The following is a 57,671-nucleotide window of genomic DNA, read 5'->3' as shown; positions in this document are numbered from 1 at the left end:
AACCTGGTGTGGGCCTTCGGCTACAACGTGGCCGCGCTGCCGCTGGCCGCCGCGGGGCTGCTCAACCCGATGATCGCCGGTGCGGCGATGGCCTTCTCCTCGGTCTTCGTGGTGACCAACAGTCTGCGGCTGCGCCGGTTCCGCTGAAGTACGGCGGGGTTACCGGCGGTTCGCCGATAGCCGAAGCAAGACACCCTCTAGAGTCCGACGCGAGCCTCACATAAGCTCTTCACAAGGCTCGCGCATCATCCTTACGCTTGGGCCTCGATCGTCGTATCGGGGCTCTTGCGTACCTAAAGGACATATGCAAGAGACGCAGATCACAGTGATGCGAACGTAACCATCGAAGGGGTTCGAAGGTCTAAGTTGACGATGTCGGTTCGGCGTCTTGGGGGGCGTCAGTCGGCATCTGGGGATGTCTTGGGGGACTTCCTCAGAGATGCGTTGCCGGGGCACGCACACCGGGAAGCTTTGAGCGGCCCTCCCACGTGCGTTGTCCCGGCAGATCGCACCACATCACTGGGGGCAGGACGAGTTTTGTCATCCTGCCCGCAGACAGCGATTCAGGCGCTGTCCTCTCCGAGCGCCCGGCCGGATCCCGTGGGGGGAATCCGCACCGGGACATGGGAAGGCGCCCTGGTCGTCGGCCCGTGGGGGGACCGGCGCCAGGGCGCCTTCCGCTTGTCACTTGTCGCTTGTCGCGTGTCGCCACAAGGGGCACCACCGAAGCGGCGCCCCTCACCGGCAGGGGTCAGCGCTCCTCGACCGGCACGAAGTCGCGGAGCTCCACGCCCGTGTAGATCTGGCGCGGGCGGCCGATGCGCGAACCCGGCTCCTTGATCATCTCGGTCCACTGGGCGATCCAGCCCGGCAGGCGGCCGAGGGCGAACAGGACCGTGAACATCTCGGTCGGGAAGCCCATGGCCCGGTAGATCAGACCGGTGTAGAAGTCCACGTTCGGGTACAGCTTGCGCTCGACGAAGTAGTCGTCGGACAGCGCGTGCTCCTCCAGCTTCAGGGCGATGTCGAGGAGCTCGTCCTCCTTGCCCAGCGCGGAGAGCACGTCGTGCGCGGCGGCCTTGATGATCTTGGCGCGCGGGTCGAAGTTCTTGTAGACCCGGTGGCCGAAGCCCATCAGGCGGACGCCGTCCTCCTTGTTCTTCACCTTGCGGATGAAGGTGTCGACGTCGGAGCCGGAGTCGCGGATGCCCTCCAGCATCTCCAGCACGGACTGGTTGGCACCGCCGTGCAGCGGGCCCCACAGCGCGCTGATGCCGGCCGAGATCGACGCGAACATGTTGGCCTGCGACGAGCCGACCAGGCGGACCGTCGAGGTCGAACAGTTCTGCTCGTGGTCGGCGTGCAGGATCAGCAGCTTGTCCAGCGCCGCGACGACGACCGGGTCCAGCTCGAACTCCTGCGCCGGGACCGAGAAGGTCATGCGCAGGAAGTTCTCGACGTAGCCGAGGTCGTTGCGCGGGTAGACGAACGGGTGGCCGATCGACTTCTTGTACGCGTACGCCGCGATCGTCGGCAGCTTCGCGAGCAGCCGGATCGTGGAGAGGTCGCGCTGCTTCTCGTCGAACGGGTTGTGGCTGTCCTGGTAGAAGGTGGACAGCGCCGAGACGACCGAGGACAGCATGGCCATCGGGTGGGCGTCGCGCGGGAAGCCCTTGTAGAAGTTCTTGACGTCCTCGTGCAGCAGCGTGTGCCGCGTGATGTCGTTCTTGAACGTCGTCAGCTCGTCGACGGTGGGCAGCTCACCGTTGATCAGCAGGTACGCCACCTCCAGGAAGGTGGAGCGCTCGGCCAGCTGCTCGATGGGGTAGCCGCGGTAGCGGAGGATGCCCGCCTCGCCGTCGAGGTAGGTGACCGCGGATTTGTAGGCGGCCGTGTTGCCGTAACCGCTGTCCAGAGTCACCAGACCCGTCTGGGCGCGGAGCTTCCCGATGTCGAAGCCCTTGTCGCCGACGGTGCTGTCGACCACCGGGTAGGTGTACTCGCCGTCGCCGTACCGCAGTACTACAGAGTTGTCGCTCACGTCTTCCCTCACCGACGTAGTGCCTCATCTTCGAGGTGCCCTGACTGTCTCTACCATCCCCCATTTGGCTCAGGAGAGTGCACTCGGGGTCGACCATTGGGCCTATCGGCGGCACTCAGTGCCGCCAACCTGCTCATCCTGCCCCCTCCGAACGGCATCTGGAAGTGCTCTGTGACCTTCACGACTCATTTGATCGATCATTTTTTGTGATGCCGCCCGCCCGCCGTACGAGCGGGTTACGCGAGCCTGAAGTCGAGGGCCGTACAGCGCCGTCCGGCCGACACCGTGCGCACCGCCTGTCCGATCGCCTTGCGTGAACCGACGAGGACGACCAGCCGCTTGGCCCGGGTGACCGCCGTGTAGAGCAGATTCCGCTGGAGCATCATCCACGCCCCCGTCGTGACGGGAATCACCACAGCGGGATATTCACTCCCCTGCGAACGGTGGATGGTCACCGCGTACGCATGCGCCAGTTCGTCCAGTTCGTCGAATTCGTACGGAACCTCCTCGTCCTCGTCCGTCAGCACCGTCAGGCGCTGGTCGACCGGGTCGAGCGAGGTGACGACGCCGACGGTGCCGTTGAAGACACCGTTCTTCCCTTTCTCGTAATTGTTGCGAATCTGGGTCACCTTGTCGCCGACGCGGAACACCCGGCCCCCGAACCGCTTCTCCGGCACATCGGGCCGCCCCGGCGTGATGGCCTGCTGCAGCAGTCCGTTGAGCACTCCGGCCCCGGCCGGCCCCCGGTGCATCGGCGCGAGCACCTGCACATCCCGGCGGGGGTCCAGCCCGAACTTGGCCGGAATCCGCCGCGCGGCCACGTCCACGGTGAGCCGCCCGGCCTCCTCGGTGTCGTCCTCGACGAAGAGGAAGAAGTCCTTCATCCCGTCGGTGAGCGGATGCTGCCCGGCGTTGATCCGGTGCGCGTTGGTGACGACACCGGACTGCTGGGCCTGCCGGAAGACCCGGGTGAGCCGGACGGCGGGGACGGGGCTGCCGTCGGCGAGGAGGTCTCTGAGGACTTCACCGGCGCCGACGCTGGGCAGCTGGTCCACATCGCCGACGAAGAGCAGGTGAGCACCCGGCGGCACGGCCTTGACCAGCTTGTTGGCGAGAAGGAGGTCCAGCATGGAGGCCTCGTCCACGACGACGAGGTCCGCGTCGAGCGGCCGGTCCCGGTCGTACGCCGCGTCCCCGCCCGGCTTCAGTTCCAGCAGCCGGTGCACGGTGGAGGCCTCGGCTCCGGTCAGCTCGGCCAGCCGCTTGGCGGCACGCCCGGTCGGGGCGGCGAGCAGCACCTTGGCCCGCTTGGCCCGGGCCAGCTCGACGATCGAGCGGACGGTGAAGGACTTGCCGCAGCCCGGCCCGCCGGTGAGCACGGCGACCTTCTCGCTGAGCGCGAGCCTGACGGCGGCTTCCTGCTCGGGGGCGAGCTCGGCGCCGGTACGGCCCTTCAGCCAGCCGAGGGCCTTCTCCCAGTCCACCTCCCGGAAGGCGGGCATCCGGTCCTGGTCGGTCCGCAGGAGGCGCAGCAGCTGGGAGGAGAGGGACAGCTCGGCGCGGTGGAAGGGGACGAGGTAGACGGCGGTGACCGGCTCGTCGGCGGCACCGTCCGGTCCGGGCACCTTCTCCCGTACGACGCCGGGATCGCCGCCGTCCTCCGGGGGTTCGGCCAGCTCGGCGAGGCACTCGATGACGAGCCCGGTGTCGACGGCGAGCAGCTTCACCGCGTCCGAGATCAGCCGCTCCTCGGGCAGGAAGCAGTGCCCCTGGTCGGCGGACTGGGACAAGGCGTACTGCAGCCCGGCCTTCACCCGCTCCGGGCTGTCGTGCGGGATGCCGACGGACTGGGCGATCTTGTCGGCGGTCAGGAAGCCGATGCCCCAGACGTCGGCGGCCAGGCGGTACGGCTGTTCCTTCACGACCTGGATCGACGCGTCGCCGTACTTCTTGTAGATCCGCACGGCGATGGACGTGGACACCTCGACGGTCTGGAGGAAGAGCATGACCTCCTTGATCGCCTTCTGCTCCTCCCAGGCGTCGGCGATCTTCTTGGTCCGCTTGGGCCCGAGGCCGGGCACCTCGATCAGCCGCTTGGGCTCCTCCTCGATGATCCGCAGCGTGTCCAGCCCGAAGTGCTGCGTGATCCGGTCGGCGAAGACCGGTCCGATGCCCTTGACCAGCCCGGATCCCAGGTAGCGCCGGATGCCCTGGACGGTGGCGGGCAGGACCGTCGTGTAGTTCTCGACCTGGAACTGCTTGCCGTACTGCGGGTGCGACCCCCAGCGGCCCTCCATCCGCAGGGACTCCCCCACCTGGGCTCCGAGCAGCGCACCGACGACCGTGAGGAGATCACCGGCGCCTCTCCCCGTGTCCACCCGGGCGACGGTGTATCCGTTCTCCTCATTGGCGTACGTGATCCTCTCCAGCACGCCCTCGACAACGGCGAGCCGCCGCTCGCCGGCCTGGGTCCCCGCCTGTTGAGCCATGATCCGACAGTACCGGCGGGGTCTGACAGGGGCTCCTGGACCGTACGGATACTCAGTGCAAGAAGGTGGGGCCGCCGGTTTCCGCGGCTGACGTCATCCGGTCACCGATCGGGGAGTGGGGAGTCAAGGGATGTACGACTACGACCTGCTGGTGGTGGGGTCGGCCAACGCCGACCTGGTGATCGGCGTCGAGCGGCGGCCGGCCGCCGGAGAGACGGTGCTCGGCGGTGACCTGGCCGTCCACCCGGGCGGCAAGGGCGCCAACCAGGCGGTCGCCGCGGCCCGGCTCGGCGCGGGTACGGCACTGCTGGCCCGGGTCGGAGACGACGGCCACGGCCGGCTGCTCCTGGACTCCCTGCGCGCGGCCGGCGTCGACACGGTCGGTGTGCTGGTGGGCGGGGCGCCGACGGGGGTGGCGCTGATCACCGTGGACCCGTCGGGGGACAACAGCATCGTGGTGTCGCCGGGTGCCAACGCCCGGCTCGCCCCGGCGGACGTCCGGGCGGCGGTGAGCCTGTTCCTGGCCTCGCGGGTGGTGTCGGCGCAGCTGGAGGTCCCGCTGGAGACGGTCGTGGAGGTCGTACGGCAGCTGTCCCCGGACAGCCGCTTCGTGCTGAACCCCTCCCCGCCCCGGCCCCTGCCCACGGAGGTGCTCGCGGCCTGCGATCCGCTGATCGTCAACGAGCACGAGGCCCGGGTGATCCTCGGCGAGGCCTGTGTGAGCGAGGACCCGGCGGACTGGGCGCGGCTGCTGCTGGCCAGGGGCCCGCGCTCGGTGGTGGTGACGCTGGGCGCGCAGGGGGCGCTGGTGTGCGACGGCTCCGGGGTGACGCGGGTCGGGTCGGTGAAGGTGGACGCGGTGGACACCACGGGTGCGGGCGACGCGTTCACGGCCGCGCTGGCCTGGCGGCTGGGGTCGGGATCCTCTCTCGCCGAGGCCGCGGCCTACGCGGCCCGGGTCGGCGCGGCGGCCGTGACGAAGCGGGGCGCGCAGGAGTCGTATCCGACGGCGGAGGAGGTCGGCACCCTGTGAAGAAGGGGGATCCTCGAACGCCCCCGAACGCTCAGGACGGCGCCGCCGGGCTCGCCGTTCCCCGGCCGAGCCGTGCTCCCCTGCTCTCCGCGACCCGCTTGACGTCCCGCAGGGATTCGCTGAGCCGCCGGGCGAGGTAGCGGAGCTCTTCCCCGGTCAGCCGCTGCTCGGCGAGGAGTTCTGCCGCGTGGTCCAGCAGACCGTCCGCCATGTCCAGCTGCACGCTCTCGATCTGGTCCGCGAGCCGGGAGACGGGACCCGTGCCGTCGCTCACGAGATAGCAGGGCTTGCCGTCCGCGCCGGTCCAGGGAAGCAGGCGGTCGTTCATGCGTAGGTCTCCACCTGGTCGAGGTACGGGCGGACGAGCGGACTGTCCTCGCCACGAAGGGGGGCGTCGTGCTCGCGGTACGACGCCCGGCCTCCGACGTACGGGCACGCGTAGGCGCACTGGAGTGGTTCGACCGGCCTGCGGCGCCGTCGCCCACGCGCGGGCAGGAGGAGCCGCAGCAGCGGCTCGGCCAGCCGGGCCAGGAGATGTGTCACGCCGACCTGCTTTCCACCCTGGGATGACTGCGTTCTGTGGTGAATCACTCACAGAGTGAGGTCGGCGGTGGCTACGCTGCCAGAGGCGTGGACTTGACAGCGCCTTTGTCAGGAACGGGAGTTGGCCGGATGGGCATTGACGGCAGGCCGCGGACGCCGCGCGAGAAATACGGGGAGGAACTGAGGCTGCGGCGGATCGCGGCCGGGCTGACCCAGGAGGAACTGGGCGAGCAGGTGGTCTGCTCACCCACACTGATCAGCCATTACGAGGCGGGGAGACGGCTGCCCAAGCCGGACGACGCGCGCCGGATCGACTTGGCCCTCAAGACAGACGGGTTCTTCTATCGGTGGCTGGAGGACCTGGAGTCGAAGTACAACGACTACTTCGCGGCCGTGGCCGAGCTTGAGCAACAGGCCACGGTGATCCAGCAGTTCGCACTGTCTCTGATTCCCGGCGTACTCCAGACCGAGGACTACGCGAGTGCCCTCTTCCGCGCCTACCGGCCGAACTATACGGCCGAGGAACTTGACGAGTTCCTCGTCAACCGAACAAAACGCCGCCGAATCCTCGACGGCCCCATGCAGCCGGTCATCTGGACACTGCTCGACGAGTCCGTGCTGCGCCGCCGCGTCGGCGGCGCCCAGGCCATGGGCGTACAGCTGCACAAGATCGCGGACATGGCCGAGGCAGGGCGACTGCGGCTTCACGTGCTTTCGTACGGTGCCGGAGCACACGCGCTCCTGCAGAGCTACCTCACGCTCATGAGTTTCGAGGACTCCGCCCCCGTGGCCTACGTCGAAGGCTTTCTCACCGGCAACTTGATGGACTCTCCGGCGCTGGTGAGTGCCAGTCAGACCGCCTACGCTCTTGCCCTGAGCGACGCGTTGTCGCAGCAGGAGTCACTGACCGTCGTCAGAGCGGCAGCGGAGGATCACGCAAATGGCGAGCAATGAACACACCGTCTCCGACTCGTCCACGTTCACGGGGTGGTACAAGTCCAGCTACAGCGGTGGCACCAACGACGACTGCGTGGAGATCGCCTGCGGCCACCCCGTCGTCCCCGTCCGCGACAGCAAGGCCGCAACCGGCCCGGCCCTGCTCTTCCCCACGGACAGCTGGCAGTCTTTCGTGACCGCTGTCAAGGACGGCCGCGTCGTCGGAACATGAGCTCCGCGAACCGCGCCGCCGTCTCCGCCAGCACCTCCCGGCCGTCCCTGGCCCAGAGTGCGTCGTTGAAGAGTTCGACCTCGATCGGGCCGGTGTAGCCGGCCGCCTCCACGTGGCCCTTCCACTCCCGTAGATCGATCACGCCGTCGCCGATCTGGGCACGGCCGGTCAATACGCCCTCCGGCAATGGAGTCGCCCAGTCGGCGAGCTGGAAGCTGTGGATGCGGCCGGTCGCCCCCGCGCGGGCGATCTGCGCGGGTGCCCGGTCGTCCCACCAGACGTGGTAGGTGTCCACCGCGACCCCCACCTGCTGGGCCGGGAAGCGTTCGGCGAGGTCCAGGGCCTGGGCCAGCGTCGACACCACGCAACGGTCGGACGCGTACATCGGGTGCAGGGGCTCGATGGCCAGGCGTACGCCGTGGCCCTCGGCGTACGGCCCCAGTTCCGCGAGGGCGTCCGCGATCCGCTCCCGGGCGCCGTGCAGGTCCTTCGAGCCGGCCGGGAGGCCGCCCGAGACCAGGACCAGCGTGTCGGTGCCGAGCGTGGCCGCTTCCTCGATCGCCCGGCGGTTGTCGGCCAGGGCCCGTGCGCGCTCCCGCGGGTCGATCGCCGTGAAGAAGCCTCCCCGGCACAGTGTCGTCACCGTCAGGCCCGCCCCGCGGACCAGCTTGGCCGTCTCCTCCACGCCGTACGCCCGGACCGGCTCGCGCCACAGGCCCACGCCCAGAACGCCGGAATCCGCGCAGGCGTCGACCAGTTCGGGCATCGACAGCTGCTTCACCGTCATCTGGTTGATGCTGAAACGCGAGAGGTCCGCACTCACTGGGCGACTCCGTACAGGGCGAGCAGGTTCTTCATCCGTTCCTCGGCGAGTTCCGGGTCCGGGAACAGTCCGAGTCCGTCGGCGAGTTCGTAGGCCCGGGTGAGGTGCGGCAGGGAACGGGCCGAGTGGAGGCCGCCCACCATCGTGAAGTGGCTCTGGTGGCCCGCCAGCCAGGCCAGGAAGACCACGCCCGTCTTGTAGAAGCGGGTCGGGGCCTGGAAGAGGTGGCGGGACAGCTCCACCGTGGGGTCGAGCAGTGCGCGGAAGCCGGCCGTGTCGCCCGTGTCCAGGCCCCGTACGGCCTGGGCCGCCAGCGGGCCCAGGGGGTCGAAGACGCCGAGCAGGGCATGGCTGAAGCCCTGGTCGTCGCCCGCGATCAGCTCGGGGTAGTGGAAGTCGTCGCCGGTGTAGCAGCGGACCCCGCGAGGCAGACGGCGGCGGAGGCCGATCTCCCTCTGCGCGTCCAGCAACGACACCTTGACGCCGTCCACCTTGTCCGGGTGGGCGGCGATGACCTCCAGGAACACGTCCGCCGCCGCGTCCGGGTCGGCCGAGCCCCAGTAGCCCTCCAGCGCCGGGTCGAACATCGGGCCCAGCCAGTGCAGGATCACCGGCTCGGCCGCCTGGCGGAGCAGAGGGCCGTAGACCTCCAGATAGTCCTCGGGGCCGGAGGCGGCCGACGCCAGCGCCCTGGACGCCATCAGGATCGCCTGGGCGCCCGACTCCTCCACCACCGCGAGCTGTTCCTCGTAGGCCGCGCGGATCTCCGCCAGGGAACCGCCCGTGATCTGGTCGGTGCCGGCTCCGCAGGCGATCCGGCCGCCTGCCGACCGGGCCTCGGCCGCGCTGCGGCGGATCAGCTCGGCCGCGCCCGCCCAGTCCAGGCCCATGCCGCGCTGGGCGGTGTCCATCGCCTCGGCGACGCCCAGTCCGTGGGACCACAGGTGGCGGCGGAAGGCGAGGGTGGCGTCCCAGTCGACGGCGGCCGGCGAGTCGGGGGTCGTGTCCGCGTACGGGTCGGCCACGACGTGGGCCGCCGAGAACACCGTACGGGAGGTGAAGGGGGTGCCCGGTGTCACCGCCAGGGGTTCGGCGCGGGGCTCGTAAGTCCGGAAGCCCCCTTGGAAGTCCGGCAGTCGGATGGTCACAGGGCGATCTCCGGTACGTCGATGCGGCGGCCCTCCGCCGAGGACCTCAGGCCCAGTTCGGCGAGTTGCACGCCGCGGGCGCCGGCCAGCAGGTCCCACCGGTACGGCGCGTCGGCGTGGACGTGCTTGAGGAACAGCTCCCACTGGGCCTTGAAGCCGTTGTCGAAGTCCCCGTTGTCGGGTACCTCCTGCCACTGGTCGCGGAAGGCCTCCGTGGCGGGGACGTCCGGGTTCCAGACCGGCCTGGGGGTCGCCGACCTGTGCTGCACCCGGCACTTCCTGAGTCCGGCCACCGCCGAGCCCTCGGTGCCGTCGACCTGGAACTCGACCAGTTCGTCGCGGTTGACCCGCACGGCCCAGGAGGAGTTGATCTGGGCGATGACACCGCCCTCCAGCTCGAAGATGCCGTAGGCCGCGTCGTCCGCCGTCGCGTCGTAGGGCTTGCCGTCCTCGTCCCAGCGCTGCGGGATGTGCGTGGTGGCCAGGGCCTGGACGGAGGTCACCCGGCCGAACAGCTCGTGCAGGACGTATTCCCAGTGCGGGAACATGTCGACGACGATGCCGCCGCCGTCCTCGGTGCGGTAGTTCCAGGAGGGGCGCTGGGCGGGCTGCCAGTCGCCCTCGAACACCCAGTAGCCGAACTCGCCGCGGACGGAGAGGATCCGGCCGAAGAAGCCGCCGTCGATCAGCCGCTTCAGTTTCCGCAGGCCCGGCAGGAAGATCTTGTCCTGGACGACACCGTGCCTGACGCCCTTCTCACCGGCGAGGCGGGCGAGTTCGAGGGCGCCCGCCAGTCCCGTCGCCGTCGGCTTCTCGGTGTAGACGTGCTTGCCCGCGGCGATCGCCTTCCTGACCGCCTCCTCGCGGGCGGAGGTGACCTGGGAGTCGAAGTAGATGTCGACGGCCGGGTCGGAGAGGACGGCGTCCACGTCGGTGGACACGTGCTCCAGGCCGTGCCGGCCGGCGATCTCCCGCAGGGCGTGCTCACGGCGGCCGAGCAGGACCGGCTCCGGCCACAGCACGGTGCCGTCGCCGAGATCGAGGCCGCCCTGCTCGCGCAGGGCGAGGATCGACCGGACGAGGTGCTGGCGGTAGCCCATGCGCCCGGTCACGCCGTTCATGCCGATACGCACCGTCTTGCGTGTCACGTCAGTTCCCTTCGCACCGCATGGACACCAGCTGAGCAAGCGCTTTCTACATGGTGCGAAGCTAGCTTCTGGACCGTGTCTGTACAAGACCGTGTCCCCTTCGAGTTGTTCGAGGGGGCGAACAGAAACGGTCCTGGGCTTTAAGGTCTGCTGGACGTCCGCCCGGAACCAGGAGCAGGACCTGGCTGTCTACGAGGGCGTACGACACGATGCGCGACCGGAGGACGACGACATGACGGTGACCCTGGCGGATGTGGCGGCCCGCGCCCAGGTCTCCCCCGCGACGGTGTCGCGCGTGCTGAACGGCAACTACCCGGTGGCAGCCTCCACGCGCGAACGGGTGCTGCGGGCGGTGGACGAGCTGGACTACGTCCTCAACGGCCCGGCGAGCTCCCTCGCCGCCGCCACCTCCGATCTGGTCGGCATTCTCGTCAACGACATCGCCGACCCGTTCTTCGGCATCATGGCGAGCGCCATCCAGGCCGAGATCGGGGGCGTCGGGGGCGGCCGGGCGGGCGGGGAACGGCTCGCGGTGGTCTGCAACACCGGCGGCTCGCCCGACCGGGAGCTGACGTACCTGACCCTGCTGCAGCGGCAGCGGGCGGCGGCCGTGGTGCTGACCGGCGGGGCGGTGGAGGACGCGACGCACGCGGCGGCGGTCGCGGCGAAGCTGCGCAAGCTCACGGCGGCCGGGACCCGGGTGGTGCTGTGCGGGCGGCCGCCGGCGCCCGACACCGGCGCCGTCGCCCTCACCTTCGACAACCGGGGCGGTGCCCGCCGGCTCACCGAACACCTCCTCGGCCTGGGCCACCGCCGCCTCGGCTACATCGCGGGCCCCGAGGAGCGTACGACCACCCGGCACCGCCTGGAGGGCCACCGGGCGGCGCTGGCCGCGGCGGGCATCGAGGAGGACCCGCGCCGGACGGTGCACGGGCGCTACGACCGGCAGTCCGGCTACGAGGCCACGGTGGAGCTGCTGCGCCGCGATCCGTCGCTGACGGCGGTCGTCGCCGCGAACGACTCCGTCGCGCTGGGGGCGTGCGCGGCGTTGCGGGAGTCGGGGCTGCGGATCCCCCAGGACGTGTCGGTGGCCGGGTTCGACGACCTGCCGTTCGGCATCGACGCGGTGCCCGCGCTGACGACCGTTCGGCTGCCGCTCGCGGAGGCGGGGGCGCGGGCCGGGCGTATCGCCATGGGGCGGGAGGAGCCGCCGCCCGGGGGCGTCGCCGCCGTGCAGGGGGAGTTGATGGTGCGGGGGTCCACGGGGGTGCCCCGCGCCTGAGGTGCCGCCCGGGTCGGGTCACTGACGGGCGGGAAGGGACCGGCCCAGCAGCGGCAGCGGGGCCTCGCCCCGGCGGCGGTCCCGGTACCAGCGCTTTCCGGTGTCGTAGGCCCGCCGGGTCCGGCGTACCGCGGCGATCTGGGTGGCGAGGTGGACCTGGTAGCGCCAGGGGCGCTGGCGGCCCTGGCGCACCGCCATGGCGTAGGCGAACGAGACCGGGTCGCGGTCCAGGTAGTCGTCCAGCTGCTCGAACCAGGCCATGCTGGAGCGCGCTCCCGCCTGCACGGGGTGCAGTTCCGCACGGCGGTGCCGGTCGTACTCGCGCAGGGCCACCCGCGGATCCGGGTACCGGGCGAGGGCGTGGGCCAGCACGATCGCGTCGATCATCGCCAGCCGGGTCCCGGAGCCCAGCGTGAAGTGCGTGGTGTGGGCGGCGTCGCCGACGAGGACGAGGTTGCTGCCGTCGGTGTCGTCGTACCACGTCCTGTTGCTGAGGTGCTGGAACCGCTGCCACTTCGCCGGTGCGCCGCGTGAGCTGCTGATCAGGGAGTGGCCGTCGAGGGCGCGGTGGAAGATCTTCTCCAGCAGGGGCAGGGCGTCCTCGGGTTCGAGGGTGTCGAGGCCCAGGCCCTGCCAGGTCCGCGGTGAGCACTCGACGATGCAGGTGCTGACGCGTCCCTGGACGGACGGGTAGGCGTGGAACCAGATCCAGCCCGCGGGGGTCTCCTCGAAGTCGAACACGAAGCTGGCGAACTGCCGGTCCGTGCCGAGCCATATGTAGGGGTTCCGGCCGGTCTCGATCCGGGTGGCGAAGTGGTCGGCGCGGCTCTGCCGGATCCGGCTGCCCGCGCCGTCGGCGGCCACGACCAGGTCGGCCTCCGGCAGGTCGGCCGGGTCCTCCGCTCCCTGTCCGTGCCGGACGTCGACGCCGAGCGCCCGCGCGCGCCGGGTCAGGACGTCCAGCAGGGCCGCACGGCCCATGCTGTAGCCGTAGCCCCCGAAGTACGCCGTACCGTCGTGCCGGCTGCCGTGCAGACGGATCTCCTGGTCCTGCCAGAGCACGGAGCCGGCGCTCACCGCGCGGGCGCTCTCGGGGTCGTTGCGGTGCAGGATGTCCAGCAGGTCGTTCCAGTACACGACGCCCCAGCCGTACGTGGCCTGCGGCGGGTCGCGCTCGATGACGGTGATCTCGTGCCCGGCGTCCCGCAGCTTCGCGCAGATCGAGAAGTACAGCCCGGCCGGGCCTCCACCCACGCAGACGATCCTCATCGGGTTCCACCGCCCTCACGGCCGCGGGGCCGAGGGGCCCCTCCGTCGCCACACCGCGGATGTCGTCACATGGATCCGGGCGCTCCATTGGGCCGGGCACCCGGATCCTTTGTCGCTGTCAGTGGGCGGCAGTCACGACGGCCGACTCAGTAGTCGTCGTCATCGCCCCAGCCCCAGCCACCGTGGTCTCCTCCTCCGTGGTCGCCCCCGCCGCCGTAGTCGCCCCCGCCACCGTGGTCGCCCCCGCCACCGTGGTCGCCCCCGCCACCGTGGTCGCCCCCGCCACCGTGGTCGCCCCCGCCACCGTGGTCGCCCCCGCCGCCGTGGTCTCCGCCCCCGCCACCACCGTGGTTGTCGTAGGCGACGACATGGTCAGGGGCCGCAGCGGAGGCCGCGGTGGCGGCTCCGGCTCCGGCGGCGATGGCCAGGATCGGCGCCGAGCAGACCGCGATGGCCACTCTCTTGATGCGGGTGGTGTGCGCGCGCATGATGAACCCCTCTCCGAGGGTGCGGTTGATGTACGGCGGCCATGACGGGCCGTCAGCCTGCGCTGCGGAGCCTGCGCGTCGCTCCGCGCGTCGTCCCGCCGCCCGCGTTGCGCCCCGGCGGCGGATCGTCACTTCCGGTACAGAACGGACATGTGTGACGTTTGTTATTAAACTACGACGAGACTGCGACGAAGTCAAAGCGAGCCACGGCGCGGGGGGAAAGTGGGGCCCCGACCCAACTGGCCGTGCGGGCAAGCGGTTTCCGCAGCCATGGACGCAGGTGGACCGCGGGTCTACGCTCGGAGGACCGCTTCTCTGACTGAGTCAAGCATCCGGGGGCGAACATGACCGTCCAGGACGTCCGCGCCTTCAACCGCTTCTACACGGGCGTCATCGGCGCCCTCGACCACGGCCGCCACCTCTACGCCCCGTACACCCTCACCGAATCCCGCGTGCTGTACGAACTCGCCCAGGTCCCCCATCTGGACGCGGCCGACCTGCGCACCCTGCTCGGCCTGGACGCCGGGTACCTGAGCCGGATCCTGAACAGGTTCGAGGAGGCCGGGCTGATCGAGCGCGGCCCCTCCGAGAGCGATCCGCGCCGGCGGCGGGTGCGGCTCACCGCGCCGGGGCGGGAGGCCGCCGGGCTGCTGGACGAGCGGGCCCGGGACACGGTCGGGGCCCTGCTCGACACCGTGGCCCCGGCCGACCGGCCGCGGCTCGCGGAGGCCATGCGGACCATCCGGAACCTCCTCGGCGAGGGGCGCGCCCGCTGCGGCGAGGCGGAGCTGCGTGAACCGGCCCCGGGGGACCTCGGCTGGATCGTGCAGCGCAACGCCGCGCTGCACGCGGCCGAGTACGGCTGGAACGCCGGCTACGAGGCGCTGGTCGCCCGGATCGTCGCCGACTTCGCCGAGGACCACGACCCGCATCGGGAGCGGGTGTGGATCGCCGAGCAGGACGGGCGGCCGGTGGGCTGTGTGATGTGCGTACGGGACGACGCGCCCGGTACCGCGCGGCTGCGGCTGCTGCTCGTCGAGCCCGGGGCGCGCGGGCACGGCATCGGCGACCGGCTGGTGCGGGCGGTGATCGACTTCGCGCGCGGGGCCGGCTACCGCGACGTGGCGCTGTGGACCGTCGACGTGCTGAGCAGCGCCCGCCGCCTCTACCAGCGCCACGGCTTCGTCCTCGTCGCCGAGAAGCCCCACCGCTCCTTCGGCAAGGACCTGATCGGCCAGGACTGGCGGCTGGATCTGCGCGAACCGGGCGCATGACGAGTAGGGTCCGCCCCATGAAGCTGGCGTTCTCCACTCTCGGTGTCCCCGGTCTGCCCGTCCCGGAGGTCCTCGCGCTCGCGACCGCGCACGGCTACCACGGCGTCGAACTGCGCGCCCACCCGGAGGAGCCGGTGCACCCCGGTCTCTCCCCCGCCGAACGCGCCGAGACGGCCGCCCTGTTCAAGGCGGCCGGGGTCGAGGTGCTGGGCCTCGCCGGATACGCGCGCGTCGCCGCGCCCGGTGCGGACGCGCCCGTGCTGGCGGAGATCCGGGACCTCCTCCATCTCGCGCACGACCTGGGCGCGCCCTTCGTCCGGGTCTTCCCCGGCGCCGACCCCGGGCGCCCCGCCGAGGAGTCCGACGCGCTCGCCGCCCGGCGGCTCGGCACCGCGGCCGAGGACGCCGCCGCGCTCGGGGTCCGGATCCTGCTGGAGACCCACGACTCGCACCGCACCGGTGCCGCCGCGATCCGGATCCTCGGACCGGTCGGACACCGGCAGGTCGGCGCCCTGTGGGACGTGATGCACACCTGGCTGGGCGGCGAACAGCCCTCCGACACATTCGCCGCGCTCGCTCCGCACCTGGGGTATGTGCAGGTCAAGGACATCGCGTCGGCCGACGACACGGTGCCGCTGCCGCTGGGCTCGGGGGTGTTGCCGCTCACCGAGTGCGTGGATGTGCTCTTGCGGCACGGGTGGGACGGGTGGCTGTGCTGGGAGTACGAGAAGCGGTGGTACGAGGCTGCCGCCCCGCTCCCGGGCTTGCTGGCCGCGGGCCGGGAGCATGTGCTGCGCCTGCTGGGCGAGGCGGCCTAGTGCCCCGGCAGGCAACGTTTGCCCGCTGAAACGTTGCCTGCCGGGGCACTGGTCCGGCCGAGTGGCTCGCGCAATTCCCCCTGGCGTGGGACCAGTTGCTCCGATAGCTTCCGGCGCACATGTGTCTCACAACAGTCACCCAGGGGAGAGTGCGCATGCGCAAGGTGCTCAGATGGCTGCTGGCGCTCACGGTGTTCATAGGAACGCTGAGCGGCACAGCGGCCGGCGCGGCCACCGCCGCACGGTCCGGGCCCACCGACATCAAGGACCGGCTGCTGTCCATACCGGGCATGAGCCTGATCGAGGAGAAGCCGTACCCCGGCTACCGGTTCTTCGTCCTGGACTACACCCAGCCGATCGACCACCGGCACCCGGACCGCGGCACGTTCCAGCAGCGGATCACCGTACTGCACAAGGACGTCAGCCGGCCGACGGTCTTCTACACCAGCGGCTACAACGTCTCCACGGCCCCCTCGCGCCGCGAGCCCACCCAGATCGTGGACGGCAACCAGGTCTCCCTGGAGTACCGCTTCTTCACTCCGTCCCGCCCCGACCCCGCCGACTGGTCCAAGCTCGACATCTGGCAGGCGGCCAGCGACCAGCACCGGGTCTACGAGGCACTGAAGCCGGTCTACGGCGGCAACTGGCTGGCCACCGGCGGCTCCAAGGGCGGCATGACGGCGACGTACTACGAGCGGTTCTACCCGCGTGACATGGACGGCGTGGTGGCCTACGTCGCCCCCAACGACGTCGTCAACGACGAGGACTCCGCCTACGACCGCTTCTTCACCCGCGTCGGCACCAAGGAGTGCCGGGACCGGCTGAACGCCGTGCAGCGGGAGGCGTTGGTGCGCCGGAAGCCGCTGGAGCAGCGGTACGCGCGCCTCGCCGCCGACAAGGGCTACACCTTCGCCACCATCGGCGGACTGGACAGGGCGTACGAGGCGGTCGTCCTCGACTACGTGTGGGGCTTCTGGCAGTACAGCCTGCTGAAGGACTGCGACACCGTCCCGGCGGACGCGGCCACGGCGAGCGACGAGCAGATCTGGAACTCGGTCGACACCATCTCCGGCTTCTCCGCCTACACCGACCAGGGCCTCGCGCAGTTCACGCCGTACTACTACCAGGCGGGCACCCAGCTCGGCGCGCCGACCATCCACTTCCCGTACATCGAGCGGAAGTTGATCCGCTACGGCTACCAGCCGCCGCGCAACCTGGTGCCCCGCTCCATCCCGATGCGCTTCCAGCCGCACGCGATGCGGGACGTGGACACCTGGGTCCGGCACCACGCCGCGCACATGCTCTTCGTGTACGGCCAGAACGACCCCTGGGGTTCGGAGCGGTTCCGGCTCGGCCCGGGTGCGCGGGACGCGTACGTCTTCACGGCGCCCGGCATGAACCACGGTGCGAACGTGGCGGGTCTGGTCCCGGAGCAGAAGTCCCTGGCCACGGAGCGCATCCTGCAGTGGGCGGGCGTTTCCCCGGCGGACGTCGCCCGGGCCAAGCCGTTGGCGAAGCCGGACGCCGGGCTGGACGGCCGGGATGCCGAGCGCGAGCCCGCGCTGAGGCCGTAGCAAGAGGGTCACACCCGCCTGGCGCAGCCCACCGGACTGCTCCCGCCCAGCTGGACGTACAACGCCGTCGACGCCGGGCAGCCCTCGCGGGCCGGCGCCGCCTTGGTGATCCGGTACTGGGGCCGGTGTCCGCCGGAGCCGTCGCAGGGCGTCTCGCGGACCTGGCCCTCGCCGGAGGTGTACACGCAGTCGCCGGGGATCGTGCGCGGGCCGCCCCCGCCGCCGGGGTCGCCGGGGTGCGGGGGCTCCAGGTTGCGCATGCAGGCGTAGCCCTGGGGAATGGCGCCGTCGCCGTCCTCGTCGCCGGCCGCGGCCTGGGCGCTGACGTGCAGCACGAAGTCGGTCGTCGCCGGGCACGAGGGGCCGTCGCTCGCCGTGCCGTCGTAGCGGGCGACGACCCTGGCCGCCGCCCGCTCGCTGGTGCAGGGCACCTCGGTGAAGCTGGTCGTGCCGAAGGAGCTGCACTCGCCGACCGCGAGGAACTCGGCGCCGTAGCCGCTGGTCACGGCGGGGGTGGGGCGGGCGTCGCCGACGGGGGCGCCCGCCGGGGCCCGGCAGCCGGCCAGCAGGGCGGCCAGCAGCAGGCACGCGAGTCCCGAAGCACCCTTCCCCGGCATGGCAACCCCCCTGACACCCCGGTCCAGCGTGGCCCTTGGCGGCCTGGCCACGCCAGACATGCGGGCGGGTTTCCGCCCATTGGGGGTATTGCGCCCGGTGTGTGGCGTACGGCTAGTACGTCAGCCCGTGCCCGATCGGGTACAGCACCTGCGTGGGGTCGTCGGCCCGCTGCACCGGCACCGGCAGCCGGCCGCGCGGCGCCACGCGTCCGGCGATCACGCGTGCGGCGGCCCGCACCTCGACGTCCGTCCAGCCGTAGGACGCCAGGCATGCCTTGACGGACGGGAGGTGGGCCACGTCGTAGGGGTTGCGGACGGCCAGGGCCACCAGGGGGCCGCCGGTGGCCAGCAGGTGGTCCACCAGCGTCTGCTGGGCACTGCCCGCCGTCACGTTGTACGTCGCCACGATCACCGCGTCCGCGTCCCGCGCGGCCGCGACCGCCTGGGCGATGGTCGCGGCGGACGGCGAGGTGCCGGTGGACAGGGCCGTGGCGGTGAACCCCAGCTCGGTGAGGGCGTCCGCCAGCACGGCGGTCGGCGGGCCGGTGGTGCCGGAGGGGGAGGCCGGGTCCGCGCCGACGACGAGGAGGCGGCGCCCGGTCCGGGGGGCGAGGGGGAGCGTGCGGTCCTCGTTGACCAGCAGGGTGGTGGTGCGCTCGGCGATCCGGTCGGCGGCGGCCAGGTGCGCCTCGGTGCCCACCGTGCGCTCGATGCGGGTCCGGTCGGTGTGCGGGTCGTCGAGGAGACCGAGCCGGGCCTTCAGGCGCAGGATGCGCAGGATCGATTCGTCCAGCCGGGACTCGGTCAGCTCGCCGTCCTGGACGGCCTTCAGTACGGCGTTCCAGGCCACGTCGAGGTACGGCGGGTTGAGCAGCTGGTCGACGCCGGCCTTCAGCGCGAGCACCGGCACCCGGTCGTCGCCGTACTTGGTGCGGACGCCCTCCATGCCGAGGGAGTCGGTGATCACCACCCCGTCGTAGCCGAGTTCGCCGCGCAGGATGCCGGTGAGGACCGGGTGGGAGAGGGTGGCCGGGTCGCCGGAGTCGTCGAGGGCCGGGAACTGGATGTGCGCGGTCATGACGGAGTCGATGCCGGCAGCGATCGCCTCCCGGAACGGTACGGCGTCCAGTTTCTCCCACAGGTCCCGGCTGTGGGTGATGACCGGGAAGCCGGTGTGGCTGTCGACGGCGGTGTCGCCGTGGCCCGGGAAGTGCTTGGCGGTGGCCGCGACCCGGGACTCCTGATAGCCCCTCACCTCGGCGGCCACCAGCGCGGCGACCGCGTCCGGGTCGGCGCCGAACGACCGTACGCCGATGATCGGGTTGGCCGGGTTGACGTTGACGTCGGCGTCCGGGGAGTAGTCCTGGTTGATGCCCATCGCGCGCAGCTCGGCGCCGGAGATCCGGCCGAGGGTGTGCGCGTCCGAGCGGGAGCCCCCGGCGCCGATGGCCATCGCGCCCGGGAAGAGGGTGGCGGGCTTGCCGACCCGGCAGACCGCGCCGTGCTCCTGGTCGGTGGCGATGAGCACCGGCAGCCCGCGCGGCTGCTCCAGCGAGGCCCGCTGGATGCCGTTCGACAGGTCCGCGATCTGCCGCGGGTCACGGGTGTTGTGGGCCCAGGTGAAGTAGATGATCCCGCCGACCCGGTACTTCGCGATCAGCTCGGCGGCGGTGCGGACGCCGATCTCCTTGAGGTTGGCGTCGATGTCGGCCTGGTCGGGGGCGGTGGCGGAGTGGCCGTAGACCCGCATCACGAAGAGCTGGCCGACCTTCTCCTGAAGGGTCATCCGGGAGATCAGGGCGTGCAGCCGGCGGTCGTCACCGGGTGCGGCGGCGCGGGCGGTCGTCGGTACGGTCAGTGCGGCGGTGAGGCCCGCGGTGGCGGCGAGGACGGCGCGTCTGGACGGCCGTGCGGTGTTTCCCGTGCTTCCCGTGGTGTCGCTTCCCGTGCTGGTGTCGGGCACGTGCGCTCCTTCCAGAGGAGAACCGCTGAAGGAAACTTCCGAGGAGTCACCAATATCCGGGAAGTTTCTTTCCGTCAAGGGAATGCACAGTAACCGCAGAAGGGCCCCTCACCGGCGCAGGAGAGGGGGCGCGCCGTAGCCCGGACGGACCGTCGCGGTGGCGCCTGACCCGGGGGCGGGCGAGGCTGGGGCCGTCATGGCCCGAGCGAGGCTCGGCCCGGTCCGGGCGTCCGGCCCGCTGGAGGAGGTCGCATGCACGACCGGAAGCGCACGCCGATCTCCGAGCGGCTGCACCGCGCGCACGCCCTGGTGGCACGGCGCGGCTCCGCCGAGCCGAGGACCGAACACCGCATCGCCCTGGTGATGAACGGCGGCGTCAGTCTCGCCGTGTGGATGGGCGGCGTCACGCATGAACTGGACCTGCTCCGGCGGGCGTCCCGGAAGGACCCCGACCCCGTGAGCAGTGTCCCGCCGGAGGACCGCGAGGTCTTCCGGATCTGGCAGGAGGTGGCGGAGAACGCCGGGGCCGAGGTGAAGGTCGACATCGTCTCCGGCACGTCCGCGGGCGGCCTCAACGGCCTGCTGCTGGCCACGGCCATCGCCCGTGGAGCCCGGCTCGTGAACCTCCGCGACCTGTGGCTCAAGGTCGCCTCACTGGACAAGCTGTGCCGGACCGGGCGCCGGGCGGCCAGGAAGACCCTGCTCGACGGAAGCTGGTTCGAGGAAAAGGTGACGGAGGCCCTCGCCGGCCTGCTTCCGGGGCGGCAGCCGCGTCCGGAACCCGTCACCCTCTTCGTCACCGCCACCGCGCTGGACGGCCGTCACCGCGCCTACGAGGACAGCGCCGGCAGCGCCTTCGACGTGCGCGACCACCGCCGCATGTACCGGTTCCGCAGCGAGCCCGAGACGTTCGCCTATGTGGAGAAGGGGGCCGGGTGGGAGGTCGAGGAGCTGAAGTCCGCCTGCGGTGACTTCGCCGGCACCAACGACGAGGTCCTGGCCAGGGCCGCGCGCGCCACGGCCGGCTATCCGGTCGCCTTCCAGCCGGTCAGCGAGCATCCCCTCCTCGGCTACCGGGTCCACCCGGACACACGGCTCGACGCCCCCGCGAGCTGCGTGATGGACGGTGGTGTCCTCGACAACGCCCCGTTCACCCCCGTGCTCGACGAGATCACCGAACGCCGCGGCGGCCCGGCCGAGCGTGTCCTCATGTTCGTGGTGCCCTCCGGCGGAGTACTGGGCGACGAGGCGGTCAAGAACCAGCGGTGCCCCGACATCGGCATCCTGACGGCGGCCTGGAGCGCGCTCAACTACCCCCAGGAGGTCGACTTCCGTTCGGGGATCGACGACGTGCAGCTCCGCCTGGAGCTCAGCGGCCCGAGATCCCAGGACGAGCTGCTGGAGCGGCTTCTCCACCCCGGCCGGGGCCACGAGGAGGAGGACGGCATGCGGAAGGCGGCGGAGGCGCTGTACGCCGAGTACCGCAGGGGCCGGGTCATGGCCGTGCGCCGGCGGCTCGCCGTCACCAATGCGCGGGTGACGGCGCTGAGAACCGCCGAGGTGCCCGACGAGCCGACCCTGCAGAAGATCCTTGAGGCGGACCTGCTGTGGCTGCCGCCCGCCGACACGACGAGCCTCGGCGAGCCCGGCCTCCAGGAGTGGCGCTGGGGCCTCATCCCCGCCGAACGCCTGCTGCAGGGGCTGCTGTTCCAGCTCCACCGGCTGCTCGACGCGGCACGCGCGGCCGGGGACCGGACGCGGGAGGACGGGGCCGGCGCCGCGATCCGGTTCGTCAACGACAGCCTGCTGAAGGTCATCGCCGTCAACGAGGCCGTACGCGACAGGACGCGATGGGACGAGTGCCCGCCGGACCCCTGGGAGGAGGCGCAGAGGCTCGACAAGGTGTACACGGATCTCTCGGTCCCGGCGCAGACCGGGCAGCTGGTGCGCGAGGCCGCGGGCCGCTTCCTGGAGACGGCGCACGCGGACGGGCGTTACGAGCGGTGGGAGCGGCCGGAGGACGTGGTGGCCGCCATGCTCGTGGTGGAGGTCCTCACCCAGGCCTTCGCTCCTCCCGCGCGGGCCATGGAGAAACTCTCCCCCGTGTTCCGGTTCCTGCGGCTCGGCCCGGACGACATGGGTCCCCTGTTCGACGAGGACTGGTCGGTGGACCTGGGCGGCAAGAAGCTGTACGGGCTGCGCTGCTACCACTTCGCCGCGTTCCTGAGCAGGAAATGGCGCCACTACGACTTCACCTGGGGCCGGCTCGACGCCGCGCACCACCTGCTCGGCCTCCTCACGGGACAGCCGGACGGCGGGGAGACCGAACGACGGCTCCACGAGGCGATCCTGCGCGCGGAGACCCCGCCCGGCAAGGGCGACCCGGTCGAGTACATGAGGGCTCGCCTGAGGGAACTCATGGCCATGACCGACGGCGAGATCCTGGTGCACGGGCTGCCCGCCAGGACGGTGCGTCATCTGCTGCGCCCGCTGGGCCGCTGGCGGCTCCTGGGCTACGTGCTGGTCCGGGGATACCTGTGGCGCGCGAGATGGCGGTGCCGGCGCCGGTGAGACGGGCCCGCGTACCCCCGGGACCCGGCTACGACGTTCCCGGCGGGCCGCTCGTCAGCACAGGATCCAGCCCGAGTCGACCGACCCGCGCGATCCCACCGAGCCCTTGACCCACACGCAGCGGCGGCCGGCGTGGACCGTCACCGGGCCCGCGAGCTGCCGGTAGCTCCCCTTGTCGACGACCGGGCGGCCGCCCCGGGCCTGGACGCTGACGGACATCGTCTGGGTTCTGCCCGGGTTCCGGGCGACGGTGACGGCGCAGACGTAGCCGTCCCGCTTGTAGACGTGGGTGACCCCGCTGCTGAACTGCCGCGTCCACACCTCGTGCCCGGAGCAGCCACTGGCCGTGCCCGCCTGGGCGGTGCCGGATGTCACGAAGCCGAGCACTCCGGTCGCGGCCAGCACCGCCGCGCCGAGCGCCAGGCGCCGGCGTATCCCACCACTGTCCACTGTCGTCCTCCCCGTATGTGGTCGTGCACCCCCGATTGCCGTACGGATGTACGGACGCACGACGTATGTCGGATGGTTGCACGACCGTCAGCACCACACGTCGACAGGGTCCTCGGAACGACCTCAGCGGGACGCGGTGACCGGCTCCTCCGGTTCGGGGCGGCCCACGAAGGTGCGCCAGAGTGCGGCGTACCGGCCGTCGCGGGCGAGGAGTTCGTCGTGGGTGCCGTCCTCCGCGACCCGGCCGTGGTCCAGCACCACGACCCGGTCCGCGCGGGCCGCCGTGGTCAGGCGGTGGGCGACCACCAGCGTGGTACGGCGGCCGGCCAGGCGGTCGGTGGCCTGGTTGACCTGGGCCTCGGTGGCCAGGTCCAGGGCGGCCGTGGCCTCGTCCAGCAGCAGGATGTCGGGGTCGACGAGCTCGGCCCGGGCGAGCGCGATCAGCTGGCGCTGGCCGGCCGAGAGGTTGCGGCCGCGCTCGGCGACCTCGTGCAGATAGCCGCCGTCCAGCGTGGCGATCATGTCGTGGGCGCCGACCGCCCGCGCCGCCGCCTCCACCTCGGCGTCGGTGGCGTCGGGACGGCCGTAGGCGATGGCGTCCCGGATCGTGCCCGGGAAGAGGTAGGCCTCCTGCGGGACCACCCCGAGGCGGTGCCGGTACGCGGTCAGGTCCAGGGCGCGCAGATCCATGCCGTCGACCGTGACCCGCCCCGCGGTGGGGTCGTAGAAGCGCGCGACGAGCTTGACGAGGGTCGACTTGCCGGCGCCGGTCTCGCCGACGAAGGCCACCGTCTGCCCGGCGGGGATCGTCAGGTCGATGCCGGTCAGCGCCGCGTCGGTCCCCTCGGCGGCGCCGTATGCGAAGTGCACGTCCTCGAAGGCGATCTCACCGCGCAGGGACGGCACCTCAAGGGGCTCGTCCGCCGGCTTCGTGGACGTCGGCTCGCGCAGCAGCTCCTGGATGCGGCCCAGGGAGACCGTGGCCTGCTGGTAGCCGTCGAAGACCTGGGAGAGCTGCTGGACCGGGGCGAAGAACAGGTCGATGTAGAGCAGGTACGCGACCAGGGCGCCGGTCGTCAGCGTGGCCGCCTCGATCCGGTGCGCGCCGACGATCAGCACACTCGCCGCCGCCACCGAGGACAGCAGCTGCACGAACGGGAAGTAGACCGATATCAGCCACTGGCCGCGTATGCGGGCGCGCCGGTAGCTGTCGCTGCGCTCGGTGAACCGCCGCCCGCCGTCCCGTTCGCGCCGGAAGGCCTGCACGATCCGCAGCCCGGCGACCGACTCCTGCAGGTCGGCGTTGACGGAGGAGACGCGTTCCCGGGCGAGTTCGTACGCCTTCACGCTCGCCCGGCGGAAGAAGAAGGTCGCGACGATCAGCGGGGGCAGCGTCGCGAAGACCACGAGGGCGAGCTGGAGGTCGAGGACCAGCAGGGCGGCCATGATGCCGAAGAAGGTGACGACCGAGACGAACGCCGTGACCAGGCCGGTCTGCAGGAAGGTCGACAGGGCGTCGACGTCCGTCGTCATCCGGGTCATGATCCGGCCGGTCAGCTCGCGCTCGTAGTAGTCGAGCCCGAGCCGCTGGAGCTGCGCGAAGATCTTCAGCCGCAGCGCGTACAGCACCCGCTCGCCGGTACGGCCGGTCATCCTGGTCTCGCCGATCTGCGCGGCCCACTGCACCAGCACGGTCAGCAGCGCGACCAGCGAGGCCGCCCACACCGCGCCGAGCGCCATCTTGCTCACACCCGAGTCGATGCCGTGCCGGATCAGCACCGGCAGCAGCAGGCCCGCGCCCGCGTCCACGGCGACCAGCAGCAGGCTGAGCAGGAGGGGCGCGCCGAAGCCGTGCAGCAGGCGGCGCAGGCCGTAGGAGTCCTCGCGGCGGACCGCCCGGGCCTCGTCGACGTCCGGGGTGTCGGTGGCCGGCGGCAGCGCCTCCACCTGGGCGAGGAGTTCCGGGGTGGCGGGGGTGCCGCTGAGCGCCTGGTCCCTGGGGGTGCGGTCGCCGGTCCACAGCCTGGGTGTGACGCCCCGCTCGGCGTCGAACTCGGCGTCCAGCTCCTCACGGACGGAGGTGTCCTCGGGGGGCAGGGCGGGCTCGGCGTGCCCCGGCGAGACCCCGCCCAGCTCGTCCGGGTCGGTGAGCAGTCGCCGGTACAGCGCGGACCGCTGCTGGAGTTCCTCGTGGGTGCCGAGGTCGGCGAGCCGGCCGCCGTCGAGCACGGCGATGCGGTCGGCGAGGTTGAGGGTGGAGCGGCGGTGGGCGATGAGCAGCGTGGTACGGCCCTCCATGACGTGCCTGAGGGCCTCGTGGATCTCGTGCTCCACGCGGGCGTCGACGGCGGAGGTGGCGTCGTCGAGGACGAGGAGCCGCGGGTCGGTGAGCAGGGCGCGGGCGAGCGCGATGCGCTGGCGCTGGCCGCCGGAGAGGGTCAGGCCCTGCTCGCCGACCTTGGTGTCGTAGCCCTCGGGAAGCTCGGCGATGAAACGATCGGCCTGGGCGGCGCGGGCGGCGGCCTCGATCTGCTCCCGGGTGGCGTCCGGGCGGCCGTAGGCGATGTTGTTGCGCACGGTGTCCGAGAAGAGGAAGGAGTCCTCGGGGACGAGCCCGATGGCGGCCCTGAGTGAATCGAGGGTCAGCTCGCGGACGTCGTGGCCGCCGATCAGGACGGCGCCGTGGGTGACGTCGTAGAAGCGCGGGAGCAGCAGGGAGAGGGTGGACTTGCCGGAGCCGGAGGAGCCGACGACGGCCAAGGTCTCGCCGGGCCGGATCTCGAAGCTCAGCCCGTCCAGCACCGGGCGCTCGTGGTCGTACCCGAAGGACACGTCGTCGAACTCGACGGTCGCGGGCGCGTCGGCGGGCAGTGTCCTGGTGCCGTCCCGCATCGTCGGCTCGGTGTCGATCAGCTCCAGGACGCGCTCGGTGCCGGCCCGGGCCTGCTGGCCGACGGTGAGGACCACCGCGAGCATGCGCACCGGGCCGACCAGCTGGGCGAGATAGCTGGAGAAGGCGACGAACGTGCCGAGCGTGATGTGCCCGCGCACGGCCAGCCAGCCGCCGAGGGCCAGCATGGCGACCTGGCCGAGTGCGGGCACGGCCTGCAGGGCGGGGGTGTACCTGCTGTTCAGCCGGATGGTGCGCAGCCGTCCGGCGAAGAGCCGGCGGCCGACCTCCCGGAGCTTCCCGGTCTCCTGCTCCTCCTGCCCGAAGCCCTTCACCACGCGTACGCCGCTGACGGCGCCGTCGACCACGCCCGCGACGGCGGCGGCCTGGGCCTGGGCGTACCAGGTGGCGGGGTGGAGCCTGCTGCGGCTGCGTTTGGCGATCCCGTACAGGGCCGGTGCCACGGCCAGGGCGACCAGGGTCAGCGGCAGCGACAGCCAGGCCATGATCATCAGGGAGATCAGGAAGAGCAGGACGTTCCCGAGCGTCATCGGGAGCATGAAGAGCAGGCCCTGGATCAGCTGGAGGTCGCTGGTGGCCCGGCCGACCACCTGCCCCGTGGACAGCTCGTCCTGGCGGCGGCCGTCGAGGCGGGTGATCGTGCCGTACATCTCGGTCCGCAGGTCGTGCTGGACGTCGAGGGCGAGCCGGCCGCCGTAGTAGCGGCGGATGTAGGCGAGGACGTAGACGAGCAGGGCGGCGGCTATGAGGGCGCCGGCCCAGGGGCCCATCGAGCGGGTGTGGTTCCCGATGACGTCATCGATGATCACCTTGGTGATCAGCGGGACCACGGCCATGACGGCCATGCCGGCGAGGGACGAGCCGAGGGCGAGGACGACGTCCTTCGGATACCGCCAGGCGTATGCCGCCAGACGTCGTGCCCATCCCCGTTGCGCTGCCACGCCGGTGCCTTCCCGTTGTCCTGGTCTGCCGGAAGACACCAACGCGGATGGGGGCCGATTTCATCCCGCCGCAACAATTGCCGGGTGCGGTTCGCCCGCGGGTGCCGGTCCGTCGCGGCTGCTCGCGGGTACGGTTCTCAGCCCTGCGGCGGCACCGCGACGAACGCCTCGCTGGGCTCGCTGGTCGGGGTGTACACGGCCGTGCCGGGCGTGGTCGGCACCAGGTCCCTGTGGATGACCTTGGCGACGTTCTGGATGGTGGTGACGCCGTAGTCCATGGTGCTGTCGTCCTGCGTCAGCACCGAGATCATGTAGTCGTGGCCGGCGCCGTTGAAGGTGCCGAGGCTGTGCACCCGCCAGCCGTGCGTCGCGCGCTGCAGCCAGCCGTTCTTGACGTGCACGGAGACCGTGGACGGCGCGCCGGCCGGGGTGCCCCAGCGCTGGTCGGAGACCACCTGGCTCATCAGCTTCAGGATGTAGGCGCGGGCGTTGTCGCTCAGCACGCTGTTCCTGGCGGTGAGGAGCCCCAGCAGCTTCTGCTCGTCGGTGACGTTCTCCTGGGTCAGGCCCCAGTAGCCGTCAGCGCCCGGCACCGTCCTGGTCATCCCGGCGGCGGCCAGGAAGCCCTTGATCTTCGTCGTGCCCAGCTGCTTCCACAGCGCGGTCGTCGCGTCGTTGTCCGACTGGGTGATCATGGCCTTGGCGAGCGAGGTCTCCCGGTCGGTCAGGTACCGGTTGTGCTTCTTGGCGTCCCACAGCAGCGTGGCGAGCACGGTGACCTTGACGGTGCTGGCCGAGTCGTAGGAGCTGGTGGCGCGCAGGGTGCAGGTGGTGCTGGTGCTGCGGTCGTACAGGCCGATGGCGACCGTGCCCCTGCGGTTCGCGAGGGCGGCCGTGATGTCCTTCTGCAGCGTGGCGGCGAGGCCCGCCTTGGCCGACGTACAGCTGACGGCGGGCGTGGTCGCGGCGGCCGGGACGGCGGCGGCCACGGTGGGTATGAGCACGCCGGCGCCGACGGCTGCCGTCAGCACTCTGGCGCGTCGGCTCATGCGGTGGATCATGGAGGGTCCCCCTGGGAACGTCGTGTGGGCGCGATACCGGCGCCTGTGGGGTTGACTCACCGGGGCGGCCGGAAGTTGTACGCATGTTCCCAGGACGGGGGTTCCAACGGGCGGGCGGGGGGTGACGATTCGCCTCCTGGGGCACCGCGTCCCCCCGAACCACTCGGACCACACCAGGAGTTGGAGATCGCTGCGCGGACCGGACCGCCGCGCGGGACGCCGAGGCTGCTGGGCGTCTCCGGGCGGCGGACGAGGGAACGCCGTCCTCAGGCCGGGCGCGGGATGTACGCCAGCCCGTGCGCTCCCGGTTCGCCGTGACTGGCGATGTGCAGCCGGGTCAGGGTGTGCAGCGTCTCCAGGTCGATCACGTGGACGGTGGAGGAGACGACGCAGGCCACATAGGCGAGCCGGCCGTCAGGGGAGGACCGGATGGTCAACGGCATCGGTCCCACCTCGACTTCCCCGAGGCGTTCGCGGGTGGCGGCCGAGAACACGGTGAGGCGGCCCGGCACCTGGCGGCCGGAGCCGGGCTGTGTGCGTACCTCGCCGGTGAGCAGTGCGCCCGTCGAGGTCAGGTGCACCGGCATGACGACGTGCTCCGTCGGCAGGACGGCGGTCACGGACAGCGTGCCGGTGTCGATCACCCGGATGCCGGGCGTCCGGCCCTCGGCGGCACCGGCGTACGGGGCGGCGACGAAGACGTGCGCGCCGTCGGCGGAGACGGCGAGCCCCTCGCTGCCCGGCACCGCCACCTTCCCGGTGAGCGCGCCGCGTTCGAGGTCGACCACCGACACGAACGGCGCCTCCTTGTTGGCGGCGTAGCCCGTCCGCCCCGTCGGATCGACGGCGAACCAGTGCGGTCCGGGTGCACCGGTGCCGATCCTGCCCACGGGCCGGCGGGTGGCGGTGTCGATCACCACGACGCCGCCGGGCCGGTCCGCCGCTCCCTCCACGCTGACGTGGAGACGGCCGCGTGCCGCGTCCAGGGCCAGCCCGTGCGGGGCGTGTTCGGGGGCCAGGTCGACGACCTCCACGATCCGGCGGGTGTCGGGATCGATGGCGGTCAGCTCGGTGCTGCGGCCGGTGTTGGCGTGGTAGGCGCCCGAGCGGTACGTGCTGCTGCACCACAGCAGCCGCTGCGCCGGGTCGAAGCACAACTCATGGGGTTGGGCCGGGACTTCGGTCGTACCGAGGTGCCGGTCGCAGGAGGCGTCGTAGAACGCGACCGCCGGCCCGCTCTGGCTGGCCACGGCCAGCACATCGCCTTCTCGTCCGGCACGGGGTGACTGCTGACGCACAGGTGAGTGCACGGGTGACTCCTCGTCACTGGGCTCATCCGGATTGCGTGGACACCTCCACCCTCCGCACCGGGGAATTCCGCGGCAATGCAAAGATCGGCAAGCGATCATTGCCTCGGACGTGAGAACGCAGCTCAGGAACGGTCATGGATCTCAATCTGCTGCGCGCCCTGGACGCCTTGCTCCAGGAGAACAGCGTGACCCGCGCCGCCGAGCGGCTCGGCACCTCGCCCGCGGCGGCCAGCCGTACCCTGGCCCGGCTCCGCCGTGCCGTCGGTGATCCGCTGCTGGTCCGCGCGGGCCAGCGGATGGTGCCGACGCCGCGGGCGCTGGAACTCCGCGAGAAGGTGGCCGCGTTGCTGCGCGGCTGCGACGACGTCCTCCGGCCGGGGGCCGGTTTCGAGCCGGTGCACCTGCGGCGCACGTTCACGGTGCAGGCCACCGACCTGCTGCTGACGGGGCTGGCCGGAACCCTGACCGACCGGGTCCACGCGGAGGCCCCGCACGTGGACGTGGTCTTCCTGCCGGAGGCAGTGGAGGGCGGCCCCGCGCTGCGGCAGGGGCTGGTCGACGTCGAACTGGGCGTCCTGGACCATCTGGATCCCGAGATCCGGACCCGGCAGCTCAGGCGCGCGCACCTGGTCGGTGTCGCGCGCAGCGGTCATCCCCTCTTCAACGGGCGGATCGACGCCCGCCGTTTCGCCGCGGCCGACCACATCGGCGTCTCCCGGCTCGGCAGGCGCACCGGCCCGATCGACCGCGCGCTCGCGGACCTCGGACTGCGGCGCCGGACCGCGGTGGTCGTGCCCGGTTACACGGCCGCGCTGATGCTGGCCCGGGACACCGACCTCGTCGCGCTCACCCTGCCCGACTGGCTCCCCGGCACCATCGCCGCGCTGGGCCTGCGCACCTTCCCGATCCCCCTGGACCTGGCGCCCCTGGACCTCGGGATGGCCTGGCACCCCCGCAACGCGGCCGACCCGGGCCACCGCTGGTTCCGCGACCATCTGGCGGCCGCGGTCCTGGCACCGGCCGGGAACCCCTGACGTACGGCGAACGTCCGCGGCTCCGCCCCTACCCCTGTGTGAGGGCGCGCCCGCCCGACTTACGCCCGCCCGCGGCGCGCCCGCTCGACACCGCGTCGGCCAGTTCCCACGGTCTCCGGGGTCGTACGGACCCCGGGGACGCCGAAGGACTCCGCCAGGCGACGTAGTCGGGGCGGGTCAGCATCGACTAGAGCGCACCGCCGACGGTCCACGGTCGGAGGCCGCGCCTGTCCCGCGTCGCACCGTGTGCTGGATCACCGCGGCTCGATCTCCCCCATCCACATACGACGCCCCAGCTCGTCAAGCTCGGCGCGGCGTTCCTCGTACTCCGGCAACGCGAGCCTCACCAGCCGCCAGAATCCCGCTCCGTGCCCCGACACCTTCACATGCGCCAATTCGTGCACGATGACGTAGTCGACCAGGTGCATGGGCAGTTGGAAGAGCGGCCACCCCAGGCTCATCCGTCCCTGCCCACTGGCCTCGTCGCCCGGCTGGTACGCACCCCACTTCTGCCCCAGGTCCCGCACATCCAGCTCTGGCTCGCCCACGGCCATGCGGGCGGCCCAGGGTTGAAGCCGGTTACCGGCCCAGGCCCGTCCCGCACGGCAGTACCAGTCGACGAGCGCCGTACGCCCTTCCGCAGCGTCCTCGGTGTGCTTGCGGGCGATGACCAGCCGCCCCGCGATCAGTCGGACCCTGCCGTCTCCCGGCGTGCTGTCCGACACGGCCAGGCGGTACGTTCGCCCTAGGTAGCGGAAGACCTCACCCTCCGACAGCCGCTTGGCGGGATTCAGTGGGCGAGTCCGCTCCCGCTGACCGAGCTTCGCGACCACCCACTCCCTATGTGCCCGTACGAAGCCCTCGGCCTCCACCGTCGGACGCCCTTCGGGAACATGCAGCGTCAGGGTCGCGTCCGGCTCCACGGTGAGCGCGAACCTCTTCCTGCGGGCACTCGCGCGCACGCGCAGGGAGAGACCGTCGACGGAGACCCAGTCACCATCGACAGCTGTCCGGTCCTGGCGTTTCTCGGCGAGCGCGGTCACGCGCTCTATTCTCCCCTGGCCCGAGCCAGGAACTGCTGCCGGTTGTTCTCCGCGTAGGCGGCGAGCCGTTGGGAGATGCTGGTGATCGGCCCCCAGTCGGGGGTCGCGGGCCTGAGTCCACCACGGATCAGCTGTGTCTTGATCCCATTCGCGAGCAGGTTGATGTCCTGGTGCTGCCCTTGGTAAGAGGCCTTGGACATCACGCTCGCCGCCGTATCGCACACGGCGACGACCAGAGAGCGCGTGTCCCGCCCGCCTCCCTCGACACCCAGGTTGTCCTCCAGCAGCTGGTCCAGGAGCCGGTGGACGCGTTGTTCCAGCGGGCTGAGGCCGGCAAGTGCCGGGTCCTCCTCGTCCTCCTGACGAGCTTGCTCGATGAGCGTTTCGAACTCCTCCACCTGCTCCTCGAAGCGGCCGGGCATCTGCTTGAGGATCTCCTCCAGTCGCTCGGAGAGCCTGTCGTACTTCTCCGGGTCCTCCCTCCTGACCCGTTCTTCCAGGTGGAACCGGAGGGCGTGCCCCATCTCGGCTGCGGCCTCGCGCGGGGGCAGCTCGCGCACCATGTCGTCGAAGGCGGGCGAGGTGAGGGACACAGGAGGGATGACCTGCTCGATCTTGGGCCCCTCCAGGTGGTCGGCGATCATCGCCCGAACCTTCCGGCCGTACCGGCGCAGGGTGAACGTCCCGCCCGTGTCGTCCCGGTACAGCCGCCGGATGCGCTTCTGCAGCATTCCCCAACGCCGGGCGTCGGCCAGGTAGTCCAGCGCGTCCTCGTGCGGCAGCACTCGCTCCAGGACGGCCAGGAACTCGTGGAACACCTCGTCGAAGCCGAGGCGCACCGTCTCGTCCTCGAAGGCCAGCACGGCGCCGCGCAGCCGGGCGAGGTCGGTGAGGTCCGCGTCCACGACACCGTGTCCGCTCAGGTAGGTGCGCACCCTGTCGGCTGCGGGCCCCAGGTCTCCGACCTCCTCGGAGAGACTGAGCATGGTGTCGTCGACGTCGGCCTGCCGGTAGTCGGCGAGCGCGCTGGAGAGGTGCTCGAAGACTCCGTAGTAGTCGACGACGTAGCCGACCTCCTTGCCCGGCGCGGGCCGGTTGACCCGGGCGACGGCCTGGAGCAGCTCGGCGTCACGGATCGGCCGGTCGAGATAGAGCACCTGCTCGCGCGGGGCGTCGAATCCGGTGAGCAGCATCGACTTCACGATCAGGAAGGCGATGGGGCTCTCCGGGTGCACCGGGTCGGGGATGTCGGCCTTCGAAGGTCCCTGGGGCGGTTCCGGCTCCCCGGTGGGCGTGTCGGACCAGGGGGTGTCGGCCCCGAGACCGTCCTCCGGAATGTCCGGCTCGGGCGCGTTGAAGGGAGTGAAGGCGACCCAGTCCGGCTCGGGCGGCAGATGCGGGAACGCCTCGTGGAAGCGTTCGATGTAAGCCTTCTGCCGGTTCGGATCGGTCCAGTGAAGCCACTTGCGGCGCTTGCGCTCCGCGCCCGGGGAGATGACGGGTACGAAGTCGATGCGACGGAGGAGCTCCCGGTACTCGTAGGCCTGGTAGAGGTAGCGAAGACGCTGGGGCAGCTCCTTGACCGGTATCCCCTGAACTGACTCCGGTTTGAAGTCGGCGAGATCCGCGAGGAGTTGGTCACGCGCTCGACGCAGAGCATGGTGATACTCGACGGCGGCTTTCCGGCTGACGGCCGCGATCTGGGCCTTGAACCCGCCACCGGGCAGCACCCAGCACACCCAGTGCTCCAGCATGTCCTCGGCCTTCTTGCAGATCATCGGCCAGGACTCGGCTACGTCACGCTCGGTGGGCCAGCGCTTGAGCAGGGCGGCACGCTCTTCGTCACTGCGATCGCGGATCAAGTCCTCGAAGGAGCGGTCCAGGCCGTCCTTGTCCTGGACCTTGCCCTCGCCGGTGCGCCCCTCGTAGCGGATGCGGACGACGACGCCGTCGCGTTCGGCGTCCTCCATCCGGTACTCGTCCAGGAAGCCCTTGTCCGGGCCGCCGCTGAAGATACGGCGGGTGTCGGACTCCTCGCCGGTGATGATGGGCGTACCCGTGAACCCGATCTTCGCGGCGTTCGGGATGGCCTTTCGCAGAGCGGCGTGCAGGACACTGGTGTGCGAGCGGTGGGCCTCGTCCACGAGCACGAGGATGTCGGGCGAGGTGTTGCACTCAGGAAAGTTCGGGACCGGCGGCGGGCTCTTGCGACGCTTGCCCTTCCTGGCCTGCTCGGCGGCCTTGTACTCGCCGGCGAGATCCCGGTCGTCACCGTCGCCCTCCGCCTCGGCTGCGAAGGTGAACCCGCCACCGTACTTCTGGATCATGGCGAAGACGACGCGCCGTCCACCGTCCCTCAGCAGCCCTTCCATCTGGGTGCGGGTCTCGGCCGTCTCGACGTCCGACTCGCTCAGTTTCAGGGTTTCGGAGAGCTGGTCCTGCAACTGCGTACGGTCGGTGACGATCACGACCGTGAACTCGCTGAGCTTCGGGTGCAGATGGACCCGACGCACCAGGAAGGTCATCGTCAGGCTCTTGCCGGAGCCCTGCGTGTGCCAGATGACACCGCCGCGCTCGTCGTCGAGGACCGGGCCGCCGCGCGGGCGGCCGGTGAGCAGCTTCCGTATGGCCTTCTCCGCGGCCCTGTACTGCTGGTGGCGGGCGACCACCTTGACGGTCCGCACGGCGCCGGAGTCGGTCTCGACAGGCAGCGGGATGACGTAGTGCCGAACGAAGTTGAGCAGGGCGGCGGGCCGCAGGACGACGCCGATCAGCTTGTGCTGCTCGGTCAGCTTGCCCGTGTGACCGGGCAGCTCGGTCCGAAGCGTGCTCTCGCTCTCCGGGGCGACGCTGCGCCACGGATAGTAGTGGTCGGGCGTGGACGTGACGGTTCCGAGGTGAGCGGTCTCGCCGGTCGCGGCGACCAGCAACTGCACGGTACGGAACAGCTCCGGTACGCCGCCGGGGAGCGGGAGGTCGGTCCCGGCGCGTTCGTCGTCCTCGATCGGGTCGCCGGCGTAGTGCCGCAGGTCGAGGATGGCGCTGCGTACGGGGTCGGCGAGATCGGGGCTCTTGCACTCGACGGCGACGAGGGGGATGCCGTTCACGAAGAGGACGACATCGAGTATCGACACGTCACCAGAACGGTTCTTGACGCGGAGCTGGTCGACGACAGTGAAGTCGTTGAGCCCAACGTGATCTGGGTGCCACTCGATGTACTGCACGGTGGCGGAGGCGCCGCCGTGCGCGGCGGAGGGCCCGGTGAGGACGTATCCGCTGAGCAGCAGGTCGGTGGCGTCGAAGTTGGCTTGCGCGATGCCCTGCCCGAGCGGGACGGACGCCAGCTCCGCGATGGAGCGGGCGACATCGGAGTCGTCCATCCACGGTTCGCGGTCCGTCGCCCGGACGTTGATACGCCGAAGCGCGTCCTTGAGCGTGTCAACGAGGAGCGGTGTGCCGATGTCGAGTGTGCCGACGTCAGTACCGGGGACGTGCGTCCAGCCCATCGCCGTCAGCTGCTGCACGAACGGCCGCTCCACCTCGTCCCGCTCGACCTGTACTGCCATGCGTCGCGCCTTCCCCCACGTTGCCTACCCACCCCAGGTGATCCATTCTGCGCCTTGGGCGGGCGGGGGCGGTAGGGATCCGGCCTAGCGGGGGTGGGGCACTTCCGCGTGAGGACCCCACCCTGTGCGAGGGACGGCGGCGTTGCCAGGGGTCAGTCTTCCGGTACGGGGCTCTCGACGTCGTCAGAAACGTCGATGTCGTCGAGACCCTCGTACGCGGGTGGAAGGAGGCGGGCACCCCGGCTCTCCGCGATACGGCAGACGTCGCGGAGAGCCTCGACCATCCGAGATGCCAGGAAGTGGAGTTGCGCGGCAGTGGTCTTGCGGTCGGCGAGCATGTCGGTGGCGTGATCAAGGAGGTCAGCCGCCATGCCAAGTTGCACGGTCTCGATCGTGTCGGCGACGCGAGAGAGGTAACCGGTCCCGTCACCTACGAGGAAACAGGGCTTGCCCTCCGAGCCGGCCCAGGGCAGCAGGCGCGAGCTACTCATGCCCTGAGCACCGGTGACGCCGCTCTTCACTTGGTGACCTCCGTGCCTGCCGCGTGCATGCCGACCGACCCCATGCCGATCCCGAACAAGGCGACCGTCGCCGACGCCATCGGGGGCCGGTAACCGGTGTGATGGATGGTCGGTCCGTTGGCGTACGGGGATTCGGTATAAGAGGAGTCGAGGCACCGGCACGGCCGATCGACGGCAGCGGAGACAGCGCTTGGGCGCGCGCCTTGGGACGAGCGGCCCATGATCCGGAGCAGCGGCTTGAAGAGACGGGCGCTACGGTGACTCATGTCGTCAACTTCCGTGAGTTCGTTGATGGCCACGCCCCCGGACCGGTCGCGCGATCGCGGGGGTATCGCGTTCTGTAGCGATGCACTCACAGAGTGAGACGGAGGAGGCTAGGCTCGCCAGGGGGTTGGGTGTGACCAGCAATTTGTCACAAGGGAGTTGGCCGTGAGCACCACGTACGGTGACTGGCTCAAGCAGCAGCGCGAGGCGGCGGGACTGACGCAACAGCAACTGGCCGACATGGCGGTCATGACCCGTTCCCACATCGCCCACATCGAGGCGGGGCGTCGCACTCCTTCGAAGGAGGACGCTCGACGCCTGGACAGGGCTCTGAACACGGGGGATGTGCTGAGTAGTTTCCTGCCACAGGACGACGCAGCGATGGAAGACTACTTCGAAGCAGCCAGGCAACTCGAACAGCAGGCCACGGCGATCCGGGAGTTCGCACCCACCTTCGTACCTGGCATCTTGCAGACGGAGAGGTACGCCCGCGCCCTGCTGAGTGTTGGATACCCCCCTGCGAGTGACGAGGAATGTGACAGGCTCGTCGTCACACGCCTTGAGCGCTCGAAGATCCTCGCCAGCCCGGTGACGCCCGTCGTGTGGGCGCTGTTAGACGAGGCCGTGCTGCGGCGCCCCGTCGGCGGCCCGGCAGTAATGGCAGAACAGATCATGCACGTTGTCCGCCTGACGGAGAACAGGCGAGTACGCACACACGTGATTCCGTACAGCGTCGGCGCCTATCAGATCCTGAACAGCACACTGACGCTCATGTGGTTCGAGGACCAACCTCCGGTGGCGTACTCCGAGGGACTACAGATCGGCAAGGTTCATGACTCCCCCGCCGTCGTCGAACGGCTTCAGGGCGCCTACCATCTCGCACTGAGCGACGCGTTGCCGCTACAAGAGTCACTTGCCCTGTTGCGGGCGACAGCGAAGGACTATGGACACCATGACTGAGCACACCATCCCGAGTGCAGGCACACGGAGCAGCTGGCGCAAGTCGTCCTACAGCGGAACCGAGGCCAACAGCTGCCTCGAAGTCCTCGACGGATACCCCTCGGGCGTTCCCATCCGCGACTCCAAGGTTCCGCAGGGCCCAGCACTGATCTTCTCTGCCACCGACTGGTCAGTGTTCGTCACAGCCATCAAGGACGGCGAATTCAACACCTGAGGGCTGGCGACGGCGCCCCTTCCGTGTAAAGGCCGCTGTCACGTTTCCCAGTTCTTACTCAACCAGTACTCACCGATTCACCACCAGCAGATCATCCACAAGGCCCTGCTTGAGCAGTTGCAGCTTGCGGAATGCCCCTCTCCCACCCTCTATACTTCTATCACATGCGGCAACTGCCGAAACCAGTTCAGTCTGCTTCCGAGAGGAGACGAGCGGAAATTCGAGCGCCCCGAATCGCTCGCTACCCAGATGAGCAATACTTGTGGTTTTCTTCGCAATGCCAGCGAACACTCCAACCTGACGCCAATACTCGAATACCAACTGCGCATATTCAGGATCCAAGGCTTGTGTGGCTCGGAACCGCACAAGAGTGTTTTGGAAGCAAAAATCCCCCGCCGCACCACGGTAGATTGCGCTGCGCCCGACCAATTCCAGACTCTGCCCCTCATTGAGAAGGACGTCGCCGGGCAAAAGCTCGTAAGTAGATCGTTCGACTGGCGTGAACCCCATCGTCTTCACGTCCGAATAGTCAATGTGGCCAGCGAGCACATTGGCTACGCGCAGGTAAGGAAATTGTCCGCCGACCTTTTGACTGTCGGGCGACAACTGCTTGCCCATACGCACACTTCCCACATCGCGTACCGGCAACCATTCAACGGGTGTCTCGCCGCTGGATAGCCTGTTCATGAAAGTCTTCAGAATCCCTTGCCGCAGACTCTGCAGCTTCGCAATTGACGCCTCAATGGCGCGCTCCTGCGCCGATACATCTTCAATCAAACCCACAATTCTCCGCTGCTCATCCAGTTCAATAGGGTGCGCAACCAGATGTTCAGCGAATTTATCCTGCGGGAGATGCGCAATACTCGTCCGGCTGACCCCATCAACGAAGAGGCCATGACGCGCAGCGTGATCCATGTAGTACAGCATATAGAGCGGATCAATCGCACCCCGGCTACGCAGCCGATGCAGTGACTTCTGGAAGTAGCATTCTGCTCGCTGCCCCTCCCAAATCGCCGTACGCCCGACTTCCCCTCCTTCAGTAACTAGCAAGTCCCCGGGAATCAACCGGAACTTCCTGCGCTCCGACTCACTGAAACTCATATAGTTCAGCTCGTCGAAATCCAACCGGTTCCACTGGACGTTCTTGTTGGTGAGGTATGCACGCTGTTCCGGTCCGGACGACGCCTCCTTACTCAGCATCTTGCCCAGCTGCATATCGAATAGGTCTCCGACTCTCGTAAGCGCCCACCCCGGCCGAAGCTCACGCATAGCCAAGCTCCTTCAGGAACCCATCCAGCGTCTCCGCGGCCTTCTCACTCTTCGCCCGGATCTCCCGCAACGAAACGGCGTACTTGCCCTCCCACACGCCATACGTCTCGGCCAACTCCCGCCTCCGGCGCACCACATGCCCGTCCAGCTTCCCGAGAAGGTCATCCCGCAGCAGATCCAACACCACCCGCCGCTCCCCCTCGGCCCCCAGCGCCGCCCGCGCCCGGAACAACCTCGGCGGCTCTTCGCCCAACTTGGGCTGCTCACCAGAGGCCCGCTCGAACCAGAAATCCGCCTCAAGCCGCTTGATCAGCGCGCCCGCCTTCGTGCGTTCCTTCTTCACCGAGGCCAGCTCCGCGAGCTGCTCGACGCTCAGGGCGACTTCCTCGCGTGTGACAGCGTCCTCGTCACCTTCATCACCGTCACCCTCCTCCGAGGCTTCCGGCTCCGCGTTCAGCTCCTTCCACCGCGCGTCCAGCTCCGCCTTCCGTGCGTCAGCCGCCGCCAGTTCCTCCAGGAAGTCGGGGGCGATGGCCGCGACCACCTTGTGGTCGTATGCCTGACGGCGCTCAGCCGCAGTCCGCTTCCTCAGCTTCTTCGACTTCGGGTCCTGCTCGGGCGCCAGCATCGTCTCGACGTTTTCGACCCAGCCGTCCACGACGCCCGCGAACCCGTTCTCCGACAGGGCGAGCAGGTCGTACTTGGCCTCGTACCACCAGCCGGCCACCGCTCCCGCCAGGGCATAGCGATCCAGCAGGCCAACGCCGCCCAGCTGCTCCACGAACGACTCGATCAACGACGCCCGCACGGCCATCAGCGCGGCCTTGCGCTCCGAGGGTGTCAGGTCCGCGAGGCGTTCCGGTGTCGCCGCCACCGCCTCCAGTTGCCGCGCCTCCGCCGCCCACCACTTGTCGAAGGCCGTCCGCAGCGCGTCCTCGCTCGGCCGGGCCAGCTCCGCCAGTCTTGCCGCGTTCGGCCGCTCCCCCTCCGGCAGAAAGTCCACGTACTTCTCGTCCACCGGATCGCGCTCCGCGAACAGATCGGTCAGCGCGATCCCGTACGAGTCGAGCAGTTCCTTCTTCGCCTCGATTTCCGCGCGCGGTACACCGCCCACCAGGTGCGCTCGAACGTCCTGCGGCTCCGGCGGCGGCGTGTTGTCCACGTAGCGGCGGATGTTGAGGTTGTAGTCGTTGGCGCGCAGTTCCTCGATGGGCACGGCCCGCGAGAAACCCGGCACCTCCGCGTACCTGTGGAAGGTGGAGGTGATCTTTTCGGCGTGCTCGGGCAGCAGCACGTTCTGTGCACGCTCCGCGTGGAATTCCCGGTCGGCGTTGATGAACAGCACCTTGTGCTCGCGCCTCGGGTCCGCCTCGTTCTTCCTGCCCGGCGGGCGCAGCACCAGGATGCAGGCCGGGATGCCCGTGCCGTAGAAGAGGTTCGGAGCGAGGCCGATGACCGCCTCGATCGCGTCCTCCTCGATGAGCTTCGCCCGGATCTCCTGCTCACCGCCGCCCCGGAACAGCACACCGTGCGGCATAACCGTGATCACCATGCCGCCGTGCCCGCTCGGGCCACCGTCCTGCCTGGTCTCCCACAGCATGTGCTGGAGGAACATCAGGTCGGCCTTGCCGCGCTCGCTCGTCGTTCCGTACGTCGTGCGCTGCGCACGGAACGCCATGTCGCTGAGCACGTAGTCCATCGAGAACGGCGGGTTACTGAGCACCCCGTCGAACCGGTCCGCGTCCGACTTCGGCACATGGGCCGGCTCGGCCAGCGTGTCCCCGGTGTGCAGGTCGAAGCGCCGCACTCCGTGGAGGACCATGTTCATCGTCGACATGATCCACGAGCCGCTGTTGGCATCCTGGCCCGCGAAGAACATGTCCGACGTGTCGCCGCCGTGCTCCTCCACGTACTCCTTGGCGTGGATGAGCATGCCGCCCGAGCCGACGCACGGGTCGTAGATCCGCATGCCCTGCTTGGGGCCGAGCAGCTCGACCATCATGCGGACCACGGCGCGCGGGGTGTAGAACTCGCCGCCCTTGCGGCCCGCAGAGTCCGCGAACTCCTTGATCAGGTACTCGTATGCGGCACCGATCAGATCGGGGAACTCGAAGTCGTCCGTACGCAGGCGAACGCGACCGAAGTGCGCGATGAGCAGCTTCAGCCGCTGGTCGGCGAGTTTCGCCGCGCCCGCAGCGGCGCCGGAGCCGCCGATGCGGTTGAAGTCGAGGTGGTCGAAGAGGCCCTTGAGTTTGGCGTTCTGCCCTTCCAGCGCCTGCAGGGCCGGGCGCAGTCTGTCCTCGGTGATGTTGTGGGTGGCCGACGAGATCCACTTCCAGCGGGCGTTCTTCGGTACGAACAGCACATCGCGCTGGCTGTACTCGGACTCCTGCTCCAGGAAGCCGGCCAGCATCTCGTCCGAGAGGCCCAGCTCTTTGGTGGCGTACTCCTTGATCTGCTCCCGTGCCGCCTCGAACTCGTCATTGGCCCGCTTCAGGAAGAGCAGACCGAAGATGTAGTCCTTGTACTCCGAGGCGTCCATCGTCCCCCGGAGGATGTCCGCGGCGGCGAACAGATGCCGCTCCAACTGCGCGAGCGTGAGCTTGGCCACGTACGACTCCCTACGACCTGACTGACGTAGGAACCCTACGGCCGCTCCGGGCCATACCGAAATCCGCTTGTCGATGCCGGTCGGGATTCACGCCCGCCCAGAACAGCAACGCCCGGAGACGATCAGTATGAGGCGATTCCGAGCCCTTGCTCCACGAATTCGTGCACATCGGTGTACGGGTCACGGTTGACGAGGGCCACATGATCACCATGCTGGGCGTTCATCTGGAGGGCGCGTTTCCTCGCGTCCTCGTAGCCTCCGGTGATCTGGTGCGGCAGTACCAGCTTGATGTTCGCCGCGTCCTTCGGCGTCCTCGCGAACGGCAGTCTCGTCGTCACCTGACCGCAGACCCCGCCGAACGTACCGGTCACCGGCTTGTGGTGCAGCAGACGCCAGACCTCGAAGCAGGGGTGGGAGAAGGCGACCCGGACGTCCGCTTCGCGTGCCTGCTTCAGCGCGGTCTCGATGCCCTCGTGCTCGTCCCGGTCGAAGAGGCACCAGACCTGGGGGAGGTACTTCTTCTCCAGGCCGCTGCGCTTCGCCTGTCGCTGCTCGTCCCGCATGAGCCTGACCGCCGCCTCGACCAGCTTGAGCGGCTTGCGCTGGGAACCGGGCGCGGAGGCGTTCGCGATGCGCACCTCCACGGTCATCGCCGGGTCGGCCGGGACGCCGTGCTGCTTGATGATCTCGATGTACGAGGGTTCGGTGACCAGCCCCTCGGTGAAGACGTGGACGACCCTCTTGCGCCGCCCGCGACGCTGCGCCGGCCCCAGCGAGTCCTTGCCCCTCGTCCTCGCCATCAGCCCTGCCCCACCTCGTGCTCGGTGTGCCCCTGGTCGGCCAGCAGGCGCCGGGCGATCTGCCCCTCCAGGAGAGACGGGACCGCTCCGAAGGCTCCCGCCAGGTACGACCTCATCAAGTCCTCGTCCTCCCCCGGGGACGCCGCGGTCAGCGGATAGAGCTCCGTGGCTCCGTCCTTGTCCTTCTCCGTCAGCCACACCTGGTCTGGGTCCAGCAGCCGCCCGCCGCTCGGCGTGGTGAGCACCGACGGGTCGTGCGAGGTGAACAGCAGCTGTGCGCCGTGCGGATTGGCCAGCGGGTCGTGGAAGAGCCGGACGACTTCGGCGGCGAAGCGCGGGTGCAGGCTGGCGTCCAGTTCGTCGACCAGGAGCACCGCGCCCTCGTCCAGGGCGAGCAGCATGGGGCCGAGGAGGGCGAACCAGGAGCGGGTTCCCAACGACTCCGTCTGCCAGTCGAAGGCGACCTCGCCCGTGCCCGAGCGGTGGACCAGCTTCACCGTCGTCCGGCCCCTGCCGTCGTCGACCACTTCGGTTCCGGTGATTCCGAGGTCGGCCACGCGCAACAGTTCTTCGATGCGGCGTGCCCGGGCTCCGGAAAGTTCCTTTCTGGTGAACGCCTCGCGCTGTGCCCGTTCGTCCTCCGGATTGATCAGCCAAAGGTTGCGGCGGAACCAATGGAAGAGGGGGGACAGCTGCGGGTGATTGTCCGTGCCCGCCGTGGAGAGCAGTAGCGCGTTCGGGCGGGTACGCCGCGCGAGTTGTGCACGGTCCTTCACCCGGTTGCCCGGCCATTCGTAGACATCCGACCGCGCGGCGTCCCGGTCGAGCCACACCTGGCGGTGACCGCGCGGGTAGCTGTGCAGCCATTCGGCTTCGACGCGGGTCGGCCCCAGCTCGAAGCCGTACGTCCAGCGAACGCCGTCGAGCACGAAGTCGACCTCGAAGAAGCTGGGCTCGGCGTCCGCCGCCGGGTCCAGCGCGAAGACGTGGCGCCTGGTGCCGTCGTACGCGGCCCAGCGGGCGTACGAATTGAGTACGGCGTTGCGCATGTCGACCAGTGCGGCCAGGACGTTCGACTTGCCGGAGGCGTTGGCCCCGAAGATGCCGGCCAGAGGGAACACTGCGACAGACTTGCCGCCCGCCAGCTCCACCTCTCTGGCCGCGCCGCGTTCATCACCGGGCTCCCTCTCGGGCGCCACGAAGGACAGCTCCTGCTCCTCGCGCAGGGACCGCACGTTCGCGACGCGGAACCTCAGCAGCATGCTGTCCTCCTCTCCGTGCTCAGAGTAGTCGTCGCCTCTGACAGCGGTCTGGCCTGTACAGCTGTGACCTCCGGGAACATACCGTCCGTCCGAGGTGACAGGCAGCCGAACGAGTGATCAGCTCGTGCCCACGTGCGTCGGCGCGAACATCCGCAGCACCGCCGGGAGCACGACCACCGACGGCCCTGGTGCCGCCAGCGCCTTCGCCAGGTCCTCCCGCAGGGTCTCCGGGGTGGTACGGACCCCGGGGACGCCGAAGGACTCCGCCAGGGCGACGTAGTCGGGGCGGGTCAGCTCCGTCGCCGTCGCCTGGCCGAAGGCGTCCGTCATGTACTCGCGGAGGATGCCGTAGCCGCCGTCGTCGACGATCAGCCAGGTGACCGGCAGGTCGTACTGCTTCGCCGTCGCCAGTTCCGCGATCGAGTACAGCGCGCCGCCGTCGCCCGACACCGCCAGCACCGGGCGGGTCGGGTCGGCGGCCGCCGCGCCCAGCGCCGCCGGGAAGCCGTAGCCGAGGCCGCCGGCGCCCTGGGCGGAGTGCATGGTGTTCGCACCGCGGGGGTCGAAGGCCGACCACGCCCAGTACGCCAGGATCGTCATGTCCCAGAAGGAGGGGGCGCCCGGGGGCAGGGCGCGGCGGACCGACGCCAGCACGTCCTGTTCCAGGGTGAGTTCCTGGGAGGCGATGCGCTCACCGACTCGGGACAGCAGCTCCCGCACCCGCCCCGGCGCGGACTCGTCCGTGCGCTCCTCCACCGTCTCCAGCAGCGCCTGCAACGCCAGCCGGGCGTCCGCGTGGATGCCCAGTGCCGGGTGGTTGGACTCCAGCTTGCCGAGGTCGGCCTCGATCTGGACGACCCGGCCGCGGGGCTTGAACGTGTGGTAGTTGGAGGAGAGTTCGCCCAGGCCCGAGCCCACCACCAGCAGGACGTCCGCGTCCTCCAGGAAGTCCGTGGTGTGGCGGTCCTCCAGCCAGGACTGCAGGGACAGCGGGTGCTCCCAGGGGAACGCGCCCTTGCCGCCGAAGGTCGTGACCACGGGGGCGTCGAGCTTCTCGGCCAGCTGCAGCAGCTTTCCCGAGGCGTCGGACCGTACGACCCCGCCGCCCGCGATGATCGCCGGGCGGGCCGCGCGGGACAGCAGGTCGGCCGCCACCGCTGTCAGTTCGGGGCGCGGGACCACGTCCTCCGGCGTGGCGTCCGGCGCCGTCACCACCGGCAGCGCGGTCGGAGCCAGCAGCACGTCCTGCGGGATCTCCACCCACACCGGGCCGTGCGGTGCCGTCAGCGCCGACTTCCAGGCCGCCGCGATGGCGGAGGGGATCTGGGACTGGGTGCGGACCGTGTGGACGGACTTGACGACACCGCGGAAGGAGGCGGCCTGGTCCGGGAGTTCGTGGAGGTAGCCGTGGCGGCCGCCGCCCAGGCCGGCCGTCGGGATCTGGCTGCTGATCGCCAGTACGGGGGCGGAGGCGGCGGCGGCCTCCTGGAGCGCCGCGAGGGACGTCAGCGCGCCCGGGCCCGTCGAGAGCAGCAGCGGGGCCGCCTCTCCCGTGATCCTGCCGTAGGCGTCCGCCGCGAAGCCCGCGTTGTTCTCCACCCGCAGACCGACATACCGCAGGGAGGAGCGGCGCAGGGCGTCGAACATGCCGAGGGCGTGCTGGCCGGGCAGGCCGAAGACGGTCGTCGCGCCCAGCCCGGCCAGGGTCTCCACGACCAGGTCTCCGCCGTTGCGGCCTGGCGGGGGATTCAGCGCCGCCGCCGTCTGCTGGTCGGTCGGGCGGAGCACCAGGTCGTGGTCGTGCGTCACTTCTCTCGGTCCCCTAAGGAAGGTCAGGCGTTGCGGGCCGCCGCGATCTGGCGGCTCATGATGGTGGTCAGTTCGTAGGCCGTGTGGGAGGCCGCGACCGAGGTGATCTCCGCGTGGTCGTACGCGGGTGCGACCTCGACGACGTCCGCCGAGACCAGGTTGCAGGATGCCAGCCCGCGCAGGATCTCCAGCAGCTCGCGGGAGGTCATGCCGCCGGCCTCCGGGGTGCCGGTGCCGGGCGCGTGGGCCGGGTCGAGGCAGTCGATGTCGATGGAGATGTACAGCGGGCGGTCGCCGATGCGCTGGCGCAGCTGGTCGGCCACCTCGTCGGCGCCCCGGCGGTAGATGTCGGCGGAGGTGACGATGCCGAAGCCCATCTTCTCGTCGTCGGTGAGGTCCTGCTTGCCGTACAGCGGGCCGCGGGTGCCGACGTGGGAGAGCGCGGAGGTGTCGAGGATGCCCTCCTCCACGGCGCGGCGGAACGGGGTGCCGTGGGTGTACTCGGCGCCGAAGTAGGTGTCCCAGGTGTCCAGGTGGGCGTCGAAGTGGAGCAGGGCGACCGGGCCGTGCTTCCTGGCGACCGAGCGCAGCAGGGGCAGCGCGATGGTGTGGTCGCCGCCCAGGGTCATCAGGCGGGCGCCGGTGCCGAGCAGCTCGTCCGCCGCGGCCTCGATCGTCTCGACGGCCTCGTTGATGTTGAACGGGTTCACCGCGATGTCGCCGCCGTCGGCGACCTGGGCGAGGGCGAAGGGGGAGGCGTCCTGCGCGGGGTTGTACGGGCGCAGCAGCCGGGACGCCTCGCGGATGGCGTTGCCGCCGAAGCGGGCGCCCGGCCGGTACGAGACGCCGGAGTCGAACGGTACGCCCACGACGGCGACGTCGGCGGTGCCGACCTCGTCCAGGCGGGGCAGCCGGGCGAAGGTCGCGGGTCCGGCGTACCGCGGGATGCGGGAGGAGTCGACGGGGCCGCGGGGCGTCTCGTTGCTGCTCATGGTGAAATGCCTTCTTTCTTGCGCTTCATCGCGCTTGCACTGCTTTTCCTATGACTCTACTGGGGAGCCGGGACTGGTTCGGACGCGAGTTCGGGGGTGCGGCCGGCGAGGCGTTCGCGCCAGGCGGCGAGGACGGTCTCGTCGGTGGGCCTGGTCGCCAGGGACACGGCGACGTAGGCGGCGAGGGAGGCGAGCAGGCCGTAGTAGACGGGCTCGTCGGCGAGGATGCCGTATCCGGCCATCAGCCCGATCACGGCGAGGCCGCCGGCGAGCACGGAGGCCAGCGCGCCCTGGACGGTGCCGCGCTTCCACAGCAGGCCGCCGAGGATGGGCACGAGCAGGCCGCCGACGAGCAGGTCGTACGCCACGGTCAGCGCCTCGACGACGTTGTTCAGCGCGATCGCCGCACCGATCACGGCCACGCCCATGACCAGGATGAACGCCCGGTTGCCCCGGACCTCGTCGTGGTCCTCGCCGCCCCTGCGCACGACACCGCGCAGCCGCGACCAGATGTCGTTGTTCGCCACCGTGGCGCAGGCGATCAGGGCGCCCGAGGAGGTGGACATCACGGCGGCCAGGGCGGCGGCCAGCACCAGGCCGCGTACGCCGACCGGGAGTTCGTCCTTGACGATGGTGGCGAAGGCGTCGTCCGGGCTGCCGAGCTCGGGGTAGAGCACCTTGGCGGCGGTACCGATCACCGCGCCGGCGAGGGCGTAGGCCAGGCAGTAGGTTCCGGCCACCGTGCCGCCCCACTTGGCGGTCCTGTCGCTGCGGGCGGTGAACACGCGCTGCCAGATGTCCTGGCCGATCAGCATGCCGAAGGTGTAGATCAGGACGTAGGTGAAGATCGTCTGGCCGCCGATGCCCAGCGGGTCGAAGTACGAGGTGGGCAGCTTGGCCTTCATCTCGGAGAAGCCGCCCGCCCTGACGACCGCGATGGGCAGCAGGAGCAGCAGCACGCCGATGGTCTTCACCACGAACTGGACCATGTCGGTCAGCGTGATGGACCACATGCCGCCGAGGGTGGAGTAGGCGACGACGATGGAGCCGCCGAGGATGATCGCGACGGTCCGGTTCAGGTCGAGGAGGACGTCGAAGATCGTGGCGTAGGCGATGGTCGAGGTGACGGCGAGCATGAGGGTGTACGCCCACATGACCACGCCGGAGATCACACCGGCCCGGCCGCCGTAGCGCAGGTCCAGCATCTCGGAGACGGTGTAGACCCTCAGGCGGGCGATACGGGCGGAGAAGAAGACGGAGAGCGCGAGGAGTCCGAGGCCGATGGTGAAGACCATCCAGGCGCCGGACAGTCCGTACTGGTAGCCGAGTCCCACGCCGCCGATGGTGGAGGCGCCGCCGAGGACGATCGCCGCCATGGTGCCGGAGTACATGGCCGGGCCCAGGCGGCGGCCTGCCACCAGGAACTCGCTCTTGGACCTGGCGCGGCGCATGCCCCACCAGCCCATGGCCAGCATGCCGGCGAGATAGACGACGATCACTGTGTAGTCGACGGCCATGTGGGGCCCTCCTTCACGCACTGTCCGGTGGCGTGTCGTGCAGATGCAGGGAGACGGACGGCAGCGGCTCGCGGGGACATCCGCCCGTACCCGCGGCTGCCGTGCTGACCCGACACTAGGTGGCCGGAAAGCACCTGCGAAGTGTACGTTTCATCCATATGAACCGGGCCGGATGGAGGGAACGCACACCATGCCGGAGACCGTCACCCCAGCCGTCCCACCGACCCCACCGGTACCGCTGTCGGCGCTGCTGGCCCGCGAGGATCTCGGTCTGCGGCAGATCGCCGGCCCGTCCGGTCCCTCCCTCGTGATCCACTGGGCGCACACCTCGGAGATGGCCGACCCGTACCCGTATCTGCTGGGCGGCGAACTGCTGCTCACGGCGGGGGTGCACGTCCCGGAGGCGGAGGCGGCGGGCGCGGAGGGGGGCGGCGGCCCCGGTCGAGCGCCTTCGGGACCGGGGGAGTACTTCGAGGAGTACGTCTCGCGGATCGTGGCGGCGGGCGGTGCCGCCCTCGGGTTCGGCCTGGCGCCGGTGCACGAGACGGTACCGGCCGCGCTGGTCGCCGCCTGCGAGCGCCAGGGGCTGCCGTTGCTGGAGGTCCCGCCCCAGACCACCTTCTCCGGGGTGGCCCGCGCGGTGTGGCAGCTGATGGCCCAGGCCCGGCTCGCCGAGCTGCGCCGCGTCACGGAGGCCCAGCAGGGTCTCGCCTCGGCCGCCGCCCGCCCGGATCCGGTGCGGTCGGTGCTGCGCCGCCTGGCCCAGCACCTCTCCGGCCACGCGGTGCTCTACGGCCCCGACGGCACGGCCCTCGCCGCCGCGGGCCGCGAGCCGGCCGAGGAGGTACGGAGCGCACTGGCCGGCCTGGCGACAGTGGTACGCGCCACCGGCGACCCGGTCCCCGAGGCGGACCGGGCGGCCGGAGCGGGCCCGCACGCGGCGGGCGCAGGCACGGCCGACGGCGCCGCGGCCACGGCGACCGCGGCCCCCCGCACGCCAGGCACGGCAGGCACGGCAGGCACGGCACGAGCGGGCGCGGCACGAAGGGGCGTGGCACGAGCGGGCGCGGCACGAGCGGGCGTGGAAAGCGGCGTCCCCGCGACGCCGCCCGCTTCCGGCCGCACCGCCACCGGCTTCGGACAACCCGCCCCCGCGCTCCCCCGTCCCCTGCCCAGCTCCGCCACCGACACCGTCGGCTCCGCGCAACTCGCCGTCTACGCCCTCGGCGCCGGTGAGGGGTTCGTCCTCGGGCTGGCCGGTGCCAGGCGGGAGCCCGGGGACCACACCATCGCCTCCGTCGCCGCCGTGCTGCTGTCGCTGCTGACCGGGGAGCATCACAGCGGTGCCGGGGCGGCGCGGTCCTCGGCGCTGGTGCGGCTGCTGCTCGGTGCCTCGCCGGAGGCGGTCGCGCCGCTGCTGGGGGAGGGCGGCTGGGTCGTCGTGCACGCCCGGCCCGAGGGGCAGCTCCCGGACGCGGTCGCCGCCTCCGCGCTCGGCGCCGCCCTGGGGTCGCCGCTGGTCGACCTCGCCCATGACGTCGTACGGGTGCTGGTGCCGGGCGGGCGGGTACCGGAGCCGCAGGCCGGGTGGACGCTCGGGGCGAGCGCCGCCGTGCCGCCGCGGGAGTGGCCGGCCGCCGACGCCCAGGCGGCCCGTGCCCTCGCCCGGGCCCGCGCCACCCGCACTCCGCTGGTCCGGCACGGCGCCCGGCCGGGGTGGGAGGCCCTGGTGCCGCGGGCGGACGCCGAGGCACATGCCCGGGCCGTGCTCGCACCGCTCGCCGGACGCCCCGAGCTGGCCGAGACCCTGCGCACCTGGCTCTCCCTGCACGGGAGTTGGGACCGCACGGCGGTGGCGCTGGACGTGCACCGCAACACCGTGCGGCAGCGGATCGCCCGCTGCGCCGCCCTGTTGGACGCCGACCTGGACGACCCGGACGTGCGCATGGAGTTGTGGTTCGCGCTGCGGCACGGCCGGCCGGGCGAGTGAGCCGCGTCCCAGCGGGCGATATGCCGAGGACGCCCGCAGTGCGCTGCCCCACAATGGGAGGCATGCCGATATCCGGGACACCCAGCCGCGCCCAGCTCGTCGACCACCTGGTGAGGACCCGTATCGCGGGGGACGTCGCCACGCCCCGCGAGAACAACCTCTCCCACTACCGTCAGCTCGCCAACGGTGTCCGGGGCTTCTGGTTCGGGCTGGAGCTGGGCGACCGCTGGACGGACGAGCAGGACGTGCTCGCGGTGATGGCCGAGCGGGTGGGGGTCAGCGACGATCCCGGGTACCGGTACGGGCAGGACACGATCGACCCCGAGTTGACCGTGGACGCGCTGGAGCGGATGGCGGCGCGGCTGCGCAAGGCGGCCGACGGGCGGCAGCGGGTGCTGTTCGCGACCGGTCACCCGGGCGGCCTGCTGGACGTGCACCGGGCCACGGCCGCCGCGCTGCGCGCCGCCGGCTGCGAGATCGTGGTCATCCCGGACGGGCTGCAGACGGACGAGGGGTACGTCATGCAGTTCGCGGACGTGGCCGTGCTGGAGCACGGGGCGACGCTGTGGCACACCCACTCGGGCGAGCCGATGCGGGCCGTTCTGACGGGACTTGAGCGGGAGGGCCGCCCGCTGCCGGACCTGGTGGTCGCCGACCACGGCTGGGCCGGGTACGCCGGACAGCACGGCGTGGACGCGGTCGGGTACGCCGACTGCAACGACCCGGCGCTCTTCCTCGCCGAGGCCGAGGGCACCCTGCAGGTCGTCGTACCGCTCGACGACCATGTGGTCAGCCCGCGTTACTACGACCCCCTGACGGCGTATCTGCTGGCCGAGGCCGGACTGGTGTGACGCGCTGCGCGCCGGGGACCGTGACCGCCGCGGTCCCGCCCCGGCTCAGCGCGGGACGCGGACCACGCCCTCCTGGATGACCGTGATGGCGAGCCGGCCGTCCTGGGTGTATATGCGGGCCTGACCGAGGCCGCGGCCCCCGTGCGCGGACGGCGACTCCTGGTCGTACAGCAGCCATTCGTCGGCGCGGAAGGGCCGGTGGAACCACATCGCGTGGTCCAGGGAGGCGCCCACGACATCCCCTACGGCCCAGCCGCCGCGGCCGTGCGCGAGCAGCACGGAGTCGAGGAGCGTCATGTCGGAGACGTAGGTGGCGAGGACGACGTGCAGGAGGGGGTCGTCGTCGAGCTTGCCGTTGGTGCGGAACCACACCTGCGAGTGCGGCTCGCGGGGCGCGCCGAACCGCCCGTACGGCGGCTCGTCCACGTACCGGAGGTCGATCGCCTCGCGGGCCTCCAGGAACCTCTCGACGACCTCGGGTGCGAGGTGGTCGTAGCCGCGCAGCCGCTCCTGCGAGGTGGGCAGGGTCGCCGGGTCGGGCGAGGCGGGCATGGGCGCCTGGTGCTCCAGCCCCTCCTCGTACGTCTGGAAGGACGCCGAGAGGTGGAAGATCGGCTTGCCGTGCTGGACGGCGACCACGCGGCGGGTGGTGAAGGACCGGCCGTCGCGGATGCGGTCGACGGTGTAGACGATCGGCGCGCCGGGGTCGCCGGGGCGCAGGAAGTAGGCGTGGAGGGAGTGGGCGGGGCGGTCGGCGGGGACCGTCCGGCCGGCGGCGACCAGCGCCTGTGCCGCGACCTGCCCGCCGAAGACGCGGGGGACGACGGCGGAGCGGGACTGGCCGCGGAAGATGTTCTCCTCGATCTGCTCCAGGTCGAGCAGATCGAGGAGATCCTGGAGTGCCTGGCTCATGGGTAGGAGTTGTACCGGCCAGCGATTACCGGCGTCCTACAGGCCCATGTCCTTCGCGATGATCGTCTTCATGATCTCGCTGGTGCCGCCGTAGATGCGGTTGACGCGGTTGTCCGCGTACAGGCGGGCGATCGGGTACTCGTTCATGTAGCCGTAGCCGCCGTGCAGCTGCAGGCAGCGGTCGATGACGCGGTGGGCGACCTCGGTGCAGAACAGCTTGGCGCTGGCGGCCTCGGCGGGGGTCAGCTCACCGGCGTCCAGGGCCTCGGTCGCGCGGTCGGCGACGGCCTCGGCGGCGTCCACCTCGGCCTGGCAGGCGGCCAGCTCGAACTTGGTGTTCTGGAAGTGGGCGACCGGCTTGCCGAAGACGGTGCGCTCCTGGACGTACTGCTTGGCGAACCGGACGGCCGCCTTGGCCTGCGCGTAGGCGCCGAAGGCGATGCCCCAGCGCTCGGAGGCCAGGTTGTGGCCGAGGTAGTAGAAGCCCTTGTTCTCCTCGCCGAGCAGGTCCTCGACCGGGACCTTGACGTCGACGAAGGCCAGCTCGGCGGTGTCGGAGGTCTTCAGGCCGAGCTTGTCGAGCTTGCGGCCGACGGAGTAGCCCTCGGACTTGGTGTCCACGGCGAACAGGGAGATGCCGTGCCGGCGGTCCTCGGCGGTGGGCGCGGCGGTGCGGGCGCACACGATCACGCGGTCGGCGTGGACGCCGCCGGTGATGAAGGTCTTGGCGCCGTTGAGGACGTAGTGCGTGCCGTCCTCGGAGAGCTTGGCGGTGGACTTCATGCCCGCGAGGTCGGAACCGGTGCCCGGCTCCGTCATCGCGATGGCCCACATCTCCTCGCCGGTGACGAACTTCGGCAGGAAGCGCTTCTTCTGCTCGTCGGTGGCGAGCATCTTGATGTACGGCAGGGCGAGCAGCACGTGCACGCCGGAGCCGCCGAACTGGACGCCCGCGCGGGCGGTCTCCTCGTACAGGACGGCCTCGAACTTGTGGCTGTCCATGCCCGCGCCGCCGAACTCCTCGGGCACGTTGATGCCGAAGATGCCCAGCTCGCCCAGCTTGTAGTAGAAGTCGCGCGGCGCCTGGCCGGCGGCGAACCACTCGTCGTAGACGGGGACGACCTCGGCCTCGATGAAGGCGCGCAGGGTCTCCCGGAACGCCTCGTGATCCTCGTTGAACACCGTACGGCGCACGGCCACCTCCACGTACCTCGGGCATGTCTAAGCGCTTGCTCAGACCCCAAGGTACTGGCGAGTATGTTCCGGCGTCCAGGGGGTTCCCCCCGTAACGCTCGTCACGCGCACCCTCAGGGGCCGGCCTCCCCCGCCGCCGCGAACGCCCCCCGGGCCATCCGGTGCAGCAGCGCCGCCGTCGCCCCCCGCCCCGGCAGCGTCCCGGCCCGTCCCAGGTGCGGGGTGGAGTTCAGCAGCCCGAAGACCGAGTGGACCGCCGAACGGGCCATCGGTTCGGTCAGGGCCGGATACACCTCGCGCACCACCTCCACCCACAGCTCGACGTACTGCCGCTGGAGCTGGCGGACCAGCTTGCGGTCGCTGTCGCGGAGGCGGTCCAGCTCGCGGTCGTGCAGGGTGATCAGGGGACGGTCGTCCAGCGCGAAGTCGATGTGGCCCTCGATGAGGGAGTCGAGGACGGCGGAGGCGCCCATCCGGCCGTCCGCCTCGGCCAGGCGCCGCTTGGCCCCGGTCAGCAGCTGGCCGCTGATGCCCACCAGCAGCTCGGCGAGCATCGCGTCCTTGCCCGGGAAGTGCCGGTACAGACCGGGGCCGCTGATGCCGACCGCGGCCCCTATCTCGTCGACACCGACGCCGTGAAAGCCGCGCTCGGCGAAGAGCCGGGCGGCCTCCTTGAGGATCTGCTCGCGACGGGTGGGGGCGTCGGTTCTGGTGACCATGCAGGCAATTCTAGACAGCGAGGTTAGCGGTCGTTAACCTGGAGGAAATGGTTAACGCTCATTAACACCTTCGAGCCCACAGGTTCGATCACTGGTGAGGGGACCGCAGGATGCAGGAGGCACCGGAGCTGACGAGCGCGGCCGATCCCGCGTCGGAGGCCTGGCGGGCCAATGAACAGGCCCATCTCGCCCTCGTCGGGGAGCTGCGCGGCAAGCTGGCCGCGGCGGCGCTCGGCGGCGGCGAGAAGGCGCGGGCCCGGCACACGGCGCGCGGCAAGCTGCTGCCGAGGGACAGGGTGGACACGCTGCTCGACCCGGGCTCGCCCTTCCTGGAGCTGGCCCCCCTGGCGGCCGACGGGATGTACGACGGGCAGGCCCCGGCGGCCGGGGTGATCGCCGGGATCGGCCGGGTCAGCGGACGCGAGTGCGTGATCGTCGCGAACGACGCCACGGTCAAGGGCGGCACGTACTACCCGATGACCGTGAAGAAGCACCTGCGCGCCCAGGAGGTGGCCCTCGACAACCGGCTGCCGTGCGTGTACCTGGTCGACTCCGGTGGCGCCTTCCTGCCGATGCAGGACGAGGTCTTCCCCGACCGGGACCACTTCGGGCGGATCTTCTACAACCAGGCCCGGATGTCCGGCGCCGGGATCCCGCAGATCGCGGCCGTCCTCGGCTCGTGCACGGCCGGCGGGGCGTACGTCCCGGCGATGAGCGACGAGGCCGTGATCGTCCGCAACCAGGGCACGATCTTCCTCGGCGGCCCGCCGCTCGTGAAGGCCGCCACCGGTGAGGTCGTCACCGCGGAGGAGCTGGGCGGCGGCGAGGTCCACTCCCGGGTCTCCGGTGTCACCGACCACCTCGCCGAGGACGACGCGCACGCCCTGAGGATCGTCCGGAACATCGTCGCCACGCTCCCGGCCCGGCGGTCCCTGCCCTGGGAGGTGCGGCCGGCGGTCGAGCCGAAGGTGGATCCGTACGGGCTGTACGGCGCCGTCCCGGTCGACTCCCGCACCCCCTACGACGTCCGCGAGATCATCGCCCGTGTCGCCGACGGCTCCCGGTTCGCCGAGTTCAAGGCCGAGTTCGGGCAGACCCTCGTCACCGGGTTCGCCCGCATCCACGGCCACCCGGTCGGCATCGTCGCCAACAACGGCATCCTCTTCTCCGAGTCCGCCCAGAAGGGCGCCCACTTCATCGAGCTGTGCGACCAGCGCGGCATCCCCCTGGTGTTCCTGCAGAACATCTCCGGGTTCATGGTCGGCAAGGACTACGAGGCGGGCGGCATCGCCAAGCACGGCGCCAAGATGGTGACGGCGGTGGCCTGCACGCGCGTGCCGAAGCTGACGGTGGTGGTCGGCGGCTCGTACGGCGCGGGCAACTACTCGATGTGCGGCCGGGCCTACTCCCCCCGCTTCCTGTGGATGTGGCCCAACGCCAAGATCTCCGTCATGGGCGGCGAGCAGGCCGCGTCCGTGCTGGCGACCGTCAAGCGGGACCAGCTGGAGGCCCGCGGCGAGGAGTGGCCCGCCGAGGACGAGGAGGCCTTCAAGGCGCCGATCCGCGCGCAGTACGAGCGCCAGGGCAACGCCTACTACGCCACCGCCCGCCTCTGGGACGACGGCGTGATCGACCCGCTGGACACCCGTCAGGTACTCGGACTCGCCCTGACGGCCTGCGCCAACGCGCCACTGGGAGATCCCCAGTTCGGCGTCTTCCGGATGTGAGGAGGGGAACCGTGTTCGACACAGTGCTGGTCGCCAACCGGGGCGAGATCGCCGTACGCGTCATCCGTACGCTCCGCTCGCTGGGCGTGCGCTCGGTAGCGGTCTTCTCCGACGCCGACGCCGACGCGCGGCACGTCCGGGAGGCCGACACGGCGGTACGGATCGGGCCGGCGCCCGCGGCCGAGAGCTATCTGTCCGTGGAGCGGCTGCTGGAGGCCGCCGCCCGCACCGGCGCCCAGGCCGTGCACCCCGGGTACGGCTTCCTCGCCGAGAACGCGGGCTTCGCGCGCGCCTGCGAGGACGCGGGGCTGGTCTTCATCGGCCCGCCGGCCGACGCGATCGCGCTCATGGGCGACAAGATCCGCGCCAAGGAGACGGTGCAGGCGGCCGGGGTGCCGGTCGTGCCGGGCGGCAAAGACCCCGGGCTCGCCGAGGCGGCCCGTGAACTGGGCGCGCCCGTGCTGCTCAAGCCGTCCGCCGGCGGTGGCGGCAAGGGCATGCGCCTGGTGCGGGACATGACCCTGCTGGAGGAGGAGATCGCCGCCGCCCGCCGCGAGGCCCGCGCCTCCTTCGGCGACGACACCCTGCTCGTGGAACGGTGGATCGACCGGCCCCGGCACATCGAGATCCAGGTGCTGGCCGACGGCCACGGGAACGTGGTCCACCTCGGCGAGCGCGAGTGCTCGCTCCAGCGGCGGCACCAGAAGATCATCGAGGAGGCGCCTTCGGTCCTGCTGGACGAGCGGACCCGCGCGGCGATGGGCGAGGCGGCCGTGCAGGCGGCCCGGTCCTGCGGGTACCGGGGCGCGGGCACGGTGGAGTTCATCGTGCCGGGCGGCGACCCGACGCAGTACTACTTCATGGAGATGAACACCCGTCTCCAGGTGGAGCACCCGGTCACCGAGCTCGTCACCGGCCTGGACCTGGTGGAGTGGCAGCTGCGGGTCGCGGCCGGGGAGCGGCTCGGCTTCGGGCAGGAGGACGTGCGGCTGACCGGCCACGCGGTGGAGGCCCGTATCTGTGCGGAGGACCCCGCACGCGGCTTCCTCCCCTCCGGCGGCACCGTCCTGCTCCTGAACGAACCGCAGGGCGACGGCATCCGCACCGACTCCGGGCTCAGCGAGGGCACCGAGGTGGGCAGCCTGTACGACCCGATGGTGTCCAAGGTGATCGCCTACGGCCCCGACCGCGCGACGGCGCTGAGGAAGCTCCGGGCGGCCCTCGCGGAGACGGTCACGCTGGGCGTGCAGACCAACGCGGGCTTCCTGCGCCGGCTGCTGGGCCATCCGGCGGTCGTGGCGGGCGAGTTGGACACGGGGCTCGTGGAGCGGGTGGTGGACGAGCTGGTCCCCGCCGACGTGCCGGAGGCGGTGTACGAGGCGGCGGCCGCCGTACGCCTGGAGGCGCTGAAGCCCCGTGCCGAGGGCTGGACCGACCCCTTCTCGGTGCCGAGCGGTTGGCGCCTCGGCGGCACCCCGAAGCCGCCGGCCTTCCACCTCCGGGTGCGGGAACCGGTGACGTACACCCTCCGGGGCACCCACACCGTCACCGGCGACCGGGTCACGGTCACCCTGGACGGCGTCCGCCACGCCTTCCACCGGGCCGGTGACTGGATCGGCCGGGACGGCGACGCCTGGCACGTGCGCGACCACGACCCGGTCGCCGCGTCCCTCACCCGGTCCGGACACGCGGGCGCCGACTCGCTGACCGCGCCCATGCCGGGGACGGTGACCGTCGTCAAGGTCGCGGTCGGCGACGAAGTGGCCGCGGGCCAGAGCCTGCTGGTGGTGGAGGCGATGAAGATGGAGCACGTCATCTCCGCCCCGCACGCCGGCACCGTCGCCGAGCTGGATGTCACGTCGGGCACCACGGTCGCCATGGACCAGGTGCTCGCCGTGATCGCACCACACGACGAGGAAGGGGTGGTGGCGGAGTGAGCGACGACGGACTGCCCATGGTCGTACCGGCCGACGGGCTGCCCGCGCGGGTGCGGATCCACGAGGTCGGCGCGCGTGACGGGCTGCAGAACGAGAAGATGGCCGTGCCGACGTCGGTCAAGGAGGAGTTCATCCGCCGGCTGGCCGACGCGGGTCTGACGACGATCGAGGCGACGAGTTTCGTGCACCCCAGATGGGTGCCCCAACTCGCCGACGCCGAGCAACTGTTCGCGCAGGTCGCCGACCTCGGCGTGGACCTGCCCGTCCTGGTGCCGAACCAGCGTGGCCTGGACCGCGCGCTCGCACTCGGCGCCCGCCGGATCGCGGTGTTCGCCAGCGCCACCGAGTCCTTCGCGAAGGCCAACCTCAACCGCACGCTGGACGAGTCGCTGGCCGTGTTCGAGCCGGTGGTGCGGCAGGCCAAGGACGCGGGCGTGCACGTGCGCGGCTATGTCTCCATGTGCTTCGGCGACCCCTGGGAGGGGGCCGTCCCCCTCCACCAGGTGGCCCGCGTCTGCACGGCCCTCAGGGACATGGGCTGCGACGAGCTGAGCCTCGGCGACACGATCGGCGTGGCCACACCGGGCCATGTGCTCGAACTGCTCAGCCTGCTCAACGAGAAGGGCGTGCCGACCGACATGATCGGCGTGCACTTCCACGACACGTACGGCCAGGCGCTCGCCAACACCTATGCGGCCCTGGAACACGGCGTGACCACCGTCGACGCGTCCGCCGGAGGCCTCGGCGGCTGCCCGTACGCCAAGTCCGCGACCGGCAACCTCGCCACCGAGGACCTCGTCTGGATGCTGCACGGCCTCGGCATCGAGACCGGCGTCGACCTCGGCCGTCTGACCGCCACCAGCGTGTGGATGGCCGCCCATCTGGACCGGCCCAGCCCGTCCCGTACCGTCCGCGCACTCGGTAAAACGACACAGCCCCACAAGGACCAGTGATCAGCATGGACCACCGTCTCAGCCCCGAGCTGGAGGAACTCCGCCGTACGGTGGAGGAGTTCGCGCACGATGTGGTGGCGCCGAAGATCGGCGACTTCTACGAGCGGCACGAGTTCCCGTACGAGATCGTCCGCGAGATGGGCCGCATGGGCCTGTTCGGGCTGCCGTTCCCGGAGGAGTACGGCGGCATGGGCGGCGACTATCTCGCCCTCGGCATCGCCCTGGAGGAACTGGCGAGGGTCGACTCGTCGGTGGCGATCACCCTGGAGGCCGGGGTGTCGCTGGGCGCGATGCCCGTGCACCTGTTCGGTACCGAGGAGCAGAAGCGGCAGTGGCTGCCCCGGCTGTGCTCGGGGGAGATGCTGGGCGCGTTCGGCCTGACGGAACCGGACGGCGGCAGCGACGCGGGCGCGACCCGGACGACGGCCCGCCTGTCCCCGGACACCGGCGAATGGGTGATCAACGGCACCAAGTGCTTCATCACCAACTCGGGCACGGACATCACCGGCCTGGTGACGGTGACCGCGGTGACCGGCCGCAAGCCGGACGGCAAGCCGCGCATCTCCGCCATCATCGTCCCCTCCGGCACACCGGGCTTCACCGT

47 protein-coding genes (1 of these 47 running past the window's edge) are annotated in these 57,671 nt (G+C 70.7%); 18 read left to right on the top strand and 29 right to left on the bottom strand.

Features of this window, described 5'->3' with window-relative positions:
• Positions 1–147: the end of a heavy metal translocating P-type ATPase gene (locus ABT171_RS20375; protein ID WP_351245681.1), read on the top strand. It extends 2,106 nt beyond the left edge of the window; only the last 147 of its 2,253 coding nucleotides appear in the window; its start codon lies beyond the left edge, outside the window; the stop codon is at positions 145–147.
• Between the two features lie 604 nt (positions 148–751).
• Here ABT171_RS20375 and ABT171_RS20370 read toward each other — a convergent pair.
• Positions 752–2,041: a citrate synthase gene (locus ABT171_RS20370; protein WP_351245679.1), complete on the bottom strand. Its 1,290-nt coding sequence runs from the start codon at positions 2,039–2,041 to the stop codon at positions 752–754.
• 236 nt (positions 2,042–2,277) lie between these two features.
• Positions 2,278–4,530 (bottom strand): SF1B family DNA helicase RecD2, encoded by a 2,253-nt coding sequence (gene recD2 / locus ABT171_RS20365; RefSeq protein WP_351245677.1) that lies wholly within the window; start codon positions 4,528–4,530, stop codon positions 2,278–2,280.
• Between the two features lie 130 nt (positions 4,531–4,660).
• Between recD2 and ABT171_RS20360 the strand changes: the two genes are divergently transcribed.
• Positions 4,661–5,563 (top strand): ribokinase, encoded by a 903-nt coding sequence (locus tag ABT171_RS20360; RefSeq protein ID WP_351245675.1) that lies wholly within the window; start codon positions 4,661–4,663, stop codon positions 5,561–5,563.
• A gap of 31 nt (positions 5,564–5,594) precedes the next feature.
• On the opposite strand, the gene ABT171_RS20355 is transcribed toward ABT171_RS20360, so the two are convergent.
• Positions 5,595–5,891, bottom strand: coding sequence for a hypothetical protein (locus ABT171_RS20355; protein ID WP_351245673.1), 297 nt, complete (start codon positions 5,889–5,891; stop codon positions 5,595–5,597).
• Complete coding sequence (locus ABT171_RS20350; protein ID WP_351245671.1) at positions 5,888–6,106, bottom strand: hypothetical protein; 219 nt, start codon at positions 6,104–6,106, stop codon at positions 5,888–5,890. The genes ABT171_RS20355 and ABT171_RS20350 overlap by 4 nt, the downstream gene beginning before the upstream one ends.
• A gap of 129 nt (positions 6,107–6,235) precedes the next feature.
• Here ABT171_RS20350 and ABT171_RS20345 point away from each other — a divergent pair, with 129 nt between their 5' ends.
• The gene (locus tag ABT171_RS20345; RefSeq protein ID WP_351245669.1) at positions 6,236–7,060 is read left to right on the top strand and encodes a helix-turn-helix domain-containing protein; all 825 of its coding nucleotides are present in this window, start codon (positions 6,236–6,238) and stop codon (positions 7,058–7,060) included.
• A complete protein-coding gene (locus tag ABT171_RS20340; protein WP_351245667.1) occupies positions 7,047–7,274 on the top strand; it encodes a DUF397 domain-containing protein in 228 nt (75 codons plus the stop codon). Before ABT171_RS20345 ends, ABT171_RS20340 begins: the two co-directional genes overlap by 14 nt.
• Here the strand turns inward: ABT171_RS20340 and ABT171_RS20335 are convergent.
• Genes ABT171_RS20335 through ABT171_RS20325 form a run of 3 tightly spaced genes read right to left on the bottom strand, consistent with a single transcriptional unit; the run spans position 7,246 to position 10,393 of the window.
• The gene (locus ABT171_RS20335; RefSeq protein ID WP_351245665.1) at positions 7,246–8,061 is read right to left on the bottom strand and encodes a sugar phosphate isomerase/epimerase family protein; all 816 of its coding nucleotides are present in this window, start codon (positions 8,059–8,061) and stop codon (positions 7,246–7,248) included. The genes ABT171_RS20340 and ABT171_RS20335 overlap by 29 nt on opposite strands.
• Before the next feature lie 32 nt (positions 8,062–8,093).
• A complete protein-coding gene (locus ABT171_RS20330; protein WP_351245663.1) occupies positions 8,094–9,245 on the bottom strand; it encodes a dihydrodipicolinate synthase family protein in 1,152 nt (383 codons plus the stop codon).
• On the bottom strand, positions 9,242–10,393 hold the full coding sequence (locus ABT171_RS20325; protein WP_351245661.1) for a Gfo/Idh/MocA family protein: 1,152 nt from the start codon (positions 10,391–10,393) through the stop codon (positions 9,242–9,244). The genes ABT171_RS20330 and ABT171_RS20325 overlap by 4 nt, the downstream gene beginning before the upstream one ends.
• 232 nt (positions 10,394–10,625) lie before the next feature.
• Between ABT171_RS20325 and ABT171_RS20320 the strand changes: the two genes are divergently transcribed.
• Positions 10,626–11,675, top strand: coding sequence for a LacI family DNA-binding transcriptional regulator (locus ABT171_RS20320; protein ID WP_351245659.1), 1,050 nt, complete (start codon positions 10,626–10,628; stop codon positions 11,673–11,675).
• Positions 11,676–11,693: 18 nt separating this feature from the next.
• Here ABT171_RS20320 and ABT171_RS20315 read toward each other — a convergent pair whose 3' ends face one another.
• On the bottom strand, positions 11,694–12,929 hold the full coding sequence (locus ABT171_RS20315) for an FAD-dependent monooxygenase (RefSeq protein WP_351245657.1): 1,236 nt from the start codon (positions 12,927–12,929) through the stop codon (positions 11,694–11,696).
• Between the two features lie 161 nt (positions 12,930–13,090).
• Positions 13,091–13,432, bottom strand: a complete 342-nt coding sequence (locus ABT171_RS20310) for a hypothetical protein (RefSeq protein ID WP_351245655.1) — start codon at positions 13,430–13,432, stop codon at positions 13,091–13,093.
• 344 nt (positions 13,433–13,776) lie between these two features.
• On the opposite strand from ABT171_RS20310, the gene ABT171_RS20305 reads away from it, so the two are divergent.
• The 3 genes from ABT171_RS20305 (at position 13,777) to ABT171_RS20295 (ending at position 17,098) form a co-directional block, all read left to right on the top strand.
• Positions 13,777–14,706, top strand: coding sequence for a bifunctional helix-turn-helix transcriptional regulator/GNAT family N-acetyltransferase (locus ABT171_RS20305; protein WP_351245653.1), 930 nt, complete (start codon positions 13,777–13,779; stop codon positions 14,704–14,706).
• A 17-nt stretch (positions 14,707–14,723) separates the two neighbouring features.
• Complete coding sequence (locus ABT171_RS20300; protein ID WP_351245651.1) at positions 14,724–15,524, top strand: sugar phosphate isomerase/epimerase family protein; 801 nt, start codon at positions 14,724–14,726, stop codon at positions 15,522–15,524.
• 155 nt (positions 15,525–15,679) lie between these two features.
• Entirely contained in the window at positions 15,680–17,098 is a 1,419-nt protein-coding gene (locus ABT171_RS20295) for a serine protease (RefSeq protein ID WP_351245649.1), read from the top strand.
• 8 nt (positions 17,099–17,106) lie between these two features.
• On the opposite strand, the gene ABT171_RS20290 is transcribed toward ABT171_RS20295, so the two are convergent.
• Both ABT171_RS20290 and ABT171_RS20285 read right to left on the bottom strand, forming a co-directional pair.
• On the bottom strand, positions 17,107–17,715 hold the full coding sequence (locus ABT171_RS20290) for a hypothetical protein (RefSeq protein WP_351245647.1): 609 nt from the start codon (positions 17,713–17,715) through the stop codon (positions 17,107–17,109).
• 112 nt (positions 17,716–17,827) lie between these two features.
• The gene (locus ABT171_RS20285) at positions 17,828–19,678 is read right to left on the bottom strand and encodes a glycoside hydrolase family 3 protein (RefSeq protein ID WP_351245645.1); all 1,851 of its coding nucleotides are present in this window, start codon (positions 19,676–19,678) and stop codon (positions 17,828–17,830) included.
• Between the two features lie 252 nt (positions 19,679–19,930).
• On the opposite strand from ABT171_RS20285, the gene ABT171_RS20280 reads away from it, so the two are divergent.
• The gene (locus ABT171_RS20280) at positions 19,931–22,249 is read left to right on the top strand and encodes a DUF3376 domain-containing protein (RefSeq protein WP_351245643.1); all 2,319 of its coding nucleotides are present in this window, start codon (positions 19,931–19,933) and stop codon (positions 22,247–22,249) included.
• A gap of 54 nt (positions 22,250–22,303) precedes the next feature.
• On the opposite strand, the gene ABT171_RS20275 is transcribed toward ABT171_RS20280, so the two are convergent.
• The 4 genes from ABT171_RS20275 to ABT171_RS20260 form a co-directional block, all read right to left on the bottom strand.
• Positions 22,304–22,699, bottom strand: coding sequence for a hypothetical protein (locus ABT171_RS20275; RefSeq protein ID WP_351245641.1), 396 nt, complete (start codon positions 22,697–22,699; stop codon positions 22,304–22,306).
• A 123-nt stretch (positions 22,700–22,822) separates the two neighbouring features.
• Positions 22,823–26,551, bottom strand: coding sequence for an ABC transporter ATP-binding protein (locus ABT171_RS20270; protein WP_351245639.1), 3,729 nt, complete (start codon positions 26,549–26,551; stop codon positions 22,823–22,825).
• 137 nt (positions 26,552–26,688) lie between these two features.
• Positions 26,689–27,612: a serine hydrolase gene (locus ABT171_RS20265; protein WP_351245637.1), complete on the bottom strand. Its 924-nt coding sequence runs from the start codon at positions 27,610–27,612 to the stop codon at positions 26,689–26,691.
• Between the two features lie 266 nt (positions 27,613–27,878).
• Positions 27,879–28,922, bottom strand: coding sequence for a YncE family protein (locus ABT171_RS20260; protein ID WP_351245635.1), 1,044 nt, complete (start codon positions 28,920–28,922; stop codon positions 27,879–27,881).
• Between the two features lie 134 nt (positions 28,923–29,056).
• Between ABT171_RS20260 and ABT171_RS20255 the strand changes: the two genes are divergently transcribed.
• The gene (locus ABT171_RS20255; protein ID WP_351245634.1) at positions 29,057–29,956 is read left to right on the top strand and encodes a LysR family transcriptional regulator; all 900 of its coding nucleotides are present in this window, start codon (positions 29,057–29,059) and stop codon (positions 29,954–29,956) included.
• A 254-nt stretch (positions 29,957–30,210) separates the two neighbouring features.
• Here ABT171_RS20255 and ABT171_RS20250 read toward each other — a convergent pair whose 3' ends face one another.
• The 4 genes from ABT171_RS20250 to ABT171_RS20235 all read right to left on the bottom strand — a co-directional run bounded on the left by ABT171_RS20250 (position 30,211) and on the right by ABT171_RS20235 (position 35,385).
• Positions 30,211–30,999, bottom strand: coding sequence for a M48 family metallopeptidase (locus tag ABT171_RS20250; protein WP_351245632.1), 789 nt, complete (start codon positions 30,997–30,999; stop codon positions 30,211–30,213).
• A 5-nt stretch (positions 31,000–31,004) separates the two neighbouring features.
• Positions 31,005–34,565: a type I restriction endonuclease subunit R gene (locus tag ABT171_RS20245; RefSeq protein WP_351245630.1), complete on the bottom strand. Its 3,561-nt coding sequence runs from the start codon at positions 34,563–34,565 to the stop codon at positions 31,005–31,007.
• A 152-nt stretch (positions 34,566–34,717) separates the two neighbouring features.
• Entirely contained in the window at positions 34,718–35,056 is a 339-nt protein-coding gene (locus ABT171_RS20240; RefSeq protein WP_351246001.1) for a hypothetical protein, read from the bottom strand.
• Positions 35,057–35,082: 26 nt separating this feature from the next.
• On the bottom strand, positions 35,083–35,385 hold the full coding sequence (locus ABT171_RS20235) for a hypothetical protein (protein WP_351245628.1): 303 nt from the start codon (positions 35,383–35,385) through the stop codon (positions 35,083–35,085).
• A 130-nt stretch (positions 35,386–35,515) separates the two neighbouring features.
• Between ABT171_RS20235 and ABT171_RS20230 the strand changes: the two genes are divergently transcribed.
• Positions 35,516–36,310, top strand: coding sequence for a helix-turn-helix domain-containing protein (locus ABT171_RS20230; protein WP_351245626.1), 795 nt, complete (start codon positions 35,516–35,518; stop codon positions 36,308–36,310).
• The gene (locus ABT171_RS20225; protein ID WP_351245624.1) at positions 36,303–36,524 is read left to right on the top strand and encodes a DUF397 domain-containing protein; all 222 of its coding nucleotides are present in this window, start codon (positions 36,303–36,305) and stop codon (positions 36,522–36,524) included. Before ABT171_RS20230 ends, ABT171_RS20225 begins: the two co-directional genes overlap by 8 nt.
• 69 nt (positions 36,525–36,593) lie before the next feature.
• Here ABT171_RS20225 and ABT171_RS20220 read toward each other — a convergent pair whose 3' ends face one another.
• The 7 genes from ABT171_RS20220 to ABT171_RS20190 form a co-directional block, all read right to left on the bottom strand.
• Positions 36,594–37,793 carry a restriction endonuclease subunit S gene (locus tag ABT171_RS20220; protein WP_351245622.1) on the bottom strand — a complete coding sequence of 400 codons (1,200 nt, stop codon included), beginning with the start codon at positions 37,791–37,793 and terminating at the stop codon, positions 36,594–36,596.
• Positions 37,786–40,404 carry a type I restriction-modification system subunit M gene (locus tag ABT171_RS20215; RefSeq protein WP_351245620.1) on the bottom strand — a complete coding sequence of 873 codons (2,619 nt, stop codon included), beginning with the start codon at positions 40,402–40,404 and terminating at the stop codon, positions 37,786–37,788. Before ABT171_RS20215 ends, ABT171_RS20220 begins: the two co-directional genes overlap by 8 nt.
• 122 nt (positions 40,405–40,526) lie before the next feature.
• Positions 40,527–41,204 carry an RloB family protein gene (locus tag ABT171_RS20210; protein ID WP_351245618.1) on the bottom strand — a complete coding sequence of 226 codons (678 nt, stop codon included), beginning with the start codon at positions 41,202–41,204 and terminating at the stop codon, positions 40,527–40,529.
• Positions 41,204–42,466 carry an AAA family ATPase gene (locus tag ABT171_RS20205; protein WP_351245616.1) on the bottom strand — a complete coding sequence of 421 codons (1,263 nt, stop codon included), beginning with the start codon at positions 42,464–42,466 and terminating at the stop codon, positions 41,204–41,206. Before ABT171_RS20205 ends, ABT171_RS20210 begins: the two co-directional genes overlap by 1 nt.
• 117 nt (positions 42,467–42,583) lie before the next feature.
• On the bottom strand, positions 42,584–44,275 hold the full coding sequence (locus ABT171_RS20200; protein ID WP_351245614.1) for a thiamine pyrophosphate-binding protein: 1,692 nt from the start codon (positions 44,273–44,275) through the stop codon (positions 42,584–42,586).
• A gap of 23 nt (positions 44,276–44,298) precedes the next feature.
• A complete protein-coding gene (gene speB / locus ABT171_RS20195; protein WP_351245612.1) occupies positions 44,299–45,267 on the bottom strand; it encodes an agmatinase in 969 nt (322 codons plus the stop codon).
• Positions 45,268–45,323: 56 nt separating this feature from the next.
• Positions 45,324–46,784, bottom strand: a complete 1,461-nt coding sequence (locus ABT171_RS20190) for a sodium:solute symporter family protein (protein WP_351245610.1) — start codon at positions 46,782–46,784, stop codon at positions 45,324–45,326.
• 190 nt (positions 46,785–46,974) lie between these two features.
• Between ABT171_RS20190 and ABT171_RS20185 the strand changes: the two genes are divergently transcribed.
• Both ABT171_RS20185 and ABT171_RS20180 read left to right on the top strand, forming a co-directional pair.
• On the top strand, positions 46,975–48,774 hold the full coding sequence (locus ABT171_RS20185) for a PucR family transcriptional regulator ligand-binding domain-containing protein (protein WP_351245608.1): 1,800 nt from the start codon (positions 46,975–46,977) through the stop codon (positions 48,772–48,774).
• A 62-nt stretch (positions 48,775–48,836) separates the two neighbouring features.
• Positions 48,837–49,625: a phosphatase gene (locus ABT171_RS20180; protein ID WP_351245606.1), complete on the top strand. Its 789-nt coding sequence runs from the start codon at positions 48,837–48,839 to the stop codon at positions 49,623–49,625.
• Between the two features lie 45 nt (positions 49,626–49,670).
• On the opposite strand, the gene tesB is transcribed toward ABT171_RS20180, so the two are convergent.
• The 3 genes from tesB to ABT171_RS20165 all read right to left on the bottom strand — a co-directional run bounded on the left by tesB (position 49,671) and on the right by ABT171_RS20165 (position 52,450).
• Positions 49,671–50,537 (bottom strand): acyl-CoA thioesterase II, encoded by an 867-nt coding sequence (tesB, locus tag ABT171_RS20175; RefSeq protein WP_351245604.1) that lies wholly within the window; start codon positions 50,535–50,537, stop codon positions 49,671–49,673.
• 36 nt (positions 50,538–50,573) lie between these two features.
• Complete coding sequence (locus ABT171_RS20170) at positions 50,574–51,731, bottom strand: acyl-CoA dehydrogenase family protein (protein WP_351245602.1); 1,158 nt, start codon at positions 51,729–51,731, stop codon at positions 50,574–50,576.
• A gap of 113 nt (positions 51,732–51,844) precedes the next feature.
• Positions 51,845–52,450: an SACE_7040 family transcriptional regulator gene (locus ABT171_RS20165; RefSeq protein WP_351245600.1), complete on the bottom strand. Its 606-nt coding sequence runs from the start codon at positions 52,448–52,450 to the stop codon at positions 51,845–51,847.
• A 110-nt stretch (positions 52,451–52,560) separates the two neighbouring features.
• Between ABT171_RS20165 and ABT171_RS20160 the strand changes: the two genes are divergently transcribed.
• The 4 genes from ABT171_RS20160 to ABT171_RS20145 form a co-directional block, all read left to right on the top strand.
• The gene (locus ABT171_RS20160) at positions 52,561–54,177 is read left to right on the top strand and encodes a carboxyl transferase domain-containing protein (protein ID WP_351245598.1); all 1,617 of its coding nucleotides are present in this window, start codon (positions 52,561–52,563) and stop codon (positions 54,175–54,177) included.
• Between the two features lie 11 nt (positions 54,178–54,188).
• Positions 54,189–56,114 carry an ATP-binding protein gene (locus ABT171_RS20155; protein WP_351245596.1) on the top strand — a complete coding sequence of 642 codons (1,926 nt, stop codon included), beginning with the start codon at positions 54,189–54,191 and terminating at the stop codon, positions 56,112–56,114.
• A 17-nt stretch (positions 56,115–56,131) separates the two neighbouring features.
• Positions 56,132–57,067, top strand: a complete 936-nt coding sequence (locus ABT171_RS20150; RefSeq protein ID WP_351245999.1) for a hydroxymethylglutaryl-CoA lyase — start codon at positions 56,132–56,134, stop codon at positions 57,065–57,067.
• A 5-nt stretch (positions 57,068–57,072) separates the two neighbouring features.
• A partial coding sequence (locus tag ABT171_RS20145) for an acyl-CoA dehydrogenase family protein (protein ID WP_351245594.1) occupies positions 57,073–57,671 on the top strand: 599 nt, incomplete at its 3' end.

Origin of the sequence: Streptomyces sp. NPDC001851 (assembly GCF_040297165.1) — a bacterium.
Lineage (GTDB): Bacteria > Actinomycetota > Actinomycetes > Streptomycetales > Streptomycetaceae > Streptomyces.
The sequence above is the reverse complement of the archived record's forward strand: the minus strand, read 5'-3'. Positions and strand labels throughout refer to the sequence as shown.

Coding starts and splice junctions, on each gene's coding strand:
- ABT171_RS20205 (WP_351245616.1), bottom strand. CDS start 42,466: ATGCTGCTGAGGTTCCGCGTCGCGAACGTGCGGTCCCTGCGCGAGGAG.
- ABT171_RS20305 (WP_351245653.1), top strand. CDS start 13,777: ATGACCGTCCAGGACGTCCGCGCCTTCAACCGCTTCTACACGGGCGTC.
- ABT171_RS20220 (WP_351245622.1), bottom strand. CDS start 37,793: ATGCGTGAGCTTCGGCCGGGGTGGGCGCTTACGAGAGTCGGAGACCTA.
- recD2 (WP_351245677.1), bottom strand. CDS start 4,530: ATGGCTCAACAGGCGGGGACCCAGGCCGGCGAGCGGCGGCTCGCCGTT.
- ABT171_RS20240 (WP_351246001.1), bottom strand. CDS start 35,056: ATGAGTAGCTCGCGCCTGCTGCCCTGGGCCGGCTCGGAGGGCAAGCCC.
- ABT171_RS20265 (WP_351245637.1), bottom strand. CDS start 27,612: ATGATCCACCGCATGAGCCGACGCGCCAGAGTGCTGACGGCAGCCGTC.
- ABT171_RS20345 (WP_351245669.1), top strand. CDS start 6,236: ATGGGCATTGACGGCAGGCCGCGGACGCCGCGCGAGAAATACGGGGAG.
- ABT171_RS20165 (WP_351245600.1), bottom strand. CDS start 52,450: ATGGTCACCAGAACCGACGCCCCCACCCGTCGCGAGCAGATCCTCAAG.
- ABT171_RS20335 (WP_351245665.1), bottom strand. CDS start 8,061: ATGACGGTGAAGCAGCTGTCGATGCCCGAACTGGTCGACGCCTGCGCG.
- ABT171_RS20150 (WP_351245999.1), top strand. CDS start 56,132: ATGGTCGTACCGGCCGACGGGCTGCCCGCGCGGGTGCGGATCCACGAG.
- ABT171_RS20245 (WP_351245630.1), bottom strand. CDS start 34,565: ATGGCAGTACAGGTCGAGCGGGACGAGGTGGAGCGGCCGTTCGTGCAG.
- ABT171_RS20185 (WP_351245608.1), top strand. CDS start 46,975: ATGCCGGAGACCGTCACCCCAGCCGTCCCACCGACCCCACCGGTACCG.
- speB (WP_351245612.1), bottom strand. CDS start 45,267: ATGAGCAGCAACGAGACGCCCCGCGGCCCCGTCGACTCCTCCCGCATC.
- ABT171_RS20255 (WP_351245634.1), top strand. CDS start 29,057: ATGGATCTCAATCTGCTGCGCGCCCTGGACGCCTTGCTCCAGGAGAAC.
- ABT171_RS20295 (WP_351245649.1), top strand. CDS start 15,680: ATGCGCAAGGTGCTCAGATGGCTGCTGGCGCTCACGGTGTTCATAGGA.
- ABT171_RS20180 (WP_351245606.1), top strand. CDS start 48,837: ATGCCGATATCCGGGACACCCAGCCGCGCCCAGCTCGTCGACCACCTG.
- ABT171_RS20160 (WP_351245598.1), top strand. CDS start 52,561: ATGCAGGAGGCACCGGAGCTGACGAGCGCGGCCGATCCCGCGTCGGAG.
- ABT171_RS20190 (WP_351245610.1), bottom strand. CDS start 46,784: ATGGCCGTCGACTACACAGTGATCGTCGTCTATCTCGCCGGCATGCTG.
- tesB (WP_351245604.1), bottom strand. CDS start 50,537: ATGAGCCAGGCACTCCAGGATCTCCTCGATCTGCTCGACCTGGAGCAG.
- ABT171_RS20355 (WP_351245673.1), bottom strand. CDS start 5,891: ATGAACGACCGCCTGCTTCCCTGGACCGGCGCGGACGGCAAGCCCTGC.
- ABT171_RS20280 (WP_351245643.1), top strand. CDS start 19,931: ATGCACGACCGGAAGCGCACGCCGATCTCCGAGCGGCTGCACCGCGCG.
- ABT171_RS20225 (WP_351245624.1), top strand. CDS start 36,303: ATGACTGAGCACACCATCCCGAGTGCAGGCACACGGAGCAGCTGGCGC.
- ABT171_RS20360 (WP_351245675.1), top strand. CDS start 4,661: ATGTACGACTACGACCTGCTGGTGGTGGGGTCGGCCAACGCCGACCTG.
- ABT171_RS20290 (WP_351245647.1), bottom strand. CDS start 17,715: ATGCCGGGGAAGGGTGCTTCGGGACTCGCGTGCCTGCTGCTGGCCGCC.
- ABT171_RS20310 (WP_351245655.1), bottom strand. CDS start 13,432: ATGCGCGCGCACACCACCCGCATCAAGAGAGTGGCCATCGCGGTCTGC.
- ABT171_RS20300 (WP_351245651.1), top strand. CDS start 14,724: ATGAAGCTGGCGTTCTCCACTCTCGGTGTCCCCGGTCTGCCCGTCCCG.
- ABT171_RS20210 (WP_351245618.1), bottom strand. CDS start 41,204: ATGGCGAGGACGAGGGGCAAGGACTCGCTGGGGCCGGCGCAGCGTCGC.
- ABT171_RS20320 (WP_351245659.1), top strand. CDS start 10,626: ATGACGGTGACCCTGGCGGATGTGGCGGCCCGCGCCCAGGTCTCCCCC.
- ABT171_RS20340 (WP_351245667.1), top strand. CDS start 7,047: ATGGCGAGCAATGAACACACCGTCTCCGACTCGTCCACGTTCACGGGG.